Origin of the sequence: Pararhodobacter sp., assembly GCF_036802785.1 — a bacterium.
In the GTDB taxonomy this organism is placed as follows: domain Bacteria; phylum Pseudomonadota; class Alphaproteobacteria; order Rhodobacterales; family Rhodobacteraceae; genus Pararhodobacter.
Map to the genome: position 1 here is coordinate 1 of NZ_DAIRVN010000033.1, position 44,472 is coordinate 44,472.

A 44,472-nucleotide genomic window follows, 5' to 3' on the forward strand; every position below is an offset into this window, starting at 1 on the left:
CCCCTCTTTGGCTGCGCCAAATTCACCCCCCGGGCGTATTTCCGGCAAGATGAAGCGGGCCCGGCGCGTCTTCAGCCGGGGTGCCGAGTTCGGCTTCAAGAAAGCGCTCGAAATCATCCAGATTGACCGGCTCGAATTGTCCGAAAGCCTGCATCCAGACCGAGGCGGCCTTCAGCGCGTCCGGCTCCAGCTTGCACCACCGCACCCGCCCGCGCTTCTCCTGACTGATCAGCCCGGCCCCCGCCAGAATACCCAGATGCTTGGATACCGCCGCCAGCGACATCGGCAGCGGCTGGGCAACATCGGTGACCGCCATGTCATCTTCCAGCAGCATCGCCAGGATCGCCCGCCGCGTGGGATCGGCAAGCGCCATGAAGATTGTGTCCAGCGGGGCGGTTTCAGGGTTGGTCATGGCGGCACCATGCGCGCGGCTTTGAAATTGGTCAACCATCCGGTTGAATATCCCAGGGGCCACCGCTGATGCCAAAACCACCGCGCGGCACCGAACGAAGAAAAACTTTATCGTTATTTTACAATTTCTTACTAGAAAATCATCGCGCTTGACTCTGCCCCCCCCCGCGCCTAGTTTTCGCCCGACCGTCCTGAGGGGACCATCGCATGTCCGACCCGAATGATCTTGAGCGACTGAGCGCGCTCGACAAGCGGATCGAGCAGATGAAGGCGGCGCATACGCCGCCGCCCCCGAAGGCGGAAAGCCATGTGATGGCGCAGCACGCCTGGCGCATGGTGACAGAGCTTGTCGCCGGTCTTCTGATCGGTCTGGGCATCGGATACGGGCTGGATGCGCTTTTCGGAACGCGGCCCCTGTTTCTGGTGGTGTTTATTTTGCTGGGCTTTGCGGCCGGGATACGCGTGATGATGCGCTCCGCCGCCGAAGTTCAGCGTCAAAGCGAGGAAGAGGCGGTAAAACCCGCCCGGGACCGAGGGGAAAAGGATCGTGGCTGAAGATACCGGCGGTTTTGCCATTCATCCGATGGATCAGTTCATCGTGCGCCCGCTTCTGGGCGGCGATACGGTTGGCATGTTCACCATCACCAATGTGACGTTGTGGATGGCGCTGACTGTTCTGGCGGTGTCGCTGCTGATGGTTGCGGGCAGCCGTGGCCGGGCGCTTGTGCCCACGCGCAGCCAGTCCATTGCCGAAGTGCTCTACACCTTCGTTTACAAGATGGTTGAGGATGTGGCGGGTCATGACGGGGTGAAATACTTCCCCTATATCATGACGCTGTTCATGTTCATCCTGTTCTCGAACCTGCTGGGCCTGCTGCCCTGGGCCTTCACCACCACCTCGCACATCGCGGTGACGGCGGTGCTGGCCATGGCGGTGTTCATCACCGTGACCGTGCTGGGCTTCGTGCTGCACGGCGCAAGCTTTCTCAAGTTGTTCTGGATCACCTCTGCCCCGCTGGCCCTGCGCCCGGTGCTCGCGCTGATCGAGATCATCTCTTACTTCGTGCGCCCGCTCAGCCACTCCATCCGTCTTGCCGGCAACATGATGGCCGGGCATGCGGTGGTGAAGGTGTTTGCGGGTTTTGCCGGGGCGCTGGGGATTTTCGGCATCCTGCCGATCTTCGCGGTCACGGCGGTTTACGGGCTGGAGCTGCTTGTGTCGGTCATCCAGGCCTATGTCTTCACGATCCTGACCTGTGTCTATCTGCGCGACGCGCTGCATCCGCATCACTGACACCGGCTCAGATACTCTTTCTGCCAATTCCAAAAAACGTAAGGAGCTACTGAAATGACTGGCGATATCGTTCAAATGGGTGCGTACATCGGCGCTGGCCTGGCTTGCATGGGCATGGGTGGTGCTGCTGTTGGTGTGGGTAACGTTGCAGGCAACTTCCTTGCCGGCGCACTGCGTAACCCCTCGGCCGCGCCCGGCCAGACCGCGACGCTGTTCATCGGCATCGCATTCGCCGAAGCGCTGGGGATCTTCTCGTTCCTCGTCGCCCTTCTGCTGATGTTCGCCGTCTGATCCTTCAAACCCCGTGATCCTTACGCCCGGATGGTTGCGATTGCAGCCATCCGGCGGATACGGTGACCAAGGAGGACGACATGGAACCTGAAGCTACCGGCGGCGCAGGCATGCCACAACTCGAATTCGCGACCTTCCCCAACCAGATCCTCTGGCTGGTGGTTGCACTTGTCGTGATGTATCTGATCCTGTCGCGCGTGGCGCTGCCCCGGATCGGTTCGGTTCTGGCCGAGCGGACGGGCACCATTGCCAACGATATCGCCGCGGCCGAGACCTACAAGATGCAGGCCGCCGAGGCCGAGGCCGCCTATCACAAGGCGCTTGATGACGCCCGCGTGGCGGCAGCCAAGGTCGTCGAAGAGGCGCGCGCCGAGATCCAGAAGGATCTCGATATCGCGATTGCCAGGGCCGATGCCGAAATCGCCGCGCGCTCAGCCGAATCCGAGCGCCGGATCGGTGAAATCCGCGAAAGCGCGATGGAGGCCGTGACGGTGGTCGCCAGGGACGCGACCAAGGAAATCATGTCGGCTTTCGGTGTCAAAGCCGATGCCCGCTCGGTAACCTCGGCGGTGAATGCGCGGATCAAAGGGGGTGCGGCATGAAACTGCGTCCTGCACTGATTGCGGCACTCGCGGCCAGCCCGGCATTTGCGGCGGTTGAAGGCAAGCCTTTCTTCTCGCTCTACAATACCGACATTGTGGTTGCGATCGGCTTCATCCTCTTCGTCGGCATCCTGATCTATTTCAAGGTGCCGCAGTTGATCAACGGCCTGCTGGACAAGCGCGCCGTCACGATCCGCGCCGAGCTGGAAGAGGCCCGCAAACTGCGCGAAGAGGCGCAGGAACTGCGCGCCTCGTTCGAGCGCAAGAAGGCCGAAGTCAGGGAACAGGCAGACCGGATTGTCGCCAAGGCCAAGGCCGATGCCGAACTGGCCGCCAAACAGGCCCGCGTCGATCTGGAAACCTCGATCACGCGCCGTCTGAAAGCCGCCGATGATCAGATCGCATCGGCCGAGGCTGGCGCCCTGCGCGAGGTCCGCAACAAGGCCGTCGCTGTGGCCGTTGCCGCCGCGGCAGACCTGATCGCCCGGAACCTCGACAAGGATGAAGCGGGCAAACTGATTGATGACTCGATCAGAACAGTCGAAGCCCGGCTTCACTGACCCCGCGAACCACCGAACACGCCCCCGGACCGCAAGGCCCGGGGGCTTTTTGATGCGAAAAGCGCGCGAACCCGCTGGACATCTCGCCGCCGCCCGCTATCTCTTGCGCGCATTCTTGCCCCCGGAACCCGCCCCATGGACCAGATACTTTCGCTCGCCGGGCAAAACCTGCTGTCCCCCGTCATCCTGTGCTTCGTGCTGGGGATGGGGGCGGCGCTTGCGCGTTCTGACCTGACCTTTCCCGAGGCCATCGCCAAGGGCATGTCGCTCTATCTGCTGTTCGCCATCGGCTTCAAGGGCGGGGCCAGCGTGGCCGAGCATGGCGCCGATCTGCGGCTGGGCATGGCGGTGCTGATGGGGCTGGTGCTGTCCCTCCTGCTGCCCTTCGTGGCCTATGCCTTGCTGCGCGGGCTGGCACGCGGTGTTTCGGCCCTGGATGCGGCGGCGGTTGCGGGGCATTACGGCTCCATCTCGATCGTCACCTTCGTCGCCACCTCCACCCTGTTGCAGGCGCGCGGCATCACATTCGAGGGCTATATGGTCGCCGTCGCCGCCGTGATGGAGGCCCCGGCCATCGTGTCGGCGCTGTGGCTGGCGACGCGCAAGGGCAGCGCCTCTGGCAGCAAGATGTCGCCAGACCTCTGGCGCGAGATCCTGCTCAACGGCTCCATCGTGCTGCTGCTGGGCGCTTTCGCCATCGGCTGGATCACGGGCGAGCGCGGGTTGAATGAAATTGCGCCGCTGATCGTGACGCCTTTCAAAGGTGTGCTGTGCCTGTTCCTGCTGGACATGGGGATCGTCGCGGGCCGGGGCCTGCGTAATTCGCGCGGCGTCATCACGCCGGGAGTACTGGCCTTCGGCATCCTGATGCCGCTGACCGGCGCGGCCTTCGGCGCGCTGGCCGGTCTGGCACTTGGCCTTTCGGCGGGCGGGCTGGCGGTGATGATGGTGCTGGCGGCCTCGGCCTCCTACATCGCGGTTCCGGCGGCGATGCGCGTGGCCCTGCCCCGTGCGAACCCAGCGCTGTACCTGACGCTGGCGCTTGCCATCACCTTCCCTTTCAACCTGACGCTGGGCATTCCGCTGTATATGGCGCTGGCCAGCACCCTTACCGGAGGCTGAGCCATGAAGATGCACGAGGCCAAGCGCGTTGAAATCATGATCGAGGCGGTGATGGAAAGTCAGATCACCCGTAGCCTGTCGGCGGCCGGGGTCACCGGCTTTACCATCCTGCCGGTGCTCGGCGGTTCGGGCCGTTCAGGGCAATGGACACGCGAAGGCGGCGTCGGTCGCGCCAGCGGCATGATCGCCGTGATCTGCCTGATCGCCCCCGCCCGGCTGGACCACCTGCTTGAAACGCTGTTTCCCCTGCTGAACGACCATATCGGCGTGGTCAGCGTGACCGACACCCATATTCTGCGTGCCGAACGCTTCTGAACCGGCGAAATCCCCCTTGCGGGAAGATTTATCCCTTGTCGCACGTCAAACTTGCTTCCTAAACTCGGGCCGTGCGGCACACATGATGCCCGCCACCAGTGAAGGAGTAATGAATATGGGACGTCGCGACGAACTGATTGCCCGCTTTGCCGAGGATCTGCGCAGCAAATGCGGGATCGAGCCTGATATGGATCTGTTGACCAAGGTTACCATTGGCTGCGGCCCCTCCATCTATGACGCCGACGCCGCCACCGTGGCATCCTCTCAGCCCGGTGAACTGGAGACCGTCAAGAAAAGCTATCTTATCAAGAAGCTGGGTCTGTCCGACAGCCCCGCACTGGATGAGGCAATCAACGCCGTGATCGAAGCCTATGGCCGCTCAGAGCGCAACAAATACCGCCCGGTGGTTTACTACATGCTGTGCAGGCATTTCGGCAAGGAAAGCGCCTACGCCTGACCACCGCGCGCCTATTGCATAAAATCCCACATACTCGCCCTTTGCCTCACGGTGCTGATTCTGGCATCTTCGGCACATGGGCCAGAACGGCCCGGAACAGATACCGAATTCCCGTGGGTAGTGCGAAGGGGCACGTGGGGGATGATGGGGGTTCCGGGCAACCGGGGCCCCCATTTCCCATTCTTCAGGAAGCGCCGCGCGGCATTGGCGTAGTCCCCGCCTTATAGGCCGACCAATCGCGGATATCAGGGTAAAACTGCCGCCGCCAAGCCCGCACGCGCGGGTTCATCACCCGCCGCCATAGCGGCGGCACCACCGCCAGCGCCACCAGCGCCGGGTAACCGAAGGGCAGTTGCGGCGCCTCTTCGTCTGAATAGGTCTGCAACAGCGGAAAGCGGCGGTCGGGCTTATAATGATGATCTGAATGGCGCTGCAGGTTGATCAGCAACCAGTTTGACGCCCGGTGCGCAGCGTTCCAGCTATGGCGCGGCAGGACATGCTCATAGCGCCCCTCGCCCAGATAGCGCCGCGTCAGCCCGTAATGCTCGATGTAATTGGTCACCTCCAGATGCAGGATGGCGATAAAGGCCTGCCAGACGAACAGCGCCAGCCCCGCCCAACCGCCGATCCAGAAGGCCAGCGCCAGAAACCCGGCCTGCAACACCGCGTAAAGCCAGAACGGGTTGGACAGGTGCCAGATACCCCGCCCCCTGCGCTTCAGCATTACTCCCTCTGCACGCCAGGCCGATCCCGGGCTGCTTGTCAGCACGCGCAGGAAAAAGCGCCAGAACCCCTCATTGTAGCGCGCGCTCACCGGGTCACGGGGGGTGCCGACATAGCGATGATGCACCTGCAGATGCTCAGACCGGAAATGGCTGTAGAGCACCGAGGCGAGCAGCAGATCGCCCAGCCAGCGCTCTGCCCGGTTCTTCTGATGCAACAGTTCATGCGCATAAACGATCCCCACCGCGCCCGAGGCCACGCCAATGCCGTAGAACAGGATAATCAGCTCATGCACCGCCAGATGACCGCTGGCACTGACCCACCACAAGGTGCCGAAAATCAGCGCCAGCTGCACCGGCAGCCAGATCAGCGTGATCAGCCGATACCAGAACAGCTCGGTCACCGGGGTTTCGGTATCGGGGTTTTCGACGTTGAGGCCGGTGATGTAATCCAAAAGCGTTATCATGCCGATACCGTAGAGCGGCGGCAGGGCCAGCCACCAGCCGCCCCATGCCGCCCCCGCCGCAATCAGCGGCACAAAGACCAGCGACAGCCAGAACGGCAGGGCGGCAGCGATACGGGCAGGGTCACGGGGCACGGGGCAACTCCTTGCAATTGGCGCAGGTTATCGCAACGGCGCGCCGCCTCCAATATCCCCAAATGCCGCAAGCGCGTGATCCCAGCATTTGCGCATCAGTGTGGGCAGCGCGCCGGGGTCAAAGTCAGCGCGGAACTGCCCGCGCCCGGCCTCGGCCTGCGGCCCCACCTCGGCAATGGCAACCTGCAGGGACAGGTGGAAATGGGTGAAGGTATGGCGCACCGTGCCGGGCGTCAGGCGCCAGTCGGCGGCAAGGGGCGGGGCGGGCGTGGGGGTCTGCGCAGCATCAGGCCAGTCGGTGCCGGGCCAGCCCGGCATCCCGCCCAGCAGGCCACGCGGCGGACGGGTCTCCAACAGCAGCGCGCCATCGCTGCGCCGGGCGATATAGGCAAGTCCATGGCGCTGCGGTTTGGCGGCCTTGGGGGCCTTGGCGGGCAGTTGCGCGGCGATCCCCAACGCCTGCGCGTGACAGAACCCCTGCACCGGGCAGGCCGCACAATCCGGGCTGCGCGGGGTGCAGACGGTGGCGCCCAGATCCATCATCGCCTGCGCAAAATCGCCAGGCCGCCGCTGCGGTGTCAGCCGCGCCGCAAGTTCCGCCAGACGCGGGCGTGAACGCGGCAGGGGCGCGGTTTCAGCAAAAAGCCGGGCCACCACCCGCTCGACATTGCCATCCACCACCGTTTCAGGCGCATCATAGGCGATCGCCGCAATCGCCGCCGAGGTATAGGTTCCGATCCCCGGCAAGGCCTGCAATGCCTTGCGGTCATGCGGAAATTCGCCGCCTGCCGCCGCAACCGCGCGCGCGCAGACGATCAGGTTCCGGGCGCGGGCGTAGTAGCCCAGCCCGGCCCATTCGGCCAGCACCTCAGCCTCAGGCGCGGCGGCAAGAGCGTGGACATCCGGCCAGCGCGCGGTGAACCGATGGAAGTAATCGCGCACCGTCGCCACGGTTGTCTGCTGCAACATCACCTCGGACAGCCACACGCGATACGGGTCAGCGCGCGCCCCCGCTGCCCGCGCAGCCGGGCTCACCCGCCATGGCAGAACCCGCGCCGCGCCGTCATACCAGCGCAGCAACGCGGCCGCGCAGGCGGGTCCGTCAATTTCCCTCATTCGTGTCACACATTCGCGCGAGTCCTGCCCCCCGGCCACTGGCCATGCCAGCCGAAAGGGGTAAGATAGCGCGTAACCGCCGCAAGGCACCAGTCACGGCTTCAAACTGCGGGTTCATCCGATGTCCGACCCTTCCGATCCCGGCAAGCCGATCCCGTTCCGGCCGTCCAGCAAGCCCCGGCGGATGCGCGGTTTTGAACCGGCTGCGGGCCTGTTGCGTGAGCCGATTCGCAAGGCAGGTGAAACCCGCGGCTTTGCCATCACCCGCCTGCTGACCCACTGGCCCGAGATCGCCGGGCGCGATCTGGCCGAGCTGTGCCGCCCGGTCAAGGTGGGCTATGGCAAGGGCGGGCTGGGCGCCACGCTCACCGTGCTGGCTTCGGGCGCTGCCGCGCCCTTGGTACAGATGCAACTCCCCGCGCTGAAGGAGCGGGTGAACGCCTGCTACGGCTATGCCGCCATCTCCCGCGTGCAGGTAACCCAGACCGCCGCGCAGGGCTTTGCCGAGGCGCAGACACCCTTTACCAACCCCAATATCGCCGCCCCCTCGCCCCAGGCTCTGAGCCGGGCGCGGCAGGTGGTCGGCACCCTCACCGACGGCGTGGGCGACAACGGGCTGAAAGAAGCCCTAGAGCGCCTTGCCGAAAACGTTCTGACACGAAAAAAAGGCATCGGCGGCCATAAGCCGGTGATCGAATGAGAGGATAAAGAATGCAGAAGAACATGCTGATCATCAGCGCCGCCGTCGTGGCGGTTGCGGTGGGGGGCTATGCCTTCCTCAGCGGCAACCGCGCGGCGGATACCACGCCCGGCGTGACCGAGTTCACGGCGCAAAGCAGCCAGTCGGCCACCGATGCGACCGAGGCACCCGATGTCTCGCAGGTGGTGGAAATGAGCATGGGGAACCCCGATGCGCCGGTGACGATTGTCGAATATTCCTCGTTCACCTGCCCACATTGCGCGAATTTCAATCAGGGCGTCTATAACCAGATCATCGAGAATTACGTCGATACCGATCAGGTCCATTACATCAAACGCGAAGTCTATTTCGACGCCTATGGCCTCTGGGCGGCACTGGTCGCGCGTTGCGGCGGGGCTGAGCGCTACCATGGCATCGCCGAAATGCTCTACAGTGAACAGCGGGACTGGGCAGGCGCGCAGGACGGCGCACAGGTTGCCAGCAACCTGCGCCGCATCGGCCGCCGCGCCGGAATGAGCGATGACCAGCTCAACGCCTGTCTTGCAGACCGCGACATGGCCACCGCGCTGATGGAGGTTTACCGCGTGAATGCGGAACGCCACGGCATCCGCTCCACGCCGTCATTCGTGATCAATGACCGGCTCTACAGCAACATGAGCTATGCCGAGTTCGAAACGGCGATCGCCAACGCGGGCGGGCAGTAATCCATGAGCGCGAAACCATTGTCGGGCGTGCGGGTGATCGAACTTGCGCGCATTCTTGCCGGCCCCTGGGCCGGGCAGACCCTGGCCGATCTGGGCGCCGAGGTGATCAAGGTCGAAGCGCCCGAGGGCGACGATACCCGCCGCTGGGGCCCGCCCTTCATTGACCGCGAAGGGGAGCCTGTCGCCGCCTATTTCCACGCCGCCAACCGTGGGAAACGTTCGGTCATCGCCGATTTCCGCACCGCTGAAGGGCAGGAAAAGGTGCGCGCGCTGGTGGCGGATGCGGATGTCGTCATCGAGAATTTCAAGGTCGGCGGGCTGAAGAAGTACGGGCTGGATTACGCGAGCCTCGCGCAGCTCAACCCGCGACTGATCTATTGCTCGATCACCGGCTTCGGGCAGGACGGGCCCTATGCCCATCGCGCAGGCTATGACTATATCATTCAGGGCATGTCCGGGCTGATGTCGATCACCGGCCCGGTTGAGGGCGAGCCGCACCGCGTTGGTGTCGCGGTGACCGACCTGTTCACCGGGGTCTACGGCGCCACCGCCATTCTGGCCGCGCTGCATGAGCGCCACAGCACCGGGCGCGGCGCGCATCTGGACCTGAGTCTGATGGATTCGGCGGTTTCGGTCATGGCCAATCAGGCGATGAACTACCTGACAACCGGAACAGCGCCAGGGCGCACGGGGAATATCCACCCCAATCTGGTGCCCTATCAGGTGTTTGAATGCGCTGACGGGCATATCATCATCGCAACCGGCAACGATTCCCAGTACCATCGCCTCTGCGGTCTGCTGGGTCTGGCAGAGCTGATCACCCATCCCGATTACCTGATCAATGCTGACCGCGTAAAGAACCGCGCCGCCCTGTCCGACGCACTGAGCGCCGCCACCCGGACCCGCACCAAGGCCGACCTGCTTGCCGCCTGCGAGGCACAGGGCGTTCCCGCCGGGCCGATCAACACGATGGACGAGGTCTTTGCCGACCCGCAGGTCATCGCGCGCGGGATGGCGCTGGATCTGGGAAGCATGAAAGGGGTGCGCTCGCCCTTCGTGATCGACGGTGAGCGCTGCGCCTCTGACCTTCCCGCCCCGGTCCTTGGTGAAGCTGACCGCGGCTGAGACTGCACCCCAACCGGGCGAAGGGCGCGTGCGCGCCCTTCAGGGGGCTTTGCCCCCCTCTTGGCCTGCGGCCAATTCACCCCCCAGCGTATTTCCGGCAAGATGAAGGGGCGCGCGGCGCTTCTCATTCACCTGTTCAGAAATATCCCGGGGGAGTCCCTTCTGCGCAGCAGAAGGGACGGGGGCAGCGCCCCCGGCGCCGCGCAGCGGCAACCAAACAGGCTTCTGCGCAAGCAGGCATTCCGGAAACGAAAAAGAGCCGGATCGCTCCGGCCCTTTTCTTCGAATCTGTCTTGGCAGCGATCAGCTGAGGTTGCGCTCGAAAATCTCGCGCTCGAAAATCTCGATGACATCGCCGGGGCGGATATCGTCGTAATTCTCGAAGGCCATACCGCATTCCTGACCCGAGATGACTTCTTTCACCTCGTCCTTGAAGCGCTTCAGCGTCTTCAGCGTGCCTTCGTGGACAACCACGTTGTCGCGCAGCAGGCGCACCCCGGCAGACCGACGGGCGACGCCCTCGGTAACCAGACAGCCCGCAACCTTGCCGACGCCAGAAACCTTGAAGACTTCCTTGATCGCGGCATAGCCGATGAACTTTTCGCGCACTTCGTCCTTCAGAAGGCCCGATGCCGCCGCCTTGATGTCGTCGATCAGGTCATAGATGATCGAGTAATAGCGGATCTCCACGCCTTTTTGCTGCGCGGCGTTGCGGGCCGTCGCATTGGCGCGAACGTTGAAGCCGATGATCGGCGCGCCCGATGCTTCGGCAAGGCCCACATCCGAATCCGAGATGGCGCCCACGCCGTAATGCAGCACGCGCACGCGCACCTCGTCGTTGCCGACCTTCTCCAGCGCCTGAACAATCGCTTCGGCGGAGCCCTGCACATCGGCCTTCACCAGCACCGCCAGCTCGGACACGTCCTTGTCGGCCTTGGCGCGTGCCATCAGCTGTTCCAGCGTCGTGGCAGCACCGGCAGCGGCGCGTTTGTCCTTGGCGGCCTGCTCGCGGTAGTCAGCGATTTCGCGCGCCTGCGCTTCGGTTTCCACCACGTTCAGCACATCGCCTGCTTCCGGCGTGCCGTTCAGGCCAAGCACTTCAACCGGCACCGAAGGCCCGGCTTCGTCGACGCGCTCGCCCTTGTCATCGATCAGCGCGCGCACCTTGCCCCACTGCTCGCCGACGACAAAGATATCGCCTTTGCGCAGGGTGCCATACTGTACCAGCACGGTGGCCACAGGGCCACGGCCGACGTCAAGCTTGGCTTCGATCACCGCACCCATCGCCGCGCGGTCAGGGTTGGCTTTCAGTTCCAGAATCTCGGCCTGCAGCGCGATGGCTTCCAGCAGCGAATCAAGCCCCTTGCCGGTGATTGCCGAAACCTCGACATCCTGCACATCGCCCGACATCGCCTCGACCACGACCTCATGCTGCAGCAACTGGGTGCGTACGCGGTTGGGGTCAGCCGAAGGTTTGTCGCATTTGTTGATCGCCACGATCATCGGCACCTTGGCGGCCTTGGCATGGTTGATCGCCTCGATGGTCTGCGGCATGACCGAATCATCGGCAGCCACCACCAGCACCACAATATCGGTGACATGCGCACCGCGCGCCCGCATCGACGTGAAGGCGGCGTGGCCCGGCGTGTCGAGGAAGGTCAGCACGGCCCCGGAATCGGTCTGCACCTGATAGGCGCCGATATGCTGGGTGATGCCCCCCGCCTCGCCCGAGACAACGCTGGTTTTGCGAATCGCATCCAGAAGCGAGGTTTTGCCGTGGTCGACATGGCCCATGATGGTGATGATCGGCGGGCGCGGTTTGAGGGTCTCGGACGCATCCTCGACCTTGTCGATCACCTGCTCCACATCGGCATCCGACACACGCAGAACCTTGTGGCCGAATTCCTCGATCACAAGCTCGGCCGTATCGGCGTCGATCGTTTCATTCATGGCGACCATCATGCCCATCTTCATGAGCGACTTGACGACATCGGCGGCGCGTTCGGCCATCCGGTTGGCAAGTTCCTGAACGACAATGGTTTCCGGCAGGCGCACTTCGCGCACCTGCTTTTCAGACTTCTGGCCCAGACCCAGCGCCTTGGCGCGGGCCTTTTCCTGCTTGCGCTTCATCGCAGCCATGCTGCGCTGGCGCCCGCCTTCGCCTTCCAGTGCGGCGGAGAGGGTCAGCTTGCCGGCGCGGCGGCCACCATCTTCGCGCACCTTCCGCGAATCGCGCTCTTCGCGCTCACGCTCGGATTTGCGCGGGCCGGGCGTGGCAGCGGGCTTGTTGGGCGAGCCGCGGTCAGCAGGCGCAGGGCGCTCAGCCTTGGGGGCCGGTGCAGCGGCAGGCGCGGGCTCGGCGGTCTTGGCCACAGCGGCGGCTTCGGCGGCAACGCGGGCCGCGTCTTCTTCTTCGCGGGCCTTGCGTGCGGCTTCGCGCTCACGCTCCTCGCGCTCACGCGCTTCGATATCGGCGCGGCGGCGCTCGCGCTCTTCCTCGCGCAGGCGTTCTTCTTCAGCGCGCGCGACAGCCTCATCGGCTTCACGCGCCTTGGCGGCGCGCACAGCGGCAAGACGGCGGTCCATCTCGGCGTCGGAAATCCCGGCCGGGCGGCGGGTCGGACCCGCGCCAGGGCCTTGCGGCTTATTGGTATTGGTTGCCCCGGCGCCAGCGCCAGTCGCACCCGGCTTGGGCACAACAACGCGCTTGCGTTTGGTTTCGACCACAACAGCCTTTGTCCGCCCGTGGCTGAAGCTCTGCTTCACCTGACCGGGAGTCGAACCGCCGCGCAGCCCAAGGGGTTTTTTACCGTCTGTATCGCTCATGCGTCTCGTCAATCCTCTCCGGCGACCAATACGCCGATCTGCCCGCGCATCCGCGCAAGCTTTGCCGCTTCCTCTACTACACGCACGGTCAGACCGCCAGCGGCAAGCGCGGCATGTATCACATGTTCCCGACCGAAAGCCAAACCCAATTCCTGCGCCGAAAGGCAGGTTATGTGACGGTCCTGCCCTTCAGGCGGGCGCAGCTTGGTTTTGCCCCGTGCCGAGCCGTCATGCGCCTGTATCAGTATCCGCGCATCACCGCGCGCGAGCCAGTCGCGCACCTTCTCATAGCCACCCACCGCATGCCCTGATTTACGCGCCAGCGAGATCAGGTCAATGACCCGCCGCGTCAACAAATCATGCACCAGATCAGGAAACTCGTCTGGTATATGAACCGGCTGGCGGGCGGCGCGGGCGAAAAGCTTGCGTTTTACCGCCTGCTCCAGCGCCCCCCGGTCAGCCGAAACCCAGATCCCGCGGCCCGGCAGCTTGCCCGCCAGATCCGGCACCACCATCCCGTCAGGGCCGATCACAAACCGGATCAGCCCCCCGATCGGCTGGCTTTCGCCGGTCACGATGCAGCGCCGTTCGGGGCTGTCCGTTTCGTCCAGCGTGTCTTTCGCCCTGCCGCCGCGGGTCATGGTCCGGTTCCTTACGCCTGCGCCTCAGCTTCCGAATCATCCTCTGATTCGGCCTCTTCGGCCTCGTCCTTTTCCAGATCGGCCGGGTCAACCCAGCCGAGCATCACGCGCGCTGTCATGATCAGCCGCTGCGCTTCTTCGAGGCTCATCTCGAAGGGCTCCAGCACACCGTCGTCCTTGACGCGCTGACCATCCGCCATGGTCCAGCCACCGGCCAGTTCCCAGTCGGCGCAGGTGGCGAAATCTTCCAGCGTCTTGACGTCGTCCTTGGCCAGCGCCTCAAGCATCTGCGGGGTCAGCCCCTCAAAGTTGATCAGGCTGTCCTCGGCGCCCAGCGCGCGGGCACTTTCCAGCGCGGCGGTGCTGATCGCCTCCAGCCGGTCACGGGCACGGGCCTGCAACTCACTGGCGGTGTCCGCATCGAAACCGTCGATCGACAGCAGCTCGTCAAGCTCGACATAAGCGACTTCTTCAAGATCGGTAAAGCCTTCGGCCACCAGAAGCTGCGCCATCATCTCATCGACATCCAGCTCATCCATGAAGAGCTTGGTGCGCAGGGCAAATTCGGCCTGACGGCGTGCGGCCTCATCGCTTTCGGTCATGATATCGATGTCCAGCCCGGTCAGCTGGCTTGCCAGCCGCACGTTCTGGCCGCGACGGCCGATTGCCAATGAAAGCTGCTCATCGGGCACCACCACTTCGATGCGGCCCGCATCCTCGTCGATCACCACCTTGGAGACCTCGGCGGGCTGCAGCGCGTTCACCAGGAAGGTCGCCTGATCCTCATTCCACGGAATGATATCAATCTTCTCGCCCTGAAGCTCATTCACCACGGCCTGCACACGGCTGCCGCGCATCCCCACACAGGCACCCACCGGGTCGATGGAGCCGTCATAGGAAATCACGGCAATCTTGGCGCGCGAACCGGGGTCACGGGCGACGGCCTTGATCTCGATGATGCCATCATAGATTTCCGGCACTTCCATCTTGAACAGCTCGGCCATGAACTCAGGCGCGGTGCGCGACAGGAACACCTGCGGCCCGCGCGCCTCGCGGCGCACATCCTTGATGAAGCAGCGGATACGGTCGTTCGGGCGATAGCTTTCGCGGCCGATCTTCTCGTTGCGGCGCAGAATGCCTTCGCCACGGCCGATATCGACGATGATATTGCCGTATTCCTCGCGGCGGACGACCCCGTTGATGATCGTGCCCGCGCGGTCCCTGAATTCCTCATACTGGCGGTCACGCTCAGCTTCGCGGACCTTTTGCAGGATCACCTGCTTGGCCGATTGCGCGGCGATGCGGCCCAGTTCGACCGGCGGCACCTCTTCGCGCAGCTCATTGCCGATCTGGGGGTCGGTCAGATGCGCCTTGGCCTGCTCAACCGTCAGCTGGGAGTGGTGATTTTCAAATTCCTCATCGGCCACAACCGTGCGCACGCGGGTAAAGCTGGCGCGGCCGGTCTTGCGGTCGATATGAACGCGGATGTCCATATCCGCGCCGTAACGCGACTTTGCCGCCCGCGCGAGGCTTTCTTCCATCGCCTGTACGACCAGTTCCGGGTCGATCAGCTTTTCACGCGCCACAGCCTCGGCGGTCTGCAACAGCTCCAGCTGGTTTGCACTGGTAATGGCCATGTGTCACTCCTCCTCGGAAGCGGTGTCGGTTTCAATCTCGTCGAAATCGGCTTCGTTGATGACGCCCGCGTTCTTGCGCGCGCGCAGGGTCTCGGCGATCAGTTCATCCGTCAGCACCAGCTTGGCGTCCGACAGCCACTCGAATTCCAGCCCGATGGTGCCCTCTTCAATCTCGATCAGCACCTCATTGCCCTCAACCCCGGCCAGCACACCCTTGAAGCGGCGGCGCCCGTCGATCAGTTCCGAGGTTTCCAGCTTGGCCTCATAACCCGCCCAGACCTCGAAATCCTTCAGCCGGGTCAGGGGCCGGTCAATCCCGGGGCTGGACACTTCCAGCAGATAGGGGTCTTCCAGCGGGTCTTCGACATCCAGTGCGGCCGAAACCACGGTCGAGATTTCGGCGCAATCATCCACCTCGATCCCGCCTTCGGGCCGGTCAGCCATGATCTGCAGAATACGGGTCTTGCCTGACATCAGCCGCAGCCGAACCAGTTCAAACCCCAGACCCTCAATCACGGGCTGGACGATTTCCGCCAGCCTCCGGTCAATAGCGGCATGGGCGACAAGATCGCCGACAGGGCTGCCAGTCTCGCTCATTGCAGACCTCCAGAACAAAAAAACGGGCCAAGCGGCCCGTGTGTGCGTACCGGTGGAGCTTCAGGTTTGGACCCCGAAACGCCGCTTTCATGGGCCATATAGGCCCGCCCGCCCGCAAATGCAAGCGCAATGGCGCAGACGCCTTCCCTTTCCACGCCCCGGCCCCTAGTTACCGACTGAACCGCGAAAGAACCCTGATGCATCCGACCCGCCGCCAGTTCCTTGCCCTTTCCACCGTTGCCCTTTTTCCGCTGGCAGGCTCGGCCCAGGCGCCGCTGAACGCCGATACGGTGCCGATCTATGTCTGGCGTGGCTCCGGGCACAGTTTCGGGGGCTTTTCGGCGATTCATCTTTTCCCCAACGGGCTTGATTTCATCGCGCTGAGCGACCGCGCCTTTGTCTATACCGGCCAGCTCGCGCGCGATGCGCATGAGCGCATTACCGGCGTCACAACCCGCAGCATCCACCAGTTGCGCGACCCTGAGGGCAATCCGCTTTCCGGCCCTCCCGGCGACAGCGAGGGCATCGCCCTGGGCGCTGACGGCACCCTGTATGTCGCGTTCGAGGGCGGGCGCCGCACACGCGTCGCGGCCTATGAAACGCCTGATTCCCCGGCCCGCATCCTCCCCCGCCACCGGGATTTCCGCCACATGCCCGGCAATGGCGGGCTTGAGGCGCTGGCAATCGATGCGCAGGGCCGCCTCTATACCCTGCCCGAGGAATCGCCGACCACAAGCTTCCCGCTTTTCCGCTTTGAAAATGACCGCTGGACCATTATCGGCCATGTTCCCGCGCGCAACGGTTTCGCCCCGGTCGGCGCCGACTTCGGCCCCGATGGAAACCTCTACCTGCTTGAACGCCGCTTCCGCGTCCCCAGCTTCGCCACGCGAATCAGCCGTCTGCGGCCGGGGCGCTGGGATCAGCCTGAAACCTTGTTTGAAACCGCGGCGGGCACGCTGGATAACCACGAAGGCATCTCGATTACCCGCACCAGAGCGGGGCGGCTGCGCGCCACCATCATCTCTGATGACAACCGCTTCTTCCTGCAACGCACCGAAATCGTGGAAGTGCTGCTGGACTGAAGCGCCCGTTCCCGGGCCTCAGGCCATTTCCGCGCGCAGACGGTTCATCGTGCGCACCAGTTCTGCCGCTATGCCCGGCTCAGACAGCGCATGACCGGCCATCGGCACCATGCGCAGCTCGCTGCCCGGCCAACGGCGGTGCAGCGCCCAGGCGGTTTCAGGCGGGCAGATCATGTCATAGCGGCCCTGAACGATAGTGCCGCGCACCCCTTCCATCCGGTCCATTCCGGCCAGCAACGCGCCATCTTCCCCCAGAAAACAGCCGTTGGTGAAATAATGGTTCTCAAGCCGGGCAAAGGCGCGCGCATAATCAACGGGGGCGTCGTGGCCGGGGCGGGTTTCCACCGTGGCCAGCGCATTCTCCCACTCAGCCCAAGCCCGCGCAAAACGCGATTCCTGCGCGAAAACCCCGCCGAACAGACGCGCGTGATAGGCGGCGATCAGGTCATGACGCTCTTTCACCGGAACCGGCTCAATAAATCGCGCCCAGAGATCAGGAAAGAACCGCCCCGCACCCCCGCCATAAAACCAGTCAAGCTCCCGCTGGGTGCCCAGAAAGACGCCGCGCAGCACCAGCCATGCCGCGCGCGCCGGGTGCGCCTGCGCATAGGCCAGCGCCAGCGTCGCACCCCAGCTTCCGCCAAAGACGATCCAGCGCTCCACCCCCAGCGTGGTGCGGATGCGCTCGATATCGGCAATCAGATGCGGTGTCGTATTCGCCTCGACCGAGGCATGCGGGCGCGAGCGGCCGCAACCCCGCTGATCGAACAGCACCACACGGTAAACCGAAGGGTCAAAAAAGCGCCGCATCACCGGGCTGGCACCGCCCCCCGGCCCCCCATGCAGCACGATGACCGCAACGCCGTCAGGGCGCCCGCATTGCTCGACATAGACCTGATGGCCGTCCCCGACATCAAGCATGCGCCGATCGAAAGGCTCGATCGCCGGATAAAGAACCGCAACAGCGCTGTTTTGCTCTGGGGACTTGTCCATATTCCGTTCTATATACCCGTAAAAGGCCGCGTTCCATGGGAACAGAGCAAAAACCATTGATACCGGAGACCGCGATGACCACCACCATCGACCCCGCCGAGATCGCCAAATTCGAAGCCATGGCCACGGAATGGTGGGACCCGCATGGCAAGTTCAAACCGCTGCATATGCTCAACCCCTGCCGGCTGGATTACATCACCAGTCAGATCGCAGCCGAGTTTGACCGCGACCTGACGCAGCCGCAACCCTTCAAAGGGCTGCGGATTCTGGACATCGGCTGCGGCGGCGGGCTTCTGTCAGAGCCGATGGCGCGGCTTGGGGCGCAAGTGGTCGGGGCCGACGCCGCCGAACGCAACATTCCGGTCGCGCAGATCCATGCCGAACAATCGGGGCTCAGCATTGATTACCGCCACACCAGCGCCGAGGATCTGGCAGCGGCGGGCGAGCAGTTCGATGCCGTGCTGAACATGGAGGTGGTCGAGCATGTGTCCGACCCGCTGGCCTTCCTGACCGCCTGCCACCAGCTGCTGAAACCGGGCGGGCTGATGCTTTGCTCCACGCTTAACCGCAATGCGAAGAGCTTCGCCATGGCGATTGTCGGCGCTGAATATATCATGCGCTGGCTGCCGAAGGGCACGCATGAATGGCAGAAATTCATCACGCCGGATGAGCTTTACGCACTGCTGCGCCGCGCCGGGCTGACGCCGGTTGACCGCAAGGGCATGGTCTTCAACCCCATCACCTGGAGCTGGTCGCTGTCAGCGCGCGATCTGTCGGTGAATTACGTCACCGCCAGCACCAGACCCGCCGGAACGGTTCCCATCGCAGAAAGGACGCGCACGCGCCCTTGAGGGGGCACCGCCCTCTCCCCTTTTAGTAAAAAGCGCAGGGGGCGTTGCCCCCTCTGCCCCGGCCTGCGTCCGGGGCATTCACCCCCAGCGTATTTCCGGCAAGATGAAAGGGCGCGGCGCACCCCGTTTCACCTGTTCGGAAATATCCTCGGGGGGTGAATTGGCTGCAGGCCAAGAGGGGGTGGAAAGCCCCCTTACCCGCCCGGGGCAGAGGGCGGCAGGCTGGTGTCAGTCGTCTTTTTCCAGCTCCGAGCGCAGCTCACGCAGCACCGGCAGCACCGCGCGCACCCGCTCCAGCCCCAGCGATTCCACCAGATCGGCGATGACCGGCGCGATGGACTGCAACGCCGCGTTGCGTGCCGAGCGGCCCGCCGGGCTGATCGCCACGAACTTGCGCCGCGCATCGTCCCAGTCCGGCCGGATATGCACATGCCCGGCCCATTCCAGCTTGGTCAGCGTGTTCGTCATCGCGCCGCGCGTGACATGAAACGCCTTGGCCAGCTGCGCCGGTGTCCGTTCTTCCTGCATCCGCGCCAGATGGTTGAGCACGCTGAAATGGGACAGCTCCATGCCCTTGGGCAGCACCTTTGACAGCCGCGCCCGCGCCAGTTGCTCGACCATGAACAGCTCTGCGAAAAGGGCGACGGCGAGGTCGTCGGCGGCCTTCACTGTGCGCCCCCGCCGCCCTCAGGCCCGGTATAGGGCCTGTCGTGCGACAGCGCGGGCACCCGGGTGCGGGCGCGGGCCACCTCAGCCATATCGAGATCGACGAAGAAAATGCCCGGCGCCGTCCCGCCATCCACCAGCACCTCACCCCAGGGGGCGACTGCCATGGAATGCCCCCAGGTTGCGCGGGGCTTGCCCTGTGCGTTGGGGTGGTTCCCGGTCTGCGCCGGGGCCAGCACATAGCAGCCGGTCTCGATGGCCCGGGCGCGCAGGAGCACCTCCCAATGTGCAGCACCCGTCACCGTGCTGAAGGCAGCAGGCACGGTCAGAACCTGCGCCCCGGCCTGCGCCAGCGCGCGGTAGAGATGGGGGAAGCGGATGTCATAACAGACGCTCATCCCCAGCGTGGCAAAGGGTGTCTGCGCCACCACCGCGCGGTCGCCGGGCCGGATACCCGCCGATTCGCGGTAGATCTCGGTTTCCGAGACCTGCACATCGAACATATGGATCTTGTCATAGCGCGCCACCACCGCGCCTGCCGGGTCAATCAGCAGAGAGCGATTGGCGAAGCGGCCGTCAGTATCATGGGTCTTGAGCACCAGTGAGCCCGCCAACAGCCAGATCCCGGCGCGCGCGGCCTCCTCGCGCAGCATCGCCAGCATCGGGTCGTCTTCCTCAAAGCTGAGCACCCGCTGCTGGTGCTCCCGGCTGGAGGAGACGCAATTCGTCACCTCAGGCGTCAGCACAAAGCCCGCGCCGCCCGCAACCGCCTGACGCACGGCATCGCGCACAAGGCCAAGGTTGGTCTGCGGATCATCGCTGACCGAAAGCTGCACCAGCGCCGCGCGCATCGCCCTCAGGCCCCGGCCAGAAGCGGGTCCAGCCCGCCACGGTTATCAAGCGCGAACAGCTCATCGCAGCCACCGACATGGGTGTCGCCGATGAATATCTGCGGCACGGTGTACCCGCCGGCGGCGCGGTTGATCATCTCTGCCCGACGCTCAGGATGGGCGCGGATGTCGATTTCGGTGAAATCGACCCCCTTCCCGCGCAGCAGGCGCTTGGCAGCATGGCAATAGCCACAGGTGGGCGAGGTGTAGATCTCAACGCTTTGCATATCTGCTTCCCATCTCAACGCATCAGACCGATGTAATGCGGAACCGGGCCACTGTGAACCGCCCGGAGGGAAAAATCACGCCTGCTCGTTGCGGCCCACCCGCGCCAGGGCAACGACATCCACGGCATCTGCCCCCTGGGAAAAGCAGGCCTCGGCCGCGGCGGCGAGGGTCGCGCCTGAGGTCATCACGTCATCGACCAGCAGCACATGCCGCCCCGCCAGTAGCCCCGCACGCCGCGGATGCACACTGATCGCCCGGGAGAGATTGGCAAAGCGCCCCTCACGGGTGCGGCCGTCCTGCGTGCCGGTATGGCGGTTGCGGATCAGCAGATCGGGGCAATGGTCCAGCCCGGCGGTGCGGGCAAGCGCGGCAGAAAGAAGCGCCGACTGGTTGTAGCGGCGCCGGAAAAGGCGCCACCAGTGCAGCGGCACCGGGGCGACCAGCGTGTCGGCGCGGATCAGGGGGGCGGCGGCGCGGGCCAGCCAGCGCCCTGCGGGCAGGGCCGTGTCGTGGCGGTCATAGTACTTGATGCCCAGCACGATCTGGCGCGCCTTGTCGCCATACAGCAGCGCCGCGCGCCCCCTGCCCCATGGCCGTGCGATCCGGTGGCAATCATCGCAGAGAACCACCTCACCCTCATCCTGACCGGGCAGCGGAATGCCGCATTTGTCGCAGACCAGCCCGGCGATAAAGGGCGTCTCGCCCCAGCAGGAGGGGCACAGAGTGCCCTCTTCGCCCACAGCGGCATCGCAGGTCAGGCATTGCGGCGGATAGACCAGCCTGAGCGCACGCACCGCCGTGGTGCCCGCACGCTCAACCACCCCTGCCAACCGCCCCTTCTGCCCCTGCATGCGACCTTGCTTTCCCTTGACAACGCCCGCCCCGCGGCCAATCAGGGGCACATGACCCCGGCCTTGACCGACCGCACCGCCCTGACGCGTTTTCGTGCCCGCGCCCGCCGCGCCCCGGCACTGTTTCTGCACGAGGACGTGGCCGGTGAGATTGAGGAAAGACTCAAAGAGGTTAACAGAACCTTTACGGCACCGGCTGTCGTGACCCCTTTTCCCGAAGTCTGGCGCAATATCCTGCCCGGTGCGCGAATCGTCGCCGATGATGAGACCCTTGCGCTGGAGCCCGGCGCGCATGATCTGGTGATCCACGCGCTGGCCCTGCACTGGGCCAATGACCCGGTGGGCCAGATCATCCAGTCACGCCGCGCATTGCAACCGGACGGGCTGTTCATCGCCGCACTGTTCGGCGGGCAAAGCCTGCATGAGCTGCGCGCGGTGCTCGCGCAGGCGGAAAGCGACCTGCGCGGCACGCTTTCGCCCCGGGTTCTGCCGATGGGCGAAATCCGCGATCTGGGGGCGCTGTTGCAGCGCGCCGGGCTGGCGCTGCCGGTGGCCGACAGCTTCAGCCGCCGTGTTCTGTACCGGGATCTCCGCCATCTGGTGAGCGATCTGCGCGCGATGGGCGAAAGCAACGCGCTGGCCCAGCGCCAGCGGGCGCCGATACCGCGCGCCGTGCTGGCCCGGGCTGAAGCGCTCTATCGTGACATCTTTGCCGATGCGCAGGGCCGCCTGCCTGCCACCGTGGAAACCCTGTTTCTGACCGGCTGGGCACCTGCGGATACCCAGCAACAACCCCTCAGGCCCGGATCGGCCACCGCGCGGCTGGCTGATGCCCTGGGCGCGAAAGAAACCCCGCTTGGCCCCGATATCGGCGCCTCAGGCGATTGACCCCATGCCCCGGCCCGCTATCTGACGGCCACACCAGAAAAAGGACGCGATGCAAGCCATGCGTGACAGCCACCCAGCCAGCCAGCCCGGCCAGTGCCCGGTTCACAAGGACAAGCCCGGCGAGGGCCGCCTGCAGCATGCCCCCGCTGACCACCCGCCCGTCGCCAAAGCAAAGATCGGCATTCTGTTGTCCAACCTCGGCACCCCCGATGGCACCGACTACTGGTCAATCCGCCGCTATCTGAGCGAGTTTCTGTCGGACAAGCGGGTAATCGACTACCCGTGGTGGAAGTGGCAGCCGATTCTGCAGCTGATCATCCTGACCAAGCGCCCGTTTTCCAAGGGTAAGGATTATGACCTGATCTGGAACAAGGAAAAGAACGAGAGCCCGCTGATGACCATTACCCGCGACCAGACCGTGAAGGTCGCGCAACGGATGCAGGAGGCCATGGGCGATGGCGTGATGGTTGATTTCTGCATGCGCTACGGCAACCCTTCGACCGAATCGAAGGTGCGTGAGATGGTGGCGGCGGGCTGTGAGAAGATCCTTTTCTTCCCGCTGTACCCGCATTACGCCGGTGCCACCTCTGCCACCGCGAATGACCAATTTTTCCGCGCTTTGATGAAGGAAAAATGGCAACCCGCGGTGCGCACCGTGCCCGCCTATTTCGACCAGCCCGCTTATATCGACGCGCTGGCCGGTTCGGTGGAGCGCGCATGGGCGGCAATGCCGGTCAAGCCGGATGTGCTGGTGACCTCATACCACGGGATGCCGCGCCGCTATTTGTTGGAGGGTGACCCCTACCATTGCCAGTGCCAGAAAACCACGCGCCTGCTGCGGGAGCGGCTGGGTTGGGACAAGGACAAGATCCACACCACCTTCCAATCGGTCTTTGGCAATGAAGTGTGGTTGCAGCCCTATACGGTGGAGCATGTCGCGGAATTGGCGAAAAAGGGCGTGAAGCGCATCGCCGTGGTGGCGCCCGCTTTCTCGGCCGATTGCATTGAAACGCTGGAAGAGATTCAGGGCGAAATCCGCGAGGCATTCGAGCATGCGGGCGGTGAGGAATTCACCTATATCCCCTGCCTGAATGACGAAGAGGCCCATATCGACGCGCTCTGCGCCGTGATTGACCAGAACCTGCGGGGCTGGGTGGCCTGAGCGGCCCCGGAATAGAAACGAAAAATAGAAAAAGGGACGAAGGTTAACCCTTCGTCCCTTTCTGATCTCGCCCGTGAGGGCGAAAAATCAGGATGCGACCGCAGCAGCCACAACGAGCAGCAGCAGGAGCGGGATCAGCACACCACCAACCGACGAAGACGAGTGAGCGACGATCACTTCCGGTTCCACGATCGGTTCAACGTACGAACCGGCCATAGCGGCAGTGCCGACGACCACGAGCAGGGCGGCGAGAGCAAGTTTCTTCATGTTAACCTCCAGTAATCGCGCATGATCGTTTTGTTTGTTGAGGACGATATGCGCACCCAAGACGATACCTCGTATTCTGTCTGAAACCACCTTGCGGACAGAAAAGCAACGGGTCAAGTGTTGGAAATAGCCTTGTTCCGGCGCCGTGTCGTCAAATTAGCAACACTTGCGTGCCGACGCGCGCATAGCCGAACAGCTCGGCGATATGTTCGTTGTAAAGACCGATGCAACCATTCGACGAACGCCGCCCGATCTTGCGCGTGTCATGCGTTCCGTGGACACGGTAATAGGTCCAGGAAAGATACAGCGCATGGGTGCCAAGCGGGTTATCGGGGCCCGGCGGCACGAATTCCGGCCACTCAGGATTGCGCTGGCGCATGGCCGGTGTGGGGCGCCATGACGGCCCGTCAACCTTCTGAATAACCTGGGTGGTGCCCCGCCGCGTCAGATCCTCGCTCAGCGGCACCGATGACGGATAAAGCCGGTAGATGCTTTCATCGGCAGACCAGAAATGCACGCAGCGGCTGTCGATGTCGCACAGGATGGCGCCGTTGTTGAGATTCGAGAAGAAATCGCGCCAGTGCAGCGTGCGGAAGCTGGACAGATTGCGCCGTGTGCTTTCGCGCACGGTGGTTTCTATCTCGGTGCTGTCTTCCATGGCCGTGGTCTGCGCCAGAACCGCAGGCGCGGCAAGCATGCCCCCGGTCGCGGCTGTCGAAATCAGAAAATTGCGGCGGCTAAGCCCTTTGCGAGGATCGGAGGTCATTTGCCCATACCTTATGATACGCAAAATCAGTCTTCCCTATATGTCATAATTGCCGCGCTCGCAACGGAACCCTTCAGCCTCACAACGAGTTGCATTTGAACTTTCGTGCAGTAGCCGGTATGGCAAAACATCAATGTTTCATCGGGATCGCCATGACCAAGCCACTGTTTTATGCCTTCGCCGCTCTTGCCATGCTTTCCGCCTGTGCAGAACCCGCCGCACAGCGCATGGGCCCGGACGGGCGGCCCGTCCCCGCTGTGTACCGCATTACGGGCAGCGATGTGGCGCAAATTCAGGTGCGTATGCGTGATTCGATCAACACCGTGCGCGGCCAGCAGGGCCTGTCGCCGGTCGAACTGAACGCCCAGCTTACCAGTGCGGCGGCCACGCATGCGCGCGATATGTCCGTTCAAAGCCGGCCCTGGCATTTCGGTTCAGACGGCTCTTCGCCGATCGACCGGGTGCAGCGGGTTGGCTATCAGGGGCAGTTCCTGGGTGAGCTGATCTCGGAAACCTTTGAAACCGAGCTGGAAACCCTCACCGCATGGCTGGGGCAGCGCGAAACCCGCTCCGTTCTGATGGAGCCGCGGATGCGTGAGATCGGTTTTGCGTGGCATCAGGAATCCAATGGCAAGCTGTGGTGGACACTGACCACCGGCGCACCGGCTGAGATGGCCGGTATGCCCGGGCGCTGAACGGCGCCCGCCGGTTCAGCAAACCCGGCCCATCAGGCCATTTCAGGGATAAATCGAGATCGGGGTGCCGTCGCGCACCATCGAATAGATTACCTCGATCTCGCGATCCCGCACGGCAATGCAACCGTCTGTCCAGTCTCCGCGCGGGCGGCCCACGTTCGGCCCGCGCCCGTGGATGAAGATGTCACCACCCGGGCGCCAGCCGTTTTCCACGGCGCGGGTGACATCGGCCTCGTTCGGGTATGAGATACCCAGCGACAGATGGAAGCGCGAGCGCGGGTTGCGGCGGTCGATGATATACTCGCCCTCAGGTGTGCGGCGGTCGCCCTCATACATCTTGTGGCCGTAAGGGTTGCCACCAAGCTGCACCTCATAGCTGCGCAGAACCATATCGTAATGCATCAGCTCCATCACGCGGGCGCTTTTGTGAACGCGGATCTGCGTTACCTGCGGGCCATCGTAATGCAGAAAGCGTGGCCCGCTGCTGCAAGCCAGCAGAACGGTGCCCAGAAGGACGAAAAGTGCGGCGCGAATCAGTGTCATTAGCTGCTCGTTTTTCCTCAATCTGCCCGAATTCGCGCCTTCATACCAGAAATTCCCGCAGCGCAGACCGGATCATCGCCGCATCGCCCGGGTTTCCAACCAGTTGCGCGGCGCGTGACGGGGTAAGCCAATGCGCGCTGTGCCCGGCCTCGGAAGGAGGGGCAAGGCGGCGCACCGGAAAGGCCAGATAGATGATGCACAGCTTTTCCGCCCAGAGGTCATATTCGGGCATAAAGGTGAAACGCCGGAACGCCCCCAGCCGCCGCTGCGGGGCAATGCGCCAGCCGGTTTCCTCAAACACTTCGCGGTGAAGGGCGCGCAGCGGGCTTTCGCCCGGGTCAATTCCGCCGCCCGGAAGCTGGAATTCATCCTGCGGCGCGCTTTGATGGGTGACAAGCAACCGGGCATCGCGCAGCAGGATGGCATAGGCGCCCGGTCTGCGGCGATAGCTGCGCCCCTGCTCCCGCGGGTCGCCGTAGCGTGGTGTCATCGCGCATTCTCCGTTCTGAGGGGCGAATCGGCATTGCCCCTTGGCCCCGGTGGATTGCTTCCTATATGCAAGGACCAAAGCCAAGCCCCTGACGTGAAGGTTACCCATGACCCTCGGTGCGCAAATCGCCTGGGACGATACCGTCCTGCCCTTTCAGCTTGATCGCAGCGACATCCGCGGCCGCGTGGCCCGGCTGGACAGCGCGCTGGATTCGGTTCTGGCCCAGCATGACTACCCGCCTGTGATCGAATCACTGGTGGCCGAAGCCGTATTGCTGACCGCCATGATCGGCCAGACCATGAAACTGCGCTGGCGGCTGTCGCTGCAGATCCGTGGCAACGGCGCGGCGCGGCTGATCGCGACCGACTATTTCGCACCCGGCGAAAATGGCGAGCCTGCACGCATCCGCGCCTATGCCAGCTATGACAAAGAGCGGATTGACCTGAACGCGCCGCCCTTCAGCCAGATCGGCGAAGGTTATTTCGCGGTGATCATCGACCAGGGCCGCGATATGGTGCCGTATCAGGGCCTGACCCCCATCGCCGGAAACTCGCTTTCCGCCTGCGCCGAGACCTATTTCGCGCAGTCAGAGCAGTTGCCGACCCGCTTCTCGGTGGCCTTCGCGGCCACGCAGAACGGCGGGCACAGGCTGCGGCGGGGCGGCGGGGTGATGTTGCAGCACCTGCCCAAGGCCTCGCCCCATGTCGCGGGCGATGCGACGGGTGATGCCGGGCTGCTGGCCCCCGCCGACATGCTTGAAGGCGATGAGGCGGACAACTGGAACCGCGTCAACCTGCTGCTCGACACCGTCGAAGACACCGAGCTTCTGGGCCCCTCGGTGCAACCGACCGACCTGCTGCTGCGCCTCTTCCATGAGGAAGACCCCCGCGTTTTCGATGCGCAGCCGGTTTCCTTTGGCTGCACCTGTTCTGAGGAAAAAGTGCGCAATTCCCTGTCGATCTATTCGGCCAAGGACATTGCCACCATGACAACCGACGACGGCAAGGTCACGGCGGACTGCCAGTTCTGCAGCGCGCATTATGAACTTGACCCCGCCACTGTCGGCTTCGAGGCCACGCATGAGCCCCGTCCCTGACTATCTCCAACGCGCCGCCCGGACGCTGGCAAAGCCTGCGTCCGGGTCCAGCGATTTTGACCTGAACCCGGAATTCCGCCATCCGCCCAACACCCTGCTGCGCCCCGCCGCCGTGCTGGTCGGGCTGGCCGAGCGCGAGCATGGCCTGTCGGTGCTGCTGACCAAACGCTCCTCCGGCCTGCGCCATCACCCCGGCCAGATTGCCTTTCCCGGCGGCAAGATCGACCCGGGCGACATTGACGCCACCGCGGCCGCCCTGCGCGAAGCCCATGAAGAGGTGGGACTGGATGCATCGCTGGTGCAGACACTGGGCCTTTTACCGCCGCATGAAACCGTGACGGGCTACACCGTCATCCCCGTTCTGGGCCATATCAGAGACGCTTTTGTCCCCGTCGCCCAACCCAGTGAGGTGGAAGAAGCGTTCTTTGTGCCGCTTGCCCATCTCGCCGATCCGTCGAACTACCGGGTGGAGCGGCGGCTCTGGCTGGGGCAGTGGCGCGCCTATTACACCGTGCCCTGGGGCCCCTATTACATCTGGGGCGCCACCGCGCGGATGCTGAGGGTGCTGGCCGAAAGGCTGGAGCCATGAAGGTTTCCGGCGACTGGCTGCGCAGCGCGGCAACCCAGTCGGTTCTCGCCATGCTTTCAGACGCCGGATACCACGCGCTTTGTGTCGGTGGCTGCGTGCGCAACGCGCTGCTGGCCGCGCCGGTCGCGGATGTCGATATCGCGACCGATGCCTTGCCGGAAACAGTGACTAACCTTGCTGAAAAGGCCGGTTTTCGCGCTGTTCCCACGGGTATCGAGCACGGCACCGTCACCATCGTGGCCGAAGGGACCGGGTTTGAGGTCACCACCTTTCGCCATGATGTCGAAACCTTTGGCCGCCACGCCCGCGTCGCCTTCAGCGCCGATCTGGCGCAGGATGCCGCGCGGCGTGATTTCACCATGAACGCGCTCTATGCGCAGGCCGATGGCACCGTGATAGACCCGATCGGCGGGCTGGAAGATATCGCCGCGCGCCGGGTGCGGTTTGTCGGCACGCCCGAAGACCGCATTCAGGAAGACTACCTGCGCATCCTGCGCTTCTTTCGTTTTCACGCCCAGTATGGCGACCCCGATCAGGGGCTGGACGCGGATGCGCTGGCCGCCTGCGCCCTGCATTCCGCCATGTTAGAGACGCTTTCGCGCGAACGCATCGGTGCGGAGATGCGCAAACTGCTGGCAGCGAAAGACCCTGCGCCTGCGGTGGCGGCGATGCAGGCTTGCGGTGTGCTGGGCCATATCCTGCCCGGCGCTGACGGGCGCGCGCTGCCGGTTCTGGTGCATCTGGAAGCGGGTGCGGCGGGCGGCTGGTTGCGGCGGCTGGCGGTGCTTGGGGGTGAAGAGGTGCCCGACGGCCTGCGCCTTTCGCGCAATGAATTACGCGATTTCAGCCATATCAGAGACGGTTTGAGCAGCCTCGCCACACCCGCCGAACTGGGCTACCGGCTGAAGGAGGTGCTGGCGACAGATATCGTTCTGGCCCGCGCGGCGCTGATGGGCATGCCACCGCCTGACGCGTGGCAAGACGCCATCGCCACCGGCGCCCATGCCCGCTTTCCCCTGCGCCCCGCTGACCTGATGCCCGCCCTGCAAGGCCCCGCGCTGGGTTCAGCCCTTAAGCGGGCCGAGGCGCATTGGATCGCCAGCGGCTTCACGGCGGACCGGGAAACGCTCAAAGACCTGTGCGCAGGCTAGGCGCGCTCTTTCCTTTCTCCGGTATGCGGCCTATTTTCCCGGCACATATCGAAAGCCCTTCCCGTGTTGAAATACTTTGAAAACCTGGTGGACCCCTACACCAGCTACACCGAATCCGATCACCCGCCGCAGCGCCTCTGGCCCTTTCTGCGCCAGTATATGGGGCCGTTCCGCAAGGTCTTTGTCGCCGCTGCGGTGATGTCGCTGGTGGTGGCTTTCGTCGAGGTGGGGCTGCTGTGGTATCTGGGCCGCGTCGTTGACCTGCTGGGCGAAACCGGGCCCGCCGCTTTCTGGGCCGCCTATGGCTGGGAGCTGGCGGCGGCGGCGGTGTTCATCCTGCTGATCCGCCCGGTGCTTCAGGCGCTGGACGTGGGGTTGATTAACAACGCCATCCTGCCCAATTTCGGCACGATCATCCGCTGGCGCGCGCACCGGCAGGTGCTGCGCCAGTCTGTCGGTTGGTTCGAGAATGATTTCGCGGGCCGCATCGCCAACCGCATCATGCAGACACCCCCGGCGGCGGGCGAAGCGGTGTTCCAGATCTTTGACGCGCTCAGCTTTTCCATCGCCTATATCCTTGGCGCCGCCATCCTGCTGCTGGGCGCCGACCCAAGGCTGGTGATTCCGCTGCTGATCTGGCTGGCGCTTTACGCAGCCCTTGTGCGCTGGACGATCACCCGCGTTGGCCCCGCATCGCAGGCAGCGGCAGATGCGCGCAGCGCTGTCACAGGCCGGGTGGTTGATGCCTATTCGAACATCCATTCGGTCAAGCTGTTCGCCCATCACGACCGCGAACTGGAATATGCGCGCGAGGCGATTGAGCATTCGCGCCAGACCATCCAGAAGGAAATGCGCATTTTCACCATCATGGATCTGTGCCTCGTTTTCCTCAACGGGCTGTTGATTGTCTCGGTGGTGGGCTGGGCGATCTGGCTCTGGTCGGTCGATGCCGCCAGCCTTGGTGTGGTTGCCGCCGCCTCGGCGCTGGTGCTGCGGCTGAACGCCATGACCGGCTGGGTGATGTGGGCCGTTTCCAGCTTTTTCCGCAGTCTGGGCGTGGTGGCCGAGGGGATGGAAACCATCGCCCAGCCGATCACCCTGGTCGATCCGCCGGATGCAAAACCGCTCAACTTCCGCGAAGGCCGCATTGAGCTGAAGGGCGTGACGCATCACTATGGCCGCGCTTCGGGCGGGTTGCAGGACATCAGCCTGACCATTGCGCCGGGCGAAAAGCTGGGAGTCATCGGCCGTTCAGGCGCGGGAAAATCGACCCTCGTGAAGCTGCTTTTACGGTTTTACGATGTCGAGCGCGGGCAGATCCTGATCGACGGGCAGGATATCAGCGGCGTCAGGCAAGACAGCCTTCGCCAGCAGATCGGCATGGTGCAGCAGGATACCTCGCTCCTCCATCGCTCGGTGCGCGAGAATATCCTTTATGGCCGCCCCGATGCCGGTGAGGCAGCGATGAGTGCCGCCGCCCGGCGCGCCGAGGCGCATGAATTCATTCAGGATCTGTCTGATCCTGAGGGGAACACAGGCTATGGCGCCCGGGTGGGTGAGCGTGGCGTCAAGCTTTCGGGCGGGCAGCGGCAACGGATCGCGCTGGCGCGGGTCATCCTGAAGGACGCCCCGATTCTGGTGCTGGATGAGGCCACTTCGGCGCTCGACAGCGAGGTGGAGGCCGCGATTCAGGAAACCCTTTACGGCGTGATGGAGGGCAAGACGGTGATCGCCATCGCGCACCGGCTGTCCACCATCGCGCGGATGGACCGGATTGTGGTGCTCGATGACGGGCGCATTGTGGAACAGGGCACGCATACTGAGCTGCTGGAACAAGGCGGGCTTTACGCGCGGTTCTGGGCGCGGCAGTCCGGCGGGTTTATCGGCACAGAGGATGACACGGCATGACACTTTCCACTCTCATCCCCGCCTTCCGCCCCGCCGAAGGCCCGCCCCCGGGGCGGCTGGGCGCGTTCTTTCGCTGGGCGCTGACCGGCGCATGGCCGGGCCTGTGGATTGCCACCTTCATCTCGGTGATCGGCGGCGTGGTGGAGGTGATGGCGGCGCTGGTGCTGGGCTGGGTGATTGACGCTGCTGTTTCGTCCGACGGCGTTGGGTTCTTTGCCCAGAACTGGCTGCTGCTGGCGCTTTTCACAGCGTTCTTTCTGGTGGTGCGCCCGCTGGCTTTCGGCCTCAACTCAGCCGCGAATTTTCTGACCATCGCACCCAATGTGGACCCGCTGGTGCTGTCGCGCCTGAACCGCTGGACGATGGGGCAGGATATCGGCTTTTTCGACAATGATTTCGCAGGCCGCATCGCCCAGAAACAGATCCAGACCGCGCGCGCGCTGACCGAGGTTGTCAGCGAAAGCATCAACACCGTGGCCTTTGCCTTGGCCTCGCTGGTGGCATCGGTCGCGCTGGTGGCCACAATCGACTGGCGGCTGGGGCTGGGGCTGCTGCTTTGGGCGGCGTCCTATCTGGGGCTGATCAAGCTGTTCCTGCCGCATATCCGCAAGCGGGCGGGGGCGCGGGCCGGGGCGCGGGCGATGGTGACCGGGCAGGTGGTGGATACGATCACAAATATCCGCACCGTCAAGCTTTTCGCCCATGCCCGCCATGAGGACCGCAACGCGCTCGATGCGATGGCGCGGTTCCGCGAAAAGGTGCTGGCCTTTGGCCGCGTCTCGGCGCTGTTCCGCTTCACGCTGATGCTGCTGGCGGGCGTGCTGCCGGTGATGCTGATCGGCGGCGCGCTGTGGCTCTGGTCATCGGGGCAGGCCACGCCGGGGGCGATTGTTGCCGCTGGCACCGTGGCGATCCGGCTGGCGCAGATGACCGGCTGGGTCAGCTTCACGCTGATGGGTATCTACGCCAATATCGGCGAGGTCGAGGATGGCATGCGCACCCTCACCACACCACACACCCTGTCCGATGCCGAAGACGCCTATGTTCTGCCCGATGTCACCGGCGAGATCACCTTTGACGCCGTCGCCTTTGCCTATGGGCGGCGCACCGGGGGCGTGGACGATATCAACCTGACCATCCGCCCGGGGGAACGCATCGGCATTGTCGGTGCCTCAGGCGCGGGCAAGACCACGCTGGTGGCGCTTTTGCTGCGGCTTTATGATGTCGAGGATGGCGCGGTGCTGATTGACGGGCATGATCTGCGCCGCATCACGCAGGAATCGCTGCGCCGCCAGATCGGCATGGTCACGCAGGATACCGCGATGTTCAACCGCTCCGCCCGCGACAACATCCGCTATGGCCGGCCTGAAGCATCCGTGGCCGAGATCGAGGCCGCTGCCCGCGCCGCCGAAGCGCATGAATTCATTCTTGGCCTCGAAGATCACGCGGGGCGCAAGGGCTATGATGCCCATCTGGGTGAGCGGGGCGTGCGGCTTTCCGGCGGGCAGCGCCAGCGGATCGCGCTGGCCCGCGCCTTCCTGAAAGATGCGCCCATTCTGGTGCTGGACGAAGCCACATCAGCCCTGGACAGTGAGGTTGAGGCCCAGATCCAGGAAGCGCTTGAGCGGATCATGGCGGGCAAGACCGTGCTGGCCATCGCGCACCGCCTGTCAACCATCGCCCGGATGGACCGGATCATCGTGCTGGATGCCGGGCGGATTGTCGAACAGGGCAGCCATGACGAACTGCTGGCGCGTGACGGGCTTTATGCGCGCTACTGGGCGCGGCAGTCCGGCGGGTTTCTGGGCACCGAGGATGCGCCTGCATGATGGATCTGGAAAGCGTCCCTCCTGCCGAATTCGGCCCCAGCCTGCGCGGGCTGGGTGTGAACCTGTTGTGCCGCGATGTGCAGGGGATGGCGCGCTTTCTGGAGGTGGTCTTTGGTCTATCGATCCACCGGGAAAGCGCCGATTTCGCGCTGGCCCGGCATGACGGGGTGCTGATGCAGTTGCATTCGGACGCCACCTTTGGCCACCATCCGCTGCTTGCCCTGCTGCCCGAAACCCCGCCACGCGGCGCCGGGTTGCAGCTTTACCTGTTCGGCATCGACCCTGATCTGGCGGTTTCGCGCGCTGAGGCGGCGGGCGGCGTGGTGCTGGAGCCACCCGCCGACAAGCCGCACGGGCTGCGCGAAGCGACGATCCTGTCACCTGAGGGCTATGCCTTCTCACCCGCGCGCGCCCTGTCATGACCTATGTCATTGAACGGCTGGGCCACCGGGGCGAAGGCGTGGCGGAAGGTGTATTTGTGGCACGCGCGCTGCCCGGCGAGGTGGTCGAGGGTGTGGTGGAAAACGGGCGCATCGCCCAGCCGCGCATCGTCACCCCCTCGGTTGACCGGGTCGCGGCCCCCTGCCGCCATTACAAGGCCTGCGGCGGTTGCGCGCTGCAGCATGCCTCCGATGATTTTGTGGCGGGCTGGAAACAGGCGGTTGTCGGGCAGGCGCTGGCCGCGCAGGGCCTGGCGGCCCCGTTCCGCCCCCTGCATACCTCGCCTGCAAACGCGCGCCGCCGTGCCACGCTTTCCGGGCGGCGGCTGAAATCGGGCGCGCTGGTGGGGTTTCATGCCCGCGCCTCGGACACGCTGACCGCTGTGCCGGACTGCCGCCTGCTGGACCCCGCCCTGCTCGCCACCCTGCCCGCGCTGGAAGCGGTCGCGCTGGCCGGGGCATCGCGCAAGGGGGAACTGGCGCTGACCGTCACCGCGCTGGCTGAGGGCATTGATCTTGCGGTCACCGGCGGCAAGCCGCTGGATACCGCGTTGCGCATGGAATTGCCGCAGATCGCCGCGCGCCACGGGCTTGCCCGGCTGACATGGGACGGTGAGACGCTGTATCAGACCCAGCCGCCGCATCTGACCTTCGGCCGCGCGCGTGTCTCGCCCCCGCCCGGCGCCTTTCTGCAAGCAACCGCTGACGGCGAGGCCGCGCTGGTCACGGCCATGCTGGAAGCCGTTGGCAACGCCCGCACCATCGCTGACCTCTTCGCCGGTTGCGGCACCTTCACCCTGCCCCTCGCTGAGCGCGCCGAGGTTCACGCGGTTGAGGGTGAGGGCACGATGCTGGCGGCGCTTGATGCCGGATGGCGCGGCAAAAGCGGCCTGAAGCGCGTAACGACCGAGGCGCGCGACCTTTTCCGCCGCCCGCTTCTGCCCGATGAGCTGGCGCGGTTTGACGCGCTGGTGATCGACCCGCCGCGCGCCGGCGCCGAGGCGCAGTTCCACGAGATCGCCCGGGCGCAGGTGCCGGTTGTCGGCGCAGTGTCCTGCAACCCCGCCACTTTCGCGCGCGATGCAAAACTTCTCGTTCAGGCGGGCTATCGCCTTGACTGGGTGCAGGTCGTCGATCAATTTCGCTGGTCGCCCCATGTCGAACTTGCAGCCCGCCTCAGCCTGCCCCATATCGGCTGAAACCCCCGCCAGAGGCCTGAAATGACATTGCGCGAAAAGACCGCCGAATTCCTCGAACGCCCGATCGTGCGCAACGGCGTGATTGCCGTGATCCTGTTCAACGCGCTGCTGCTGGGGCTGGAAACCTCTGCCGAGGTGATGGCCGTGGCGGGCCCGGTGATCATCGCGCTGGATATGGCCTGTCTCGCCATCTTCGTGATGGAACTGGCGCTGAAGATGTTTGCCCAGCGCGCGGGTTTCTTCCGCTCCGGCTGGAACGTGTTTGACTTTTTCATCGTCGGCATCTCGCTGATGCCCGGCGCGCAGTCCTTCACCGTGCTTCGGGCGCTTCGTATTCTGCGACTGTTGCGCGTGGTTTCGGTCTCGCCCTCGCTGCGCCGGGTGGTGGAGGGGTTCATCAAGGCCCTGCCGGGGATGGGTTCGGTGTTCCTGCTGATGGGGATGCTGTTTTACATCGGCGCGGTCATGGCGACCAAGCTGTTCGGCAACAGCTTTCCTGACTGGTTCGGCGATCTGGGGAATTCGGCCTATTCGCTGTTCCAGATCATGACGCTGGAAAGCTGGTCGATGGGTATCGTCCGCCCGGTGATGGAGATCTATCCGCAGGCCTGGCTGTTCTTCGTGCCCTTCATCATGGTCACCACCTTTGCGGTGGTCAACCTGCTGGTCGGCCTGATCGTCAATTCGATGCAGGAAGCCCATGCCGAAGAAGCCAATATCCGCACCGACGAATACCGCGATGAGGTGCTGACGCGCCTGCGCACGATCGAAGCGCGGCTGGAGGCCGAAGCCGACGCCAAGGTCAAACCCTGACAGCATCGGGGCGGCAGCGGGGGCACTCACCCGCCCCCCTCCCCCGGCGGGCCGTGGAATTCGAACAGCGCGCAGGAGACATCATCCTGAAAATCCTCCCCCTCTGCCCAGCGCGCCAGTTCCCACATCAGCGCCTCCAGCAAGGCGTTCGCATGCAGGCCCCGGAGGGATTTCAGGATACGCTCCAGCCCGGCATGCCCCAGCTGCTCACCATCCGGGCGCGGGCATTCGGTGACGCCGTCTGACACCAACAGCAACCGCTCCCCCGGCAGCAGACAGGTCTCGAACCCTTCATATTCGGCATCTTCAATCAACCCGACGGGCAGGCCGCCGCTCCCCAGAAAGCTGATGCTGCCGTCGCGGTGCTGCACCACCGGATGCGGGTGCCCCGCCTGAACCATCCGCACCCGCCCGGTGATCAGGTCAAACTCGGCATAGGCCAGGGTCACATAGCGTTCTGTCAGGATCTCGGACATCATGAGCTGGTTCATCGCCCGCGCCACGTCTGCAGGCGCCCGCCCGATCATCCCGTTCGCACCGCGCAGGATGGCGATGTTCTGATCGGTCGAAGCGCCGGAAAGCAGCCCCGCCAGCCGCGCCGTCATCAGCGCCGAAGCCACGCCATGCCCTGAGACATCGAAGGAAAACAGCCCCATCTGGCGGGGGTTGATGGTGAAGCAGCCCACCATATCGCCGCCGATATGCCCGCTGGGTCGCAACAACATGCTGACCCTGCCGGAATCAAAGGCATGCTCCCGCTCGCGCAGAAGCGATTGCTGAAGCCCCCGCGCCTCGATCAGGTCGCGGTCTAGCGAGTCATAGAGCTGGCGCAGTTTGACCAGCGTATCGGTCAACAGCGTGTTGTTCGCCCGCAGCTCCCGCTCCATGGTCAGCACGCGCTCACCGGCCTTGATCCGTGCCCGCAGCTCACCGGAATCGACGGGCTTTGCCAGAAAATCATCCGCCCCCACCTCAAGCCCCTCGGCAACCGCGGCCTTGTCCGAGTTGGAGGTAAGGAGGATGAAATAGGTATACCGCTCACGGCTGGTCCGCCGGAGCGCGCGACAGAATTCAATGCCGTTCATGCCCGGCATCATCCAGTCTGACAGAACCAGATCTACCTCGACCTGCCCGCAGATCGCCAGCGCCTCTTCCCCCGACGCGGCCTGCAGAACATTGAACCCGCCGGAGCGCAGCATGGTTGCAACAAGATGCCGCTGTGCCCGGGAATCATCGACCACAAGGATGGTGCGGACCCCCTGCTTTGGCGGGATCACAGCATGTGGCGAGGTCTGAACGACTGGAACAATCAAGGCACACCTATCAGGGTTTTACCGCTCGTTTGTGCCCGTCAGATGTAAAAAAACGCTGAAGCAGCAATTTTTTCTGCTATAGAAACCAGAGTAGTAGTTTGTGCAGAACGAACCCCTGTTTTGCTTTCAAGACCAGTATGTGAGGATAAGTATGATTGATTGGGCTCAAGTCGATGAAATGCGGCTGGAGATGGGCAACGGATTCAACGAAGTTGTCACCATGTTTCTGGACGAGGTCGGCGAAGTTATTGTGCGCCTTGAATCAGGGCCTGAACCTGACTCGCTGGGCGCAGACCTGCATTTTCTTAAAGGCGCGGCGTTGAACCTTGGGTTCAGTGATTTTGCTGAACTCTGCGAACGGGGCGAGAAACTTGCGCTCGAAAACCGTTTCGCTGAAGTTGACGTGAACGGCCTGCTTATCTGTTACCGCGCCTCCTGCGAAGTGTTTCGCGCGGGCCTCAACCTGAACGCGGCCTGAGGGCGGGGCGCGGCGTCATACCAGAAAGCCTGAAAGGGTCTCGTCCAGCGTGATGTCACGATAGACGAACCCTGCTTCTTCCATGCGTGCAAAGAGCCGGGCGAAATTCTCGGCCTCAACCGTTTCGATGCCGATCAGAACGGTGCCGAAGTTGCGCGCCGATTTCTTGAGATATTCGAACCGCGCGATATCGTCCTGCGGGCCCAGCATTTCCAGAAAATCGCGCAATGCGCCGGGGCGTTGTGGCAGGCGCAGGATGAAGTATTTCTTCAGCCCGGAGTAGCGCATCGCGCGCTCCTTGACCTCTGGCAGGCGCTCAAAATCGAAATTCCCGCCGGAGGTGACGCAGACCACCGTCTTTCCACGGATCTCTGCCGCCAGATCCGGCAGGGCATCGACCGCGAGCGCTCCGGCGGGCTCCAGCACAATCCCTTCGACATTGAGCATGTCCAGCATGGTCACGCAGATCCGGTCTTCGGGGGCGCTGAGCACATGGGCGGGCGCCACATCGGCCAGATGGGCAAAGGTCTGCGTGCCGATCCGCGCCACGGCCGCGCCATCCACAAAGCTGTCGACCTTTGGCAAGGTGACCGGCGCACCGGCCTCCAGCGCCGCGCGCAGGCTGATGCCGCCCGAGGGTTCGACAAACCGGAAATCGGTGCCGCCCTGCGCGCTCAGATACTGCCGCACGCCCGAGGCCAGCCCGCCGCCACCCACCGGCAGCACAACCAGGTCAGGCATCTGCCCCAACTGCTCCAGCAACTCCACCGCCACGCTGGCCTGCCCCTCGATCACATCGGCATCGTCGAAAGGCGACAGGAAATGCCCGCCGCTTTGCGCGCAAAAGGCCTGCGCGGCGGCCAGCGACTGGTCGAAATAATCGCCCGTCAGGCGGATTTCGACATGATCGCCGCCAAAGGTGCGGGTCTTGTCGATCTTCTGTTTCGGTGTGGTTACCGGCATGTAGATCACCCCGTGCACCCCGAAGTGGCGGCAGGCAAAGGCCACGCCCTGCGCATGATTCCCCGCGCTGGCGCAGACGAAAATCGCCTGCCCGGGCCGCTGCGCCAGAACCTTGCGCATGGCGTTGAACGCACCGCGCAGCTTGTACGAGCGCACCGGCGTCAGATCTTCGCGCTTGAGCCAGATATCGGCCTGAAACCGCCGCGACAGATGGTCATTGCGCTGCAGCGGCGTGGGGTCGAACAGGGCGCGCAGCGCCTCGGTCGCGGAACGGGCGGATTGGGAAAAATCGGTCATGTGGCCATCTACAACAATCCATGGAAAAGTTGACAGGCTTTTTGCTTTGACGGTGTAGCAAATCAACAGCCCTCAGCGGCTTGCGCGAAAGAACTGGCCGCTGCCCTGCGCCGGGGCGGAAGCTTTTCGTGCCCGGCGCAGGCCTTCGCCCTTGACGGATGCGCCGCCTGCCAACAATGAAGGTCACAAGCAGTCTTTTCTCAAGGTGCGGAACCATGCAATGCGCCTGACATTCCTTCTTGTCTTCCTCCTTGTCGCGGGTTGCGCCGACCGTGAGCGGATTGACCGCCTGAGCGCGGGCACAGAGGGCCAGAACACGCGCAGCGTCTTCATCGGCACAACACGCCTGATCGACACGCAAAGCGACACCCCAAGCTACCGGCGTGACAGCGCCCTGCACTTTGCCCGCTATGACGTGGTCATCCCACCCGAGAACCCCGCAGGCCGCGTCCGCATGCCACGCCGCCATCAGGCGTTTGATCCGGCCCAGCATTTTGCAGTGAGCGATGCGGCCCTCCTCAGCCCGGCAGAATATCGCAGCGGCGTGGCCCGCGCGCTCAGCGCGATGCCGGAAAACCAGCGCGAATCGATCATCTTTGTGCATGGCTTCAACACCAGCTTCATCGAGGGTGTTTACCGTGTGGCGCAACTGGGTAATGATCTGCGTCTGCCCGGCGTGGTGCTGCATTACTCCTGGCCCTCGCTGGGCGCGCCGCTCGCCTATGCCCATGACCGCGACAGCGCCCTGTTTGCGCGCGACGGGCTGGAACAGATGATCCGTGAAACCGCCGCCACCAGCCGGGGACGGGTGGTGATCATCGGGCATTCCATGGGCGGGCATCTGGTAATGGAGGTGCTGCGCCAGATCGCCATCAGCGGCGACCGGCAGCTTATGGGCCGGATTAGCGGTGTTGTGCTGATCTCGCCGGATCTGGATGTGGACCTGTTCCGCGCGCAGGCAACGCGGATCGGCGCGCTGCCGCAACCCTTCCTGATCGTCTCGTCACAGCGCGACCGCATCCTGCAACTGTCAGCGCGGCTGACCGGGCAGCGCGAAAGGCTGGGCAATCTCAGCGACGCCGGGGCGATCGACGGGCTGGGCGTGACGATGCTGGATGTCAGCGCCTTTTCCACCGGCGCGGGGCATTTCACCGTCGGAACCTCGCCCGCGCTGATCCAGCTTCTGGAACAGGTGGGTGCGGTAGAGACCGCGCTGGGGCTGGAACAGGCCGGGCGCCTGCCGCTGCTGCCAGCCACCATCCTGACGCTGCAGAACACCACCCAGATCATCCTTCAGCCGCTGACCGGCACGCGCCCCTGGCGGGCGGCAGCGCAGCCGCAGGCGGTTTCCGTCGATTAGCCCGCAACGCCTTTTCAAGGCGCTCCCCGGGCGCTCCGGCCCCTCAGCGCCGCTTGCGCAGATAGACGTAATAGGCCCCCGCCCCGCCGTGGCTGCGGTGAGATTCGCGGATCTCCAGCACCACGGGGCGCAGCGCGCCGCTGCGCAGCCAGTGCGGCACCTCATGCTTGAGCGCCCCTGCCCGGCGCGGCATCGGGCCAAGGTCATCCTCGGGGTGGGTGCGCCCCTTGCCGGTGATCACCAGAACCAGCCGCAACCCCCGCGCATGGGCGCTCAGGATGAACCCGGTCAGCACGGGCTGCGCCTGCGCCAGCGTCATGCCATGCAGGTCGATGCGCGCTTCGGGGGAAAGCTTGCCGCGCATCATGCGGGTATGGGCGTTACGGTCCATGCGCACCGGCGCGCGCGCAAGCGCCTCGCTGACGCTCTCAGCCAGATCAACGCTCAGACGCTTTGCGACCGGCACCGGCAGGGCCTGGGTGGTCGGCACGTGCAAGGGCGGGCCCATGCGCTTGCGCGGACCGGGAGGTGAGGCGCCCGGATCGGGCACCGGCCCGGTGCGCGTGTCGGCCATCGGGCTGGGCGAGGGCTGCAACCGCCTGGCCGTGCGCGCGACACGCTGCCAGAGCGTGCTCTCATCGTCTGACAAGGAGCGGCGGCGGGACATTGGCCTAGAACCCCGTCCGGCGGGCAAAGGCAAGCTCCACCGGCATCAGCACCACCATCCGCCCGTCATCGCGGATACGCCGCGCGGCCTGCTCTGCCCCCTCACCCGTTCCAAAGAAGATATCCGCCCGCTGCGGCCCGCGAATGGCGCCGCCGGTATCCTGCGCGATCATCAGGCGGCGCATCGCCCCCCGCTCTATCCAGACCGGCGCCCCCAGCGGCGTATGCGCCGGGTCCACGGCCAGCGAGCGCAGCGGGGTCAGCGGCACGGTCAATGCCCCCATCGGGCCCAGCCGCGCCGGGTGGTGGCCCAGTTCGCGGAAAAACACATACGAGGGGTCATGCTGCAACAACGCGCGCCCCTCCTGCGGGTTGTTGCCTACAAAGGCGCGCACCGACCGGGCCGAGGCCTGATGCGCCAGCAGAAAGCCCCGCCGCACCGCCTCGGCGCTGACCGAGCGGCGCGGATGCCCGTTCTGCCCGCCCCAGCCCAGCCGCAACACGCTGCCATCGTCAAAAAGCAACCGGCCGGAACCCTGCATCTGCAGATAATACAGCTCGGCAGGGTTGCGCAGCCAGCCCAGCTCCAGCCCGCGCCCGGCAAGCGCACCGGCGTCGATCTCTGCGCGGCTGAGGCTTGGCTGGCCATTCTCCAGCTCAGGCGGGCGCCGGTAGACCGGCACATCATAGCCCGCGCGCCGTTCGCGCGAGGCCCGCAACTCGGGCTCAAAATATCCGGTGAAAAGAGTGTTTTCGCGCCCGCCGATCAGGACGGGGCGGAAGAACCGCTCGAAAAAGGCACGGGGGTCAGGATCGGCATGTTCGGCATAGGCGCAGACCGATTGCCATTCAGGGTCTCGCAGGCGCGGGCAGGAAAGCACAAAGGCCTCAAGCGCGGCGGCGTGATCGTCTTCCACCCAGCCCTGCAGCGCATCGAATGTCAGAAGCTCGGCCTCGCTGGCCATGCATGGCGCTGAAAACGCCAGGCACAGGCTCAGCGCCAGCGCGCGCATCAGTCACCCGTGGCAACAAGCCGCCAGTTCGGGTTGTCAGACCCCATCTTGCGCGCGAAGGTCCAGATATCCCGCTGCTGCTTAACCGCGTTGGCGTCACCTTCGACAATCTCGCCCGCCCGGTTGCGAACAACCGAAGTCAGCTCACCGACAAAGCGCACCGTCAGCTCGGCTTCGCTGCGCGCGTCGTCAAAGGCAGCCGTCACCAGCACCACTTCGCGAACACCCACGAAGGTTGCTTCAACCTTCAGCCCCTCGCGCTCACGCAGTTGCACAACCTCGTCGAAGCTTTCAAAAACATCGCGCGACAGCAGCGGCACCAGATCATCCAGCTCGCCACGCTCAAAGCCCATCACGATCATCTCATAGGCCTGCCGGGCACCGCCCAGAAACTCACCGACATGAAAATCAGGCTCGATACGTTTCATCGTGGCGAGGGCCTGCGCGGCAGGAGACCCGGCAGGGGCGTGATCCGTGATATCATGGTCCACCCCCCCTTCGATGACATCAAAGGTGCGTTTGCCTTGCGCAGACGCATCGGCAACCGGCTCGGGCGGGCGTTCATAGCCCTCACGCGTGCCAAGAACGCTTCTGAGCCTGAGGATCAGAAAAACGGCAATTCCGGCTAGAACAAGAAGTTGAATCACGGCGGAGTCCATAGTGTCCTCAACGGGGAAATACGGGGCTTGGTTTCAAGCGTTGGATGGTTATGTAAGGTGCCGAGGCGCCCAAGTCCACCACAAGCGCCGCCAAGGAGCGAAAACTGATGCCTGTTTTGCTGATTCTGCTGTTGTTACCGCTGATTGAGATCGCACTTTTCATCGCGGTGGGCGGCTGGCTGGGTCTGTGGGCAACTTTGGCACTGGTGGTTCTGAGTGCGCTGGCGGGCGTTCTGATCCTTCGCGGGCAGCATGACCGCGCCTTGCAGATGATGCAGGGCGGGCTGCGCCACGTCGCACCCGGCACCTTTCTGGCACAGGGCGCGTTCCGCATGTTCGCGGGGATGCTTCTGATCGCGCCGGGCTTCTTTACCGATGCCATCGCGCTGATCCTTCTGCTGCCGCCCGTGCAGCGCATGATCGTGCGCTCGCTTGGCAAGGGGATCAGCGTCAGCACCGTGCATGTCCATCGTCAGGGTGACATCGTTGATGCCGAATACGAAGTGTATGAGCCCCACCATGACACCCCGCCGCCTGAGCGCATCGAAGGCCCGCACAGGCATTGAGATGTGCACGGGCATTGAGGCGCGCAACGGCACCTGCTAGAAAACGGCAGATCCAACAGAATTACCCAGGAGATACCGATGGCCGAGAATGGCAATGGCGCCGCACCCCAGGCTGGCGCACAACCCGGCGCCCAGCCCGGCGCGCAACCGCAGATGAAGGTTCAGGTGCTGGCGCAGTATATCCGCGACCTTTCCTTCGAGAACGGTCTGGCGCAGGGCTCACTGGTGATGCCGGCCGGCCAGCCCGATATTCAGGTTCAGGTCAGCCTTGACGCCCGCAAGCGCGAGACCGAGCACCAATATGAGATCATCACCAAGTTCCGCATCGAATCCAAGGTGAAGGACGGCGGGCAGACGCTGTTCATCATCGAGATGGAATATGCCGGGCTCTTCCATATCGAAGGCGTGCCGCAGGACCAGCTTCACCCCTTCCTGCTGATAGAATGCCCGCGCATCCTGTTTCCCTTCGCGCGCCGTATCATCAGCGATATCACCCGCGATGGCGGCTTCCCGGCGCTGAACCTCGATATGATCGACTTCATGGCGCTGTATCGTCAGGAGCTGGCGCGCCAGCAGCAACTTCAGCAGGCAGGCGGCGCCGCGCCAAAGGCCTGAGGTCAGTCACCAGAGCTTTCGCAGGGCGGCCGGGCAACCTGGGCCGCCCTTTTTTATGCCTGCCGCCCACTCCGGACCTCAACCCGGGGCTCAGCAACCTTTTGTTCATGTTTCGGGTCAATACTGCGCGGTGATCTCTCCGCAACCGGGCTGGCCATCGTGACCCATAGCAGCGAACCCCTGGCAACCCTGTCCACGCGCCGCGCCCGACGGGCAGAGCGGCAGGCGCGTGTCGGCCTCCTGCGCAACCCCAACACGCCGCCGGAACCGCCCCGGCGCAAGGCCAGACTGATGGGAAAATGGCCCAGCCTGCAAACCACGCGCCGCCCCCACGCTCAGGCGCAGCCTGCTGACAGCGCCCCGCCAGCCCTGAGCGATGCGGAACTCGCGCAGCGGCTGAAAAGCGCGCTGCCGCCCCTTCCCGCGCCTCTGCCGCCACCCGGATGCGACACCTTGCCTGACAGCCCTGACCCTCATACCCCGTCCGCCCCTACCGGCAATCCCCGGCGCGCGCTCGCCCTCCTCGCAGGCTTCGGTGTCCTGATCGCCGTGGCGCTTATCGCCGCGCCCCTGTGACCGCCCGGCAGGAATTTTTCTCGCACAAAGCGATTCACCTTCGCGCCGTCGCCCCGTAAGATCATCCGGCCCCACGAAGCCCCCGGCATGACCCGCGAAGCGAGAGACCCCTATGAAACAACCCCGCGCCTGGCAACGCATGCTTTCGGGCAGGCGGCTGGACCTGCTTGACCCGACGCCGGTCGATATCGAGCTGGATGACATCGCCCACGGACTGGCTTTTGTCGCCCGCTGGAACGGTCAGACGCATGGCGACTGGCCCTATTCAGTGGCCGAACATTCCCTGCTGGTGGAAAACATCATTCCGCGCCTCGCCCCCCGGACAGAGCCGCGCTGGCGTCTCGCCGCGCTGCTGCATGACGCGCCCGAATATGTCATCGGCGACATGATATCGCCGGTCAAGGCAGCCGTCGGCCCGGGCTACAAGGAGCTGGATATCCGCCTCACCGCCGCCATACATATCCGCTTCGGCCTGCCCGCGCTTCTGCCCGTCACGGTGAAAACCCTGATCAAACGCGCCGACCGCGTCTCGGCATGGCTGGAGGCCACCCAGATCGCGGGCTTCTCCGCCACCGAGGCGAACCGCTTCTTCGGCAAGCCGCCCGCCGGCGCAACCGACGGCATCATGATCACGCCGCGCCCACCGATCGAGGTCCGCGCAGATTTCATCCGCCGCTACCATGACCTTGAAGCCACGATCGTCCGCGCCTGACCGGCCCGGTTTCATCTTGCCGGAAATACGCCGGGGGGTGAATTGGCCGCAGGCCAAGAGGGGGGCAAAGCCCCCCTTCCCCGCTGACACTTATACACATCTGACGCTGCCGACGAACTAACCCGTGTAGATCTCGGT

General features: G+C 64.3%; 51 protein-coding genes. 30 read left to right on the forward strand and 21 right to left on the reverse strand.

Going from position 1 to position 44,472, the window contains the following annotated elements:
• Window positions 1-22: 22 nt before the first annotated feature.
• Window positions 23-412: an ArsR/SmtB family transcription factor gene (locus V7Q53_RS12345; protein WP_333828911.1), complete on the reverse strand. Its 390-nt coding sequence runs from the start codon at window positions 410-412 to the stop codon at window positions 23-25.
• Window positions 413-618: 206 nt separating this feature from the next.
• Here V7Q53_RS12345 and V7Q53_RS12350 point away from each other — a divergent pair, with 206 nt between their 5' ends.
• From V7Q53_RS12350 to V7Q53_RS12385, 8 genes are all read left to right on the forward strand, one after another.
• Window positions 619-966, forward strand: a complete 348-nt coding sequence (locus V7Q53_RS12350) for an AtpZ/AtpI family protein (protein WP_333828862.1) — start codon at window positions 619-621, stop codon at window positions 964-966.
• Between the two features lie 28 nt (window positions 967-994).
• Window positions 995-1,705 carry a F0F1 ATP synthase subunit A gene (locus V7Q53_RS12355; protein WP_333828912.1) on the forward strand — a complete coding sequence of 237 codons (711 nt, stop codon included), beginning with the start codon at window positions 995-997 and terminating at the stop codon, window positions 1,703-1,705.
• A 54-nt stretch (window positions 1,706-1,759) separates the two neighbouring features.
• Window positions 1,760-1,996, forward strand: coding sequence for a F0F1 ATP synthase subunit C (locus tag V7Q53_RS12360; RefSeq protein WP_333828863.1), 237 nt, complete (start codon window positions 1,760-1,762; stop codon window positions 1,994-1,996).
• A gap of 80 nt (window positions 1,997-2,076) precedes the next feature.
• Window positions 2,077-2,598, forward strand: a complete 522-nt coding sequence (locus V7Q53_RS12365; RefSeq protein ID WP_333828864.1) for a F0F1 ATP synthase subunit B' — start codon at window positions 2,077-2,079, stop codon at window positions 2,596-2,598.
• Complete coding sequence (locus V7Q53_RS12370; protein ID WP_333828865.1) at window positions 2,595-3,158, forward strand: F0F1 ATP synthase subunit B; 564 nt, start codon at window positions 2,595-2,597, stop codon at window positions 3,156-3,158. Before V7Q53_RS12365 ends, V7Q53_RS12370 begins: the two co-directional genes overlap by 4 nt.
• Window positions 3,159-3,293: 135 nt before the next feature.
• Window positions 3,294-4,280 carry a sodium-dependent bicarbonate transport family permease gene (locus V7Q53_RS12375; RefSeq protein WP_333828866.1) on the forward strand — a complete coding sequence of 329 codons (987 nt, stop codon included), beginning with the start codon at window positions 3,294-3,296 and terminating at the stop codon, window positions 4,278-4,280.
• A 3-nt stretch (window positions 4,281-4,283) separates the two neighbouring features.
• A complete protein-coding gene (locus V7Q53_RS12380; RefSeq protein ID WP_333828867.1) occupies window positions 4,284-4,595 on the forward strand; it encodes a P-II family nitrogen regulator in 312 nt (103 codons plus the stop codon).
• A gap of 115 nt (window positions 4,596-4,710) precedes the next feature.
• A complete protein-coding gene (locus tag V7Q53_RS12385; protein ID WP_333828868.1) occupies window positions 4,711-5,052 on the forward strand; it encodes a DUF2853 family protein in 342 nt (113 codons plus the stop codon).
• Between the two features lie 184 nt (window positions 5,053-5,236).
• Here V7Q53_RS12385 and V7Q53_RS12390 read toward each other — a convergent pair whose 3' ends face one another.
• On the reverse strand, window positions 5,237-6,373 hold the full coding sequence (locus V7Q53_RS12390; RefSeq protein WP_333828869.1) for an alkane 1-monooxygenase: 1,137 nt from the start codon (window positions 6,371-6,373) through the stop codon (window positions 5,237-5,239).
• A gap of 27 nt (window positions 6,374-6,400) precedes the next feature.
• Window positions 6,401-7,489: an A/G-specific adenine glycosylase gene (gene mutY / locus V7Q53_RS12395; protein ID WP_333828871.1), complete on the reverse strand. Its 1,089-nt coding sequence runs from the start codon at window positions 7,487-7,489 to the stop codon at window positions 6,401-6,403.
• A gap of 184 nt (window positions 7,490-7,673) precedes the next feature.
• Here mutY and V7Q53_RS12400 point away from each other — a divergent pair, with 184 nt between their 5' ends.
• Genes V7Q53_RS12400 through V7Q53_RS12410 form a run of 3 tightly spaced genes read left to right on the forward strand, consistent with a single transcriptional unit; the run spans window position 7,674 to window position 10,018 of the window.
• On the forward strand, window positions 7,674-8,189 hold the full coding sequence (locus V7Q53_RS12400) for a DUF721 domain-containing protein (protein ID WP_333828913.1): 516 nt from the start codon (window positions 7,674-7,676) through the stop codon (window positions 8,187-8,189).
• 11 nt (window positions 8,190-8,200) lie between these two features.
• Complete coding sequence (locus V7Q53_RS12405; RefSeq protein ID WP_333828873.1) at window positions 8,201-8,893, forward strand: DsbA family protein; 693 nt, start codon at window positions 8,201-8,203, stop codon at window positions 8,891-8,893.
• Between the two features lie 3 nt (window positions 8,894-8,896).
• Complete coding sequence (locus V7Q53_RS12410; RefSeq protein ID WP_333828874.1) at window positions 8,897-10,018, forward strand: CaiB/BaiF CoA transferase family protein; 1,122 nt, start codon at window positions 8,897-8,899, stop codon at window positions 10,016-10,018.
• Between the two features lie 303 nt (window positions 10,019-10,321).
• Here the strand turns inward: V7Q53_RS12410 and infB are convergent, their stop codons facing one another.
• The 4 genes from infB to rimP are packed head-to-tail and all read right to left on the reverse strand — an operon-like array spanning window position 10,322 to window position 15,719.
• Complete coding sequence (gene infB / locus V7Q53_RS12415; RefSeq protein ID WP_333828875.1) at window positions 10,322-12,844, reverse strand: translation initiation factor IF-2; 2,523 nt, start codon at window positions 12,842-12,844, stop codon at window positions 10,322-10,324.
• Between the two features lie 8 nt (window positions 12,845-12,852).
• Entirely contained in the window at window positions 12,853-13,485 is a 633-nt protein-coding gene (locus V7Q53_RS12420) for an RNA-binding protein (RefSeq protein WP_333828876.1), read from the reverse strand.
• 11 nt (window positions 13,486-13,496) lie between these two features.
• Entirely contained in the window at window positions 13,497-15,122 is a 1,626-nt protein-coding gene (gene nusA, locus V7Q53_RS12425; protein WP_333828877.1) for a transcription termination factor NusA, read from the reverse strand.
• Window positions 15,123-15,125: 3 nt separating this feature from the next.
• On the reverse strand, window positions 15,126-15,719 hold the full coding sequence (gene rimP / locus V7Q53_RS12430) for a ribosome maturation factor RimP (protein WP_333828878.1): 594 nt from the start codon (window positions 15,717-15,719) through the stop codon (window positions 15,126-15,128).
• Window positions 15,720-15,916: 197 nt separating this feature from the next.
• Between rimP and V7Q53_RS12435 the strand changes: the two genes are divergently transcribed.
• Window positions 15,917-16,801: an esterase-like activity of phytase family protein gene (locus V7Q53_RS12435; RefSeq protein WP_333828879.1), complete on the forward strand. Its 885-nt coding sequence runs from the start codon at window positions 15,917-15,919 to the stop codon at window positions 16,799-16,801.
• An 18-nt stretch (window positions 16,802-16,819) separates the two neighbouring features.
• Here V7Q53_RS12435 and pip read toward each other — a convergent pair whose 3' ends face one another.
• Window positions 16,820-17,794, reverse strand: a complete 975-nt coding sequence (gene pip / locus V7Q53_RS12440; RefSeq protein WP_333828880.1) for a prolyl aminopeptidase — start codon at window positions 17,792-17,794, stop codon at window positions 16,820-16,822.
• A 74-nt stretch (window positions 17,795-17,868) separates the two neighbouring features.
• On the opposite strand from pip, the gene ubiG reads away from it, so the two are divergent.
• Window positions 17,869-18,645 (forward strand): bifunctional 2-polyprenyl-6-hydroxyphenol methylase/3-demethylubiquinol 3-O-methyltransferase UbiG, encoded by a 777-nt coding sequence (gene ubiG, locus V7Q53_RS12445; protein ID WP_333828881.1) that lies wholly within the window; start codon window positions 17,869-17,871, stop codon window positions 18,643-18,645.
• 228 nt (window positions 18,646-18,873) lie between these two features.
• Here ubiG and V7Q53_RS12450 read toward each other — a convergent pair whose 3' ends face one another.
• From V7Q53_RS12450 to V7Q53_RS12465, 4 genes are all read right to left on the reverse strand, one after another.
• On the reverse strand, window positions 18,874-19,266 hold the full coding sequence (locus tag V7Q53_RS12450) for a MarR family winged helix-turn-helix transcriptional regulator (protein WP_333828914.1): 393 nt from the start codon (window positions 19,264-19,266) through the stop codon (window positions 18,874-18,876).
• A gap of 44 nt (window positions 19,267-19,310) precedes the next feature.
• Window positions 19,311-20,162, reverse strand: a complete 852-nt coding sequence (locus V7Q53_RS12455; protein ID WP_333828882.1) for a carbon-nitrogen hydrolase family protein — start codon at window positions 20,160-20,162, stop codon at window positions 19,311-19,313.
• Between the two features lie 5 nt (window positions 20,163-20,167).
• Window positions 20,168-20,428, reverse strand: a complete 261-nt coding sequence (gene grxC, locus V7Q53_RS12460; protein ID WP_333828883.1) for a glutaredoxin 3 — start codon at window positions 20,426-20,428, stop codon at window positions 20,168-20,170.
• A gap of 75 nt (window positions 20,429-20,503) precedes the next feature.
• Entirely contained in the window at window positions 20,504-21,280 is a 777-nt protein-coding gene (locus tag V7Q53_RS12465; RefSeq protein WP_333828884.1) for a ComF family protein, read from the reverse strand.
• A 51-nt stretch (window positions 21,281-21,331) separates the two neighbouring features.
• Between V7Q53_RS12465 and V7Q53_RS12470 the strand changes: the two genes are divergently transcribed.
• Window positions 21,332-22,168 carry a methyltransferase domain-containing protein gene (locus V7Q53_RS12470; RefSeq protein WP_333828885.1) on the forward strand — a complete coding sequence of 279 codons (837 nt, stop codon included), beginning with the start codon at window positions 21,332-21,334 and terminating at the stop codon, window positions 22,166-22,168.
• 58 nt (window positions 22,169-22,226) lie between these two features.
• Window positions 22,227-23,330 carry a ferrochelatase gene (hemH, locus tag V7Q53_RS12475; RefSeq protein ID WP_333828915.1) on the forward strand — a complete coding sequence of 368 codons (1,104 nt, stop codon included), beginning with the start codon at window positions 22,227-22,229 and terminating at the stop codon, window positions 23,328-23,330.
• Window positions 23,331-23,417: 87 nt separating this feature from the next.
• On the opposite strand, the gene V7Q53_RS12480 is transcribed toward hemH, so the two are convergent.
• Together V7Q53_RS12480 and V7Q53_RS12485 are read right to left on the reverse strand one after the other, a co-directional pair.
• Window positions 23,418-23,597 (reverse strand): hypothetical protein, encoded by a 180-nt coding sequence (locus V7Q53_RS12480; protein WP_333828886.1) that lies wholly within the window; start codon window positions 23,595-23,597, stop codon window positions 23,418-23,420.
• 151 nt (window positions 23,598-23,748) lie between these two features.
• Window positions 23,749-24,363, reverse strand: a complete 615-nt coding sequence (locus tag V7Q53_RS12485; RefSeq protein WP_333828887.1) for a L,D-transpeptidase — start codon at window positions 24,361-24,363, stop codon at window positions 23,749-23,751.
• Between the two features lie 152 nt (window positions 24,364-24,515).
• Here V7Q53_RS12485 and V7Q53_RS12490 point away from each other — a divergent pair, with 152 nt between their 5' ends.
• Window positions 24,516-25,058 (forward strand): CAP domain-containing protein, encoded by a 543-nt coding sequence (locus V7Q53_RS12490; RefSeq protein WP_333828888.1) that lies wholly within the window; start codon window positions 24,516-24,518, stop codon window positions 25,056-25,058.
• Window positions 25,059-25,100: 42 nt separating this feature from the next.
• On the opposite strand, the gene V7Q53_RS12495 is transcribed toward V7Q53_RS12490, so the two are convergent.
• Window positions 25,101-25,601, reverse strand: coding sequence for a L,D-transpeptidase family protein (locus V7Q53_RS12495; protein WP_333828890.1), 501 nt, complete (start codon window positions 25,599-25,601; stop codon window positions 25,101-25,103).
• Window positions 25,602-25,641: 40 nt separating this feature from the next.
• Complete coding sequence (locus V7Q53_RS12500) at window positions 25,642-26,091, reverse strand: NUDIX hydrolase (protein WP_333828891.1); 450 nt, start codon at window positions 26,089-26,091, stop codon at window positions 25,642-25,644.
• A 106-nt stretch (window positions 26,092-26,197) separates the two neighbouring features.
• Here V7Q53_RS12500 and hslO point away from each other — a divergent pair, with 106 nt between their 5' ends.
• From hslO to V7Q53_RS12540, 8 genes are all read left to right on the forward strand, one after another.
• Window positions 26,198-27,187 carry an Hsp33 family molecular chaperone HslO gene (gene hslO / locus V7Q53_RS12505; RefSeq protein ID WP_333828892.1) on the forward strand — a complete coding sequence of 330 codons (990 nt, stop codon included), beginning with the start codon at window positions 26,198-26,200 and terminating at the stop codon, window positions 27,185-27,187.
• Complete coding sequence (locus V7Q53_RS12510; RefSeq protein ID WP_333828894.1) at window positions 27,171-27,776, forward strand: NUDIX hydrolase; 606 nt, start codon at window positions 27,171-27,173, stop codon at window positions 27,774-27,776. The genes hslO and V7Q53_RS12510 overlap by 17 nt, the downstream gene beginning before the upstream one ends.
• Entirely contained in the window at window positions 27,773-28,927 is a 1,155-nt protein-coding gene (locus tag V7Q53_RS12515) for a CCA tRNA nucleotidyltransferase (protein WP_333828895.1), read from the forward strand. The genes V7Q53_RS12510 and V7Q53_RS12515 overlap by 4 nt, the downstream gene beginning before the upstream one ends.
• Window positions 28,928-28,990: 63 nt before the next feature.
• A complete protein-coding gene (locus tag V7Q53_RS12520) occupies window positions 28,991-30,835 on the forward strand; it encodes an ABC transporter ATP-binding protein (RefSeq protein ID WP_333828896.1) in 1,845 nt (614 codons plus the stop codon).
• Entirely contained in the window at window positions 30,832-32,664 is a 1,833-nt protein-coding gene (locus tag V7Q53_RS12525; RefSeq protein ID WP_333828897.1) for an ABC transporter ATP-binding protein, read from the forward strand. Before V7Q53_RS12520 ends, V7Q53_RS12525 begins: the two co-directional genes overlap by 4 nt.
• Window positions 32,664-33,086, forward strand: a complete 423-nt coding sequence (locus tag V7Q53_RS12530) for a VOC family protein (protein WP_333828916.1) — start codon at window positions 32,664-32,666, stop codon at window positions 33,084-33,086. The genes V7Q53_RS12525 and V7Q53_RS12530 overlap by 1 nt, the downstream gene beginning before the upstream one ends.
• Entirely contained in the window at window positions 33,083-34,303 is a 1,221-nt protein-coding gene (locus tag V7Q53_RS12535) for a class I SAM-dependent RNA methyltransferase (RefSeq protein ID WP_333828898.1), read from the forward strand. The genes V7Q53_RS12530 and V7Q53_RS12535 overlap by 4 nt, the downstream gene beginning before the upstream one ends.
• A 21-nt stretch (window positions 34,304-34,324) precedes the next feature.
• Complete coding sequence (locus V7Q53_RS12540; RefSeq protein ID WP_333828899.1) at window positions 34,325-35,116, forward strand: ion transporter; 792 nt, start codon at window positions 34,325-34,327, stop codon at window positions 35,114-35,116.
• A 26-nt stretch (window positions 35,117-35,142) separates the two neighbouring features.
• On the opposite strand, the gene V7Q53_RS12545 is transcribed toward V7Q53_RS12540, so the two are convergent.
• Complete coding sequence (locus V7Q53_RS12545) at window positions 35,143-36,429, reverse strand: PP2C family protein-serine/threonine phosphatase (RefSeq protein ID WP_333828900.1); 1,287 nt, start codon at window positions 36,427-36,429, stop codon at window positions 35,143-35,145.
• A gap of 151 nt (window positions 36,430-36,580) precedes the next feature.
• Between V7Q53_RS12545 and V7Q53_RS12550 the strand changes: the two genes are divergently transcribed.
• Window positions 36,581-36,907 (forward strand): Hpt domain-containing protein, encoded by a 327-nt coding sequence (locus V7Q53_RS12550; RefSeq protein ID WP_333828901.1) that lies wholly within the window; start codon window positions 36,581-36,583, stop codon window positions 36,905-36,907.
• Window positions 36,908-36,922: 15 nt separating this feature from the next.
• Here the strand turns inward: V7Q53_RS12550 and ilvA are convergent, their stop codons facing one another.
• On the reverse strand, window positions 36,923-38,167 hold the full coding sequence (gene ilvA, locus V7Q53_RS12555) for a threonine ammonia-lyase IlvA (RefSeq protein ID WP_333828902.1): 1,245 nt from the start codon (window positions 38,165-38,167) through the stop codon (window positions 36,923-36,925).
• A 220-nt stretch (window positions 38,168-38,387) separates the two neighbouring features.
• On the opposite strand from ilvA, the gene V7Q53_RS12560 reads away from it, so the two are divergent.
• On the forward strand, window positions 38,388-39,527 hold the full coding sequence (locus V7Q53_RS12560; RefSeq protein WP_333828903.1) for an alpha/beta hydrolase: 1,140 nt from the start codon (window positions 38,388-38,390) through the stop codon (window positions 39,525-39,527).
• Window positions 39,528-39,570: 43 nt separating this feature from the next.
• Here V7Q53_RS12560 and V7Q53_RS12565 read toward each other — a convergent pair whose 3' ends face one another.
• The 3 genes from V7Q53_RS12565 to V7Q53_RS12575 are packed head-to-tail and all read right to left on the reverse strand — an operon-like array spanning window position 39,571 to window position 41,865.
• Window positions 39,571-40,194 carry a Smr/MutS family protein gene (locus V7Q53_RS12565; protein ID WP_333828904.1) on the reverse strand — a complete coding sequence of 208 codons (624 nt, stop codon included), beginning with the start codon at window positions 40,192-40,194 and terminating at the stop codon, window positions 39,571-39,573.
• A gap of 4 nt (window positions 40,195-40,198) precedes the next feature.
• Window positions 40,199-41,206 (reverse strand): murein transglycosylase A, encoded by a 1,008-nt coding sequence (gene mltA, locus V7Q53_RS12570; RefSeq protein WP_333828905.1) that lies wholly within the window; start codon window positions 41,204-41,206, stop codon window positions 40,199-40,201.
• Window positions 41,206-41,865: a Tim44/TimA family putative adaptor protein gene (locus V7Q53_RS12575; RefSeq protein WP_333828906.1), complete on the reverse strand. Its 660-nt coding sequence runs from the start codon at window positions 41,863-41,865 to the stop codon at window positions 41,206-41,208. The genes mltA and V7Q53_RS12575 overlap by 1 nt, the downstream gene beginning before the upstream one ends.
• Before the next feature lie 107 nt (window positions 41,866-41,972).
• Between V7Q53_RS12575 and V7Q53_RS12580 the strand changes: the two genes are divergently transcribed.
• From V7Q53_RS12580 to V7Q53_RS12595, 4 genes are all read left to right on the forward strand, one after another.
• Window positions 41,973-42,431: an FxsA family protein gene (locus V7Q53_RS12580; protein ID WP_333828907.1), complete on the forward strand. Its 459-nt coding sequence runs from the start codon at window positions 41,973-41,975 to the stop codon at window positions 42,429-42,431.
• Window positions 42,432-42,509: 78 nt separating this feature from the next.
• Window positions 42,510-43,046: a protein-export chaperone SecB gene (gene secB / locus V7Q53_RS12585; protein ID WP_333828908.1), complete on the forward strand. Its 537-nt coding sequence runs from the start codon at window positions 42,510-42,512 to the stop codon at window positions 43,044-43,046.
• A gap of 159 nt (window positions 43,047-43,205) precedes the next feature.
• Window positions 43,206-43,622, forward strand: coding sequence for a hypothetical protein (locus V7Q53_RS12590; RefSeq protein ID WP_333828909.1), 417 nt, complete (start codon window positions 43,206-43,208; stop codon window positions 43,620-43,622).
• 112 nt (window positions 43,623-43,734) lie between these two features.
• Window positions 43,735-44,334 carry an HD family hydrolase gene (locus V7Q53_RS12595; protein ID WP_333828910.1) on the forward strand — a complete coding sequence of 200 codons (600 nt, stop codon included), beginning with the start codon at window positions 43,735-43,737 and terminating at the stop codon, window positions 44,332-44,334.
• The last annotated feature ends 138 nt before the right edge of the window (window positions 44,335-44,472 follow it).

Bases quoted from the DNA above. Each gene is read 5' to 3' on its own strand.
- V7Q53_RS12345 (WP_333828911.1), bottom strand. From the start codon at position 412: ATGACCAACCCTGAAACCGCCCCGCTGGACACAATCTTCATGGCGCTT.
- V7Q53_RS12350 (WP_333828862.1), top strand. From the start codon at position 619: ATGTCCGACCCGAATGATCTTGAGCGACTGAGCGCGCTCGACAAGCGG.
- V7Q53_RS12355 (WP_333828912.1), top strand. From the start codon at position 995: ATGGATCAGTTCATCGTGCGCCCGCTTCTGGGCGGCGATACGGTTGGC.
- V7Q53_RS12360 (WP_333828863.1), top strand. From the start codon at position 1,760: ATGACTGGCGATATCGTTCAAATGGGTGCGTACATCGGCGCTGGCCTG.
- V7Q53_RS12365 (WP_333828864.1), top strand. From the start codon at position 2,077: ATGGAACCTGAAGCTACCGGCGGCGCAGGCATGCCACAACTCGAATTC.
- V7Q53_RS12370 (WP_333828865.1), top strand. From the start codon at position 2,595: ATGAAACTGCGTCCTGCACTGATTGCGGCACTCGCGGCCAGCCCGGCA.
- V7Q53_RS12375 (WP_333828866.1), top strand. From the start codon at position 3,294: ATGGACCAGATACTTTCGCTCGCCGGGCAAAACCTGCTGTCCCCCGTC.
- V7Q53_RS12380 (WP_333828867.1), top strand. From the start codon at position 4,284: ATGAAGATGCACGAGGCCAAGCGCGTTGAAATCATGATCGAGGCGGTG.
- V7Q53_RS12385 (WP_333828868.1), top strand. From the start codon at position 4,711: ATGGGACGTCGCGACGAACTGATTGCCCGCTTTGCCGAGGATCTGCGC.
- mutY (WP_333828871.1), bottom strand. From the start codon at position 7,489: ATGAGGGAAATTGACGGACCCGCCTGCGCGGCCGCGTTGCTGCGCTGG.
- V7Q53_RS12400 (WP_333828913.1), top strand. From the start codon at position 7,674: ATGCGCGGTTTTGAACCGGCTGCGGGCCTGTTGCGTGAGCCGATTCGC.
- V7Q53_RS12405 (WP_333828873.1), top strand. From the start codon at position 8,201: ATGCAGAAGAACATGCTGATCATCAGCGCCGCCGTCGTGGCGGTTGCG.
- V7Q53_RS12410 (WP_333828874.1), top strand. From the start codon at position 8,897: ATGAGCGCGAAACCATTGTCGGGCGTGCGGGTGATCGAACTTGCGCGC.
- infB (WP_333828875.1), bottom strand. From the start codon at position 12,844: ATGAGCGATACAGACGGTAAAAAACCCCTTGGGCTGCGCGGCGGTTCG.
- V7Q53_RS12420 (WP_333828876.1), bottom strand. From the start codon at position 13,485: ATGACCCGCGGCGGCAGGGCGAAAGACACGCTGGACGAAACGGACAGC.
- nusA (WP_333828877.1), bottom strand. From the start codon at position 15,122: ATGGCCATTACCAGTGCAAACCAGCTGGAGCTGTTGCAGACCGCCGAG.
- rimP (WP_333828878.1), bottom strand. From the start codon at position 15,719: ATGAGCGAGACTGGCAGCCCTGTCGGCGATCTTGTCGCCCATGCCGCT.
- V7Q53_RS12435 (WP_333828879.1), top strand. From the start codon at position 15,917: ATGCATCCGACCCGCCGCCAGTTCCTTGCCCTTTCCACCGTTGCCCTT.
- pip (WP_333828880.1), bottom strand. From the start codon at position 17,794: ATGGACAAGTCCCCAGAGCAAAACAGCGCTGTTGCGGTTCTTTATCCG.
- ubiG (WP_333828881.1), top strand. From the start codon at position 17,869: ATGACCACCACCATCGACCCCGCCGAGATCGCCAAATTCGAAGCCATG.
- V7Q53_RS12450 (WP_333828914.1), bottom strand. From the start codon at position 19,266: ATGGTCGAGCAACTGGCGCGGGCGCGGCTGTCAAAGGTGCTGCCCAAG.
- V7Q53_RS12455 (WP_333828882.1), bottom strand. From the start codon at position 20,162: ATGCGCGCGGCGCTGGTGCAGCTTTCGGTCAGCGATGATCCGCAGACC.
- grxC (WP_333828883.1), bottom strand. From the start codon at position 20,428: ATGCAAAGCGTTGAGATCTACACCTCGCCCACCTGTGGCTATTGCCAT.
- V7Q53_RS12465 (WP_333828884.1), bottom strand. From the start codon at position 21,280: ATGCAGGGGCAGAAGGGGCGGTTGGCAGGGGTGGTTGAGCGTGCGGGC.
- V7Q53_RS12470 (WP_333828885.1), top strand. From the start codon at position 21,332: ATGACCCCGGCCTTGACCGACCGCACCGCCCTGACGCGTTTTCGTGCC.
- hemH (WP_333828915.1), top strand. From the start codon at position 22,227: ATGCGTGACAGCCACCCAGCCAGCCAGCCCGGCCAGTGCCCGGTTCAC.
- V7Q53_RS12480 (WP_333828886.1), bottom strand. From the start codon at position 23,597: ATGAAGAAACTTGCTCTCGCCGCCCTGCTCGTGGTCGTCGGCACTGCC.
- V7Q53_RS12485 (WP_333828887.1), bottom strand. From the start codon at position 24,363: ATGACCTCCGATCCTCGCAAAGGGCTTAGCCGCCGCAATTTTCTGATT.
- V7Q53_RS12490 (WP_333828888.1), top strand. From the start codon at position 24,516: ATGACCAAGCCACTGTTTTATGCCTTCGCCGCTCTTGCCATGCTTTCC.
- V7Q53_RS12495 (WP_333828890.1), bottom strand. From the start codon at position 25,601: ATGACACTGATTCGCGCCGCACTTTTCGTCCTTCTGGGCACCGTTCTG.
- V7Q53_RS12500 (WP_333828891.1), bottom strand. From the start codon at position 26,091: ATGACACCACGCTACGGCGACCCGCGGGAGCAGGGGCGCAGCTATCGC.
- hslO (WP_333828892.1), top strand. From the start codon at position 26,198: ATGACCCTCGGTGCGCAAATCGCCTGGGACGATACCGTCCTGCCCTTT.
- V7Q53_RS12510 (WP_333828894.1), top strand. From the start codon at position 27,171: ATGAGCCCCGTCCCTGACTATCTCCAACGCGCCGCCCGGACGCTGGCA.
- V7Q53_RS12515 (WP_333828895.1), top strand. From the start codon at position 27,773: ATGAAGGTTTCCGGCGACTGGCTGCGCAGCGCGGCAACCCAGTCGGTT.
- V7Q53_RS12525 (WP_333828897.1), top strand. From the start codon at position 30,832: ATGACACTTTCCACTCTCATCCCCGCCTTCCGCCCCGCCGAAGGCCCG.
- V7Q53_RS12530 (WP_333828916.1), top strand. From the start codon at position 32,664: ATGGATCTGGAAAGCGTCCCTCCTGCCGAATTCGGCCCCAGCCTGCGC.
- V7Q53_RS12535 (WP_333828898.1), top strand. From the start codon at position 33,083: ATGACCTATGTCATTGAACGGCTGGGCCACCGGGGCGAAGGCGTGGCG.
- V7Q53_RS12540 (WP_333828899.1), top strand. From the start codon at position 34,325: ATGACATTGCGCGAAAAGACCGCCGAATTCCTCGAACGCCCGATCGTG.
- V7Q53_RS12550 (WP_333828901.1), top strand. From the start codon at position 36,581: ATGATTGATTGGGCTCAAGTCGATGAAATGCGGCTGGAGATGGGCAAC.
- ilvA (WP_333828902.1), bottom strand. From the start codon at position 38,167: ATGACCGATTTTTCCCAATCCGCCCGTTCCGCGACCGAGGCGCTGCGC.
- V7Q53_RS12560 (WP_333828903.1), top strand. From the start codon at position 38,388: ATGCGCCTGACATTCCTTCTTGTCTTCCTCCTTGTCGCGGGTTGCGCC.
- V7Q53_RS12565 (WP_333828904.1), bottom strand. From the start codon at position 40,194: ATGTCCCGCCGCCGCTCCTTGTCAGACGATGAGAGCACGCTCTGGCAG.
- mltA (WP_333828905.1), bottom strand. From the start codon at position 41,206: ATGCGCGCGCTGGCGCTGAGCCTGTGCCTGGCGTTTTCAGCGCCATGC.
- V7Q53_RS12575 (WP_333828906.1), bottom strand. From the start codon at position 41,865: ATGGACTCCGCCGTGATTCAACTTCTTGTTCTAGCCGGAATTGCCGTT.
- V7Q53_RS12580 (WP_333828907.1), top strand. From the start codon at position 41,973: ATGCCTGTTTTGCTGATTCTGCTGTTGTTACCGCTGATTGAGATCGCA.
- secB (WP_333828908.1), top strand. From the start codon at position 42,510: ATGGCCGAGAATGGCAATGGCGCCGCACCCCAGGCTGGCGCACAACCC.
- V7Q53_RS12595 (WP_333828910.1), top strand. From the start codon at position 43,735: ATGAAACAACCCCGCGCCTGGCAACGCATGCTTTCGGGCAGGCGGCTG.